51 protein-coding genes and 11 pseudogenes (1 of these 62 only partly in view) are annotated in these 55,653 nt (G+C 68.0%); 27 read left to right on the top strand and 35 right to left on the bottom strand.

Annotation, left to right across the window (positions count from 1 at the left end; genetic code table 11):
- Nucleotides 1-1,241 carry the 5' portion of an NAD(P)/FAD-dependent oxidoreductase gene (locus ACTWP8_RS04075; RefSeq protein ID WP_443320763.1) on the bottom strand. 10 nt of this gene lie to the left of the window's left edge, so only the first 1,241 of its 1,251 coding nucleotides appear in the window; its start codon is at nt 1,239-1,241; the stop codon falls past the left edge of the window.
- 2 nt (nt 1,242-1,243) lie between these two features.
- Entirely contained in the window at nt 1,244-2,368 is a 1,125-nt protein-coding gene (gene tal, locus ACTWP8_RS04070; protein ID WP_443320762.1) for a transaldolase, read from the bottom strand.
- 545 nt (nt 2,369-2,913) lie between these two features.
- On the opposite strand from tal, the gene ACTWP8_RS04065 reads away from it, so the two are divergent.
- The gene (locus ACTWP8_RS04065; protein WP_443320969.1) at nt 2,914-3,189 is read left to right on the top strand and encodes a Ku protein; all 276 of its coding nucleotides are present in this window, start codon (nt 2,914-2,916) and stop codon (nt 3,187-3,189) included.
- Between the two features lie 94 nt (nt 3,190-3,283).
- Here the strand turns inward: ACTWP8_RS04065 and ACTWP8_RS04060 are convergent, their stop codons facing one another.
- The 6 genes from ACTWP8_RS04060 to ACTWP8_RS04035 form a co-directional block, all read right to left on the bottom strand.
- The gene (locus ACTWP8_RS04060; RefSeq protein WP_443320761.1) at nt 3,284-4,087 is read right to left on the bottom strand and encodes a transposase; all 804 of its coding nucleotides are present in this window, start codon (nt 4,085-4,087) and stop codon (nt 3,284-3,286) included.
- Between the two features lie 38 nt (nt 4,088-4,125).
- Nucleotides 4,126-4,713 (bottom strand): pyridoxamine 5'-phosphate oxidase family protein, encoded by a 588-nt coding sequence (locus ACTWP8_RS04055; RefSeq protein WP_443320760.1) that lies wholly within the window; start codon nt 4,711-4,713, stop codon nt 4,126-4,128.
- A gap of 43 nt (nt 4,714-4,756) precedes the next feature.
- Nucleotides 4,757-5,080 carry a hypothetical protein gene (locus ACTWP8_RS04050; protein WP_443320759.1) on the bottom strand — a complete coding sequence of 108 codons (324 nt, stop codon included), beginning with the start codon at nt 5,078-5,080 and terminating at the stop codon, nt 4,757-4,759.
- Between the two features lie 280 nt (nt 5,081-5,360).
- Complete coding sequence (locus ACTWP8_RS04045; RefSeq protein WP_443320758.1) at nt 5,361-7,598, bottom strand: MMPL family transporter; 2,238 nt, start codon at nt 7,596-7,598, stop codon at nt 5,361-5,363.
- Nucleotides 7,599-7,843: 245 nt separating this feature from the next.
- The gene (locus ACTWP8_RS04040; protein ID WP_443320757.1) at nt 7,844-8,521 is read right to left on the bottom strand and encodes a hypothetical protein; all 678 of its coding nucleotides are present in this window, start codon (nt 8,519-8,521) and stop codon (nt 7,844-7,846) included.
- Nucleotides 8,518-8,805: a PadR family transcriptional regulator gene (locus ACTWP8_RS04035; RefSeq protein ID WP_443320756.1), complete on the bottom strand. Its 288-nt coding sequence runs from the start codon at nt 8,803-8,805 to the stop codon at nt 8,518-8,520. The genes ACTWP8_RS04040 and ACTWP8_RS04035 overlap by 4 nt, the downstream gene beginning before the upstream one ends.
- Nucleotides 8,806-9,052: 247 nt before the next feature.
- Between ACTWP8_RS04035 and ACTWP8_RS04030 the strand changes: the two are divergent.
- The 3 genes and pseudogenes from ACTWP8_RS04030 to ACTWP8_RS04020 all read left to right on the top strand — a co-directional run.
- Nucleotides 9,053-9,291: pseudogene (locus ACTWP8_RS04030) on the top strand (transposase family protein); the annotation flags it as partial.
- Between the two features lie 1,238 nt (nt 9,292-10,529).
- Nucleotides 10,530-11,006 (top strand): annotated as a pseudogene (locus tag ACTWP8_RS04025) (erythromycin esterase family protein); the annotation flags it as partial.
- Between the two features lie 61 nt (nt 11,007-11,067).
- On the top strand, nt 11,068-11,409 hold the full coding sequence (locus ACTWP8_RS04020) for a hypothetical protein (RefSeq protein WP_443320986.1): 342 nt from the start codon (nt 11,068-11,070) through the stop codon (nt 11,407-11,409).
- A 254-nt stretch (nt 11,410-11,663) separates the two neighbouring features.
- Here ACTWP8_RS04020 and ACTWP8_RS04015 read toward each other — a convergent pair whose 3' ends face one another.
- The 4 genes and pseudogenes from ACTWP8_RS04015 to ACTWP8_RS04000 all read right to left on the bottom strand — a co-directional run bounded on the left by ACTWP8_RS04015 (nt 11,664) and on the right by ACTWP8_RS04000 (nt 14,995).
- Nucleotides 11,664-12,002: a hypothetical protein gene (locus tag ACTWP8_RS04015; RefSeq protein ID WP_443320755.1), complete on the bottom strand. Its 339-nt coding sequence runs from the start codon at nt 12,000-12,002 to the stop codon at nt 11,664-11,666.
- A pseudogene (locus tag ACTWP8_RS04010) lies at nt 11,999-12,840 on the bottom strand (IS5 family transposase). Before ACTWP8_RS04010 ends, ACTWP8_RS04015 begins: the two are co-directional and overlap by 4 nt.
- A gap of 376 nt (nt 12,841-13,216) precedes the next feature.
- On the bottom strand, nt 13,217-13,477 hold the full coding sequence (locus tag ACTWP8_RS04005; protein ID WP_443320754.1) for an SH3 domain-containing protein: 261 nt from the start codon (nt 13,475-13,477) through the stop codon (nt 13,217-13,219).
- 396 nt (nt 13,478-13,873) lie between these two features.
- Nucleotides 13,874-14,995: a hypothetical protein gene (locus tag ACTWP8_RS04000; protein WP_443320753.1), complete on the bottom strand. Its 1,122-nt coding sequence runs from the start codon at nt 14,993-14,995 to the stop codon at nt 13,874-13,876.
- Nucleotides 14,996-15,155: 160 nt separating this feature from the next.
- Here ACTWP8_RS04000 and ACTWP8_RS03995 point away from each other — a divergent pair.
- Together ACTWP8_RS03995 and ACTWP8_RS03990 are read left to right on the top strand one after the other, a co-directional pair.
- Nucleotides 15,156-15,275, top strand: a pseudogene (locus tag ACTWP8_RS03995) (IS5/IS1182 family transposase); the annotation flags it as partial.
- Between the two features lie 503 nt (nt 15,276-15,778).
- The gene (locus ACTWP8_RS03990; protein WP_443320752.1) at nt 15,779-16,954 is read left to right on the top strand and encodes an alpha/beta fold hydrolase; all 1,176 of its coding nucleotides are present in this window, start codon (nt 15,779-15,781) and stop codon (nt 16,952-16,954) included.
- Nucleotides 16,955-17,237: 283 nt separating this feature from the next.
- Here ACTWP8_RS03990 and ACTWP8_RS03985 read toward each other — a convergent pair whose 3' ends face one another.
- From ACTWP8_RS03985 to ACTWP8_RS03975, 3 genes and pseudogenes are all read right to left on the bottom strand, one after another.
- Nucleotides 17,238-18,176 carry a ferritin-like domain-containing protein gene (locus ACTWP8_RS03985; protein ID WP_443320751.1) on the bottom strand — a complete coding sequence of 313 codons (939 nt, stop codon included), beginning with the start codon at nt 18,174-18,176 and terminating at the stop codon, nt 17,238-17,240.
- A gap of 89 nt (nt 18,177-18,265) precedes the next feature.
- Nucleotides 18,266-19,315, bottom strand: a pseudogene (locus tag ACTWP8_RS03980) (UDP-N-acetylmuramate dehydrogenase); the annotation flags it as partial.
- Nucleotides 19,316-19,377: 62 nt separating this feature from the next.
- A complete protein-coding gene (locus tag ACTWP8_RS03975; RefSeq protein WP_443320750.1) occupies nt 19,378-19,665 on the bottom strand; it encodes a hypothetical protein in 288 nt (95 codons plus the stop codon).
- 764 nt (nt 19,666-20,429) lie between these two features.
- Here ACTWP8_RS03975 and ACTWP8_RS03970 point away from each other — a divergent pair.
- Nucleotides 20,430-20,714: pseudogene (locus tag ACTWP8_RS03970) on the top strand (transposase); the annotation flags it as partial.
- Between the two features lie 105 nt (nt 20,715-20,819).
- Here the strand turns inward: ACTWP8_RS03970 and ACTWP8_RS03965 are convergent.
- Nucleotides 20,820-21,436 (bottom strand): annotated as a pseudogene (locus ACTWP8_RS03965) (transposase); the annotation flags it as partial.
- A gap of 276 nt (nt 21,437-21,712) precedes the next feature.
- On the opposite strand from ACTWP8_RS03965, the gene ACTWP8_RS03960 reads away from it, so the two are divergent.
- From ACTWP8_RS03960 to ACTWP8_RS03950, 3 genes and pseudogenes are all read left to right on the top strand, one after another.
- Nucleotides 21,713-22,243 carry a GNAT family N-acetyltransferase gene (locus tag ACTWP8_RS03960; RefSeq protein WP_443320749.1) on the top strand — a complete coding sequence of 177 codons (531 nt, stop codon included), beginning with the start codon at nt 21,713-21,715 and terminating at the stop codon, nt 22,241-22,243.
- Nucleotides 22,244-22,513: 270 nt separating this feature from the next.
- On the top strand, nt 22,514-23,029 hold the full coding sequence (locus ACTWP8_RS03955) for a GNAT family N-acetyltransferase (RefSeq protein WP_443320748.1): 516 nt from the start codon (nt 22,514-22,516) through the stop codon (nt 23,027-23,029).
- 137 nt (nt 23,030-23,166) lie between these two features.
- Nucleotides 23,167-24,159, top strand: a pseudogene (locus ACTWP8_RS03950) (transposase); the annotation flags it as partial.
- Nucleotides 24,160-24,282: 123 nt separating this feature from the next.
- Here the strand turns inward: ACTWP8_RS03950 and ACTWP8_RS03945 are convergent.
- The gene (locus ACTWP8_RS03945) at nt 24,283-25,245 is read right to left on the bottom strand and encodes a quinone oxidoreductase family protein (RefSeq protein ID WP_443320747.1); all 963 of its coding nucleotides are present in this window, start codon (nt 25,243-25,245) and stop codon (nt 24,283-24,285) included.
- 218 nt (nt 25,246-25,463) lie between these two features.
- Nucleotides 25,464-26,492, bottom strand: a complete 1,029-nt coding sequence (locus tag ACTWP8_RS03940; RefSeq protein WP_443320746.1) for a DMT family transporter — start codon at nt 26,490-26,492, stop codon at nt 25,464-25,466.
- A 148-nt stretch (nt 26,493-26,640) separates the two neighbouring features.
- Between ACTWP8_RS03940 and ACTWP8_RS03935 the strand changes: the two genes are divergently transcribed.
- Complete coding sequence (locus ACTWP8_RS03935; RefSeq protein WP_443320745.1) at nt 26,641-27,093, top strand: Lrp/AsnC family transcriptional regulator; 453 nt, start codon at nt 26,641-26,643, stop codon at nt 27,091-27,093.
- A gap of 28 nt (nt 27,094-27,121) precedes the next feature.
- On the opposite strand, the gene ACTWP8_RS03930 is transcribed toward ACTWP8_RS03935, so the two are convergent.
- The 7 genes from ACTWP8_RS03930 to ACTWP8_RS03900 all read right to left on the bottom strand — a co-directional run bounded on the left by ACTWP8_RS03930 (nt 27,122) and on the right by ACTWP8_RS03900 (nt 33,096).
- Complete coding sequence (locus ACTWP8_RS03930; protein WP_443320744.1) at nt 27,122-27,271, bottom strand: hypothetical protein; 150 nt, start codon at nt 27,269-27,271, stop codon at nt 27,122-27,124.
- Nucleotides 27,272-27,389: 118 nt separating this feature from the next.
- Nucleotides 27,390-28,340 (bottom strand): LysR family transcriptional regulator, encoded by a 951-nt coding sequence (locus ACTWP8_RS03925; RefSeq protein ID WP_443320743.1) that lies wholly within the window; start codon nt 28,338-28,340, stop codon nt 27,390-27,392.
- 56 nt (nt 28,341-28,396) lie between these two features.
- Complete coding sequence (locus tag ACTWP8_RS03920) at nt 28,397-29,059, bottom strand: NADPH-dependent F420 reductase (RefSeq protein WP_443320742.1); 663 nt, start codon at nt 29,057-29,059, stop codon at nt 28,397-28,399.
- Between the two features lie 56 nt (nt 29,060-29,115).
- A complete protein-coding gene (locus ACTWP8_RS03915) occupies nt 29,116-29,985 on the bottom strand; it encodes an aldo/keto reductase (RefSeq protein WP_443320741.1) in 870 nt (289 codons plus the stop codon).
- An 88-nt stretch (nt 29,986-30,073) separates the two neighbouring features.
- Nucleotides 30,074-31,600 carry an MFS transporter gene (locus tag ACTWP8_RS03910; RefSeq protein ID WP_443320740.1) on the bottom strand — a complete coding sequence of 509 codons (1,527 nt, stop codon included), beginning with the start codon at nt 31,598-31,600 and terminating at the stop codon, nt 30,074-30,076.
- A gap of 233 nt (nt 31,601-31,833) precedes the next feature.
- Nucleotides 31,834-32,397, bottom strand: coding sequence for a TetR/AcrR family transcriptional regulator (locus ACTWP8_RS03905; protein WP_443320739.1), 564 nt, complete (start codon nt 32,395-32,397; stop codon nt 31,834-31,836).
- Between the two features lie 3 nt (nt 32,398-32,400).
- Nucleotides 32,401-33,096 carry a type 1 glutamine amidotransferase domain-containing protein gene (locus ACTWP8_RS03900; RefSeq protein ID WP_443320738.1) on the bottom strand — a complete coding sequence of 232 codons (696 nt, stop codon included), beginning with the start codon at nt 33,094-33,096 and terminating at the stop codon, nt 32,401-32,403.
- Between the two features lie 512 nt (nt 33,097-33,608).
- On the opposite strand from ACTWP8_RS03900, the gene ACTWP8_RS03895 reads away from it, so the two are divergent.
- Nucleotides 33,609-33,821 carry a hypothetical protein gene (locus tag ACTWP8_RS03895; protein ID WP_443320737.1) on the top strand — a complete coding sequence of 71 codons (213 nt, stop codon included), beginning with the start codon at nt 33,609-33,611 and terminating at the stop codon, nt 33,819-33,821.
- 157 nt (nt 33,822-33,978) lie between these two features.
- Here the strand turns inward: ACTWP8_RS03895 and ACTWP8_RS03890 are convergent, their stop codons facing one another.
- Nucleotides 33,979-35,016 carry an MBL fold metallo-hydrolase gene (locus ACTWP8_RS03890; RefSeq protein ID WP_443320736.1) on the bottom strand — a complete coding sequence of 346 codons (1,038 nt, stop codon included), beginning with the start codon at nt 35,014-35,016 and terminating at the stop codon, nt 33,979-33,981.
- 239 nt (nt 35,017-35,255) lie between these two features.
- Here ACTWP8_RS03890 and ACTWP8_RS03885 point away from each other — a divergent pair, with 239 nt between their 5' ends.
- The 6 genes from ACTWP8_RS03885 (at nt 35,256) to ACTWP8_RS03860 (ending at nt 39,111) form a co-directional block, all read left to right on the top strand.
- Entirely contained in the window at nt 35,256-35,456 is a 201-nt protein-coding gene (locus ACTWP8_RS03885; protein ID WP_443320735.1) for a hypothetical protein, read from the top strand.
- Nucleotides 35,457-35,553: 97 nt separating this feature from the next.
- Nucleotides 35,554-36,374, top strand: a protein-coding gene (locus tag ACTWP8_RS03880) for an IS5 family transposase (protein WP_443320734.1) whose coding sequence is annotated in 2 segments (ribosomal slippage) — nt 35,554-35,896 and nt 35,896-36,374 — 822 coding nt in all. Because the reading frame shifts where the segments join, the coding sequence is not laid out codon by codon here.
- 92 nt (nt 36,375-36,466) lie between these two features.
- Complete coding sequence (locus ACTWP8_RS03875) at nt 36,467-37,642, top strand: hypothetical protein (protein ID WP_443320733.1); 1,176 nt, start codon at nt 36,467-36,469, stop codon at nt 37,640-37,642.
- Between the two features lie 154 nt (nt 37,643-37,796).
- Nucleotides 37,797-38,435 carry a hypothetical protein gene (locus ACTWP8_RS03870; protein WP_443320732.1) on the top strand — a complete coding sequence of 213 codons (639 nt, stop codon included), beginning with the start codon at nt 37,797-37,799 and terminating at the stop codon, nt 38,433-38,435.
- Entirely contained in the window at nt 38,432-38,590 is a 159-nt protein-coding gene (locus tag ACTWP8_RS03865; RefSeq protein WP_443320731.1) for a hypothetical protein, read from the top strand. Before ACTWP8_RS03870 ends, ACTWP8_RS03865 begins: the two co-directional genes overlap by 4 nt.
- Before the next feature lie 296 nt (nt 38,591-38,886).
- Nucleotides 38,887-39,111, top strand: coding sequence for a PAS domain-containing protein (locus ACTWP8_RS03860; RefSeq protein WP_443320730.1), 225 nt, complete (start codon nt 38,887-38,889; stop codon nt 39,109-39,111).
- A gap of 307 nt (nt 39,112-39,418) precedes the next feature.
- On the opposite strand, the gene ACTWP8_RS03855 is transcribed toward ACTWP8_RS03860, so the two are convergent.
- Both ACTWP8_RS03855 and ACTWP8_RS03850 read right to left on the bottom strand, forming a co-directional pair.
- A complete protein-coding gene (locus ACTWP8_RS03855) occupies nt 39,419-40,531 on the bottom strand; it encodes an ABC transporter substrate-binding protein (RefSeq protein ID WP_443320729.1) in 1,113 nt (370 codons plus the stop codon).
- Nucleotides 40,528-40,806 carry a hypothetical protein gene (locus ACTWP8_RS03850; protein ID WP_443320728.1) on the bottom strand — a complete coding sequence of 93 codons (279 nt, stop codon included), beginning with the start codon at nt 40,804-40,806 and terminating at the stop codon, nt 40,528-40,530. The genes ACTWP8_RS03855 and ACTWP8_RS03850 overlap by 4 nt, the downstream gene beginning before the upstream one ends.
- A 914-nt stretch (nt 40,807-41,720) precedes the next feature.
- Between ACTWP8_RS03850 and ACTWP8_RS03845 the strand changes: the two genes are divergently transcribed.
- Nucleotides 41,721-42,143, top strand: a complete 423-nt coding sequence (locus ACTWP8_RS03845) for a hypothetical protein (protein ID WP_443320727.1) — start codon at nt 41,721-41,723, stop codon at nt 42,141-42,143.
- Nucleotides 42,144-42,649: 506 nt separating this feature from the next.
- On the opposite strand, the gene ACTWP8_RS03840 is transcribed toward ACTWP8_RS03845, so the two are convergent.
- The 5 genes from ACTWP8_RS03840 to ACTWP8_RS03820 all read right to left on the bottom strand — a co-directional run bounded on the left by ACTWP8_RS03840 (nt 42,650) and on the right by ACTWP8_RS03820 (nt 48,036).
- Nucleotides 42,650-43,552: a TIGR01777 family oxidoreductase gene (locus ACTWP8_RS03840; RefSeq protein ID WP_443320726.1), complete on the bottom strand. Its 903-nt coding sequence runs from the start codon at nt 43,550-43,552 to the stop codon at nt 42,650-42,652.
- A gap of 99 nt (nt 43,553-43,651) precedes the next feature.
- The gene (locus ACTWP8_RS03835) at nt 43,652-43,891 is read right to left on the bottom strand and encodes a hypothetical protein (RefSeq protein ID WP_443320725.1); all 240 of its coding nucleotides are present in this window, start codon (nt 43,889-43,891) and stop codon (nt 43,652-43,654) included.
- A gap of 131 nt (nt 43,892-44,022) precedes the next feature.
- Nucleotides 44,023-45,303: a hypothetical protein gene (locus ACTWP8_RS03830; protein WP_443320724.1), complete on the bottom strand. Its 1,281-nt coding sequence runs from the start codon at nt 45,301-45,303 to the stop codon at nt 44,023-44,025.
- Nucleotides 45,304-45,390: 87 nt separating this feature from the next.
- Entirely contained in the window at nt 45,391-46,821 is a 1,431-nt protein-coding gene (locus ACTWP8_RS03825) for a PepSY domain-containing protein (protein ID WP_443320723.1), read from the bottom strand.
- A 195-nt stretch (nt 46,822-47,016) separates the two neighbouring features.
- The gene (locus ACTWP8_RS03820) at nt 47,017-48,036 is read right to left on the bottom strand and encodes an RNA polymerase sigma factor (RefSeq protein ID WP_443320722.1); all 1,020 of its coding nucleotides are present in this window, start codon (nt 48,034-48,036) and stop codon (nt 47,017-47,019) included.
- Nucleotides 48,037-48,298: 262 nt separating this feature from the next.
- On the opposite strand from ACTWP8_RS03820, the pseudogene ACTWP8_RS03815 reads away from it, so the two are divergent.
- From ACTWP8_RS03815 to ACTWP8_RS03805, 3 genes and pseudogenes are all read left to right on the top strand, one after another.
- Nucleotides 48,299-48,743: pseudogene (locus ACTWP8_RS03815) on the top strand (ISKra4 family transposase); the annotation flags it as partial.
- A 59-nt stretch (nt 48,744-48,802) separates the two neighbouring features.
- Nucleotides 48,803-49,252: pseudogene (locus ACTWP8_RS03810) on the top strand (hypothetical protein).
- A 123-nt stretch (nt 49,253-49,375) separates the two neighbouring features.
- Complete coding sequence (locus ACTWP8_RS03805; RefSeq protein WP_443320721.1) at nt 49,376-49,729, top strand: DoxX family protein; 354 nt, start codon at nt 49,376-49,378, stop codon at nt 49,727-49,729.
- Between the two features lie 438 nt (nt 49,730-50,167).
- Here ACTWP8_RS03805 and ACTWP8_RS03800 read toward each other — a convergent pair whose 3' ends face one another.
- Nucleotides 50,168-50,662: a hypothetical protein gene (locus ACTWP8_RS03800; protein ID WP_443320985.1), complete on the bottom strand. Its 495-nt coding sequence runs from the start codon at nt 50,660-50,662 to the stop codon at nt 50,168-50,170.
- A gap of 155 nt (nt 50,663-50,817) precedes the next feature.
- Nucleotides 50,818-51,000 (bottom strand): annotated as a pseudogene (locus ACTWP8_RS03795) (NucA/NucB deoxyribonuclease domain-containing protein); the annotation flags it as partial.
- Between the two features lie 419 nt (nt 51,001-51,419).
- Between ACTWP8_RS03795 and ACTWP8_RS03790 the strand changes: the two are divergent.
- From ACTWP8_RS03790 to ACTWP8_RS03770, 5 genes are all read left to right on the top strand, one after another.
- On the top strand, nt 51,420-51,914 hold the full coding sequence (locus ACTWP8_RS03790) for an ISL3 family transposase (RefSeq protein ID WP_443320720.1): 495 nt from the start codon (nt 51,420-51,422) through the stop codon (nt 51,912-51,914).
- 171 nt (nt 51,915-52,085) lie between these two features.
- Nucleotides 52,086-52,718 (top strand): class I SAM-dependent methyltransferase, encoded by a 633-nt coding sequence (locus ACTWP8_RS03785; protein WP_443320719.1) that lies wholly within the window; start codon nt 52,086-52,088, stop codon nt 52,716-52,718.
- 180 nt (nt 52,719-52,898) lie between these two features.
- The gene (locus ACTWP8_RS03780; protein WP_443320718.1) at nt 52,899-53,057 is read left to right on the top strand and encodes a hypothetical protein; all 159 of its coding nucleotides are present in this window, start codon (nt 52,899-52,901) and stop codon (nt 53,055-53,057) included.
- Between the two features lie 169 nt (nt 53,058-53,226).
- On the top strand, nt 53,227-53,883 hold the full coding sequence (locus ACTWP8_RS03775) for a hypothetical protein (RefSeq protein ID WP_443320717.1): 657 nt from the start codon (nt 53,227-53,229) through the stop codon (nt 53,881-53,883).
- A gap of 83 nt (nt 53,884-53,966) precedes the next feature.
- Nucleotides 53,967-55,505 carry an SseB family protein gene (locus ACTWP8_RS03770; RefSeq protein WP_443320716.1) on the top strand — a complete coding sequence of 513 codons (1,539 nt, stop codon included), beginning with the start codon at nt 53,967-53,969 and terminating at the stop codon, nt 55,503-55,505.
- The last annotated feature ends 148 nt before the right edge of the window (nt 55,506-55,653 follow it).

Genomic DNA, 55,653 nt, shown 5'->3' with positions numbered 1-55,653 from the left:
CGATCGGGGTGGTCGAGAAGGTCAGTCAGGGGCACGTCGGTGTCGGCGAGCTTCTTGGCGTCCACCGCTTGGCCGGAGGTCACCAGGGCGCGGATCGGGTCGGTGACGTCCCAGACGTTCACGTTCATCCCGGCCAGTACCCGGCCGTCGGCGAGCCAGAACACGATGAATTCACCTGTGCTGGTCCTGCCGCGGAAAACCACCTGGTCGTAGGCGCCGGGTTCGACGTAGCCGGTGTACTCCATGCCCAGGTCGTACTGGTCGGTGAAGAAGTACGGCATGCGGTCGTAGGCCACGTCCTGGCCGAGCATGGCCTTGGCCGCGACCTGCGGTTGGTGCAGGGCGTTGGCCCAGTGTTCGACGCGGATGTGTTTGCCGAGCAGAGGGTGGAAGGCGTTGGCGACGTCGCCGGCAGCGTAAATGTCCAGGTGAGAGGAGCGCAGGTGAGCGTCCACGCGGATGCCGTTGTCGACGTCGAGGCCGGCGGCCGTGGCGAGCTGGCTGTTCGGGGTGATCCCGACGCCGGCGATGACCGCGTCGGCGTCGATGAGGCTTCCGTCGGCCAGCAGCACGCCCCTCGCGTGTCCGCCGGTGCCGGTGATCTCGGCGACCTGGACACCGCAGCGCAGGTCGACCCCCTGGTCGGTGTGCAGGTCGGCGAAGATCTGGGCGCCCTCGCGGCCCAGCACCCGTAGCAACGGCAATTCTGACCTCTCCAGCATGGTCACCTCGACACCGGCGGCGCGGGCGGCGGCCGCGGTCTCCAGGCCGATCCAGCCCGCGCCGATGACCGCGATACGGGATGCGGACCCGAAGGTCTCCTTCATGCGGTTGCTGTCTTCGAGTCGGCGCAGGTAGAGCACGCCGTCGAGGTCGGCGCCAGGCACCGGAAGGCGGCGCGGCGAGGAACCGGTGGTCAGCAGCAGCTTTGAGTAGCCCAGGCGGCTGCCGTCCGCGAGGGTCACTTCGTGGGCGGCTGGGTCAAGGGCAGTGACCGTGGCGCCGAGGCGCAGGTCGACATCGTGCTCGGCGTACCACTGGGGCGGGTGGACGTAGATCTCCTCCCGCTCGGCCTTGCCCAGCAGATAGCCCTTCGAGAGCGGCGGCCGCTCGTAGGGGCGCTCGTTCTCCTCGCCGACGAGGACGATCCGGCCCTCGAAGCCCTGCTCGCGCAGGGTCTGCGCGGCCTTCGCCCCCGCCAGGCTCGCTCCGACGATCAGGTGCGTCGTGTCCGAGGCCATAGTCAGCTCCTGTACGGTCCTGCGGGCTGTGCGTGCAGGGTGGCGGACAGTTGCTCGCGGAGCTGGTCCCAGCTCGCGTCGAACGCGGCCACGCCGTCGTCCTCGAGCTTTTGCACCACGTCGTCGTAGTCGATGCCGAGGGCCTGCAGCCGGTTCAGCACCTGTTGTGCTTCGGCGTAGTGGCCGCGCACCGAGTCCGTGGGCACCTGAGCGTGGTCGGCGACTGCACGAAGGGTGGCCTCGGGCATGGTGTTGACCACACCGGGCGCGACCAGGTCGACCACGTAGCGGGTGTCGGGGTAGGCCGGGTCCTTGGTCGAGGTCGATGCCCACAGCGGCCGCTGCGGGCGGGCGCCGGCATCGCGCAACGCCTCCCAGCGCCGCGAGGAAAAGACCTGCTCGTAGTGCTGATAGGCGAGCCGGGCATTGGCGACTGCGGCTCGGCCGCGCAGCTCGGCAGCCTCCGCCGTGCCGATCTTGCCCAGTCGCGCGTCGACCTCGGCGTCGAGGCGGGAGACGAAGAACGACGCCACCGACCCGAGCGAAGAGAGGTCATGCCCGGCCTGCCGGGCGCGTTCCATTCCGTCGAGGAAGGCATCCATGACCGCGTCGTAGCGGGACAGAGAGAAGATCAACGTGACGTTGATGCTGATCCCCTCGGCCAGGCACGCGGAGATCGACGCCAGCCCTTGGCGGGCGGCCGGAATCTTGATGAACAGATTCGGCCGGTCGACCAGCCACCACAGGGCCCGTGCCTCGGCGATGGTCGCCCCGGTGTCGTGGGCGAGGTGCGGGTCGACCTCGATCGAAACCCGCCCGTCCACCCCATCCGCGGCGTCGTAGACCGGCCGCAGCACGTCGCAGGCGGTGCGGACGTCGAACGTGGTCAGCGCCCGCAGCGCCTCCCCGACCTCGACACCCCGGACGGACAAGTCGCGCAGCTGCGCGTCGTAGGCGTCGCCCGCTGTGATGGCCTTGGCGAAGATGGTGGGGTTGGTGGTCACTCCCACCACGTGGTTGTCGGCGACCAGGTCGGCGAGACTGCCCGATACCAGCCGTTCCCGGCTCAGATCGTCGAGCCAGACCGAAACCCCGCAGGCACTGAGCGCAGTCAATGGGTCGCTCACAGCCTCCTCCTTCCCGCTTCGCGGGGCGGAGGAGGCTGTCGGTCACGTTCCTGAGGATCCCGCCTGGGAAGGTGCACGCCGACGTTGAGGATGCCTACCAGCGCCGAGGTGACATGCCGGGCCGCTGTCTCAGAGCCCTCCGCCGGGGCACTGGGTCCCTCCGCCGCACGATAGCGATCAACTTCAGCCTGCTGGCCACGGGTCCATTTGGCAAACGCAGGCAGAGATGCTCTCTACGGGCACGCGCGCCTGCCCACCGACAACGACTCCGGGCCGGCGTTGGGTGCTGCTGGTGCGCTGGACGCTGCGGCGACCTTTGCCGCCCATTGCTGTTCCACCGCGCCCGCCGGCGGGTGATCTCCGCCGTCCATGAAATAAGCGCCTCGGTGGTGGCGCGGAACTGCTGCATCTACGCGAGACCTGAGACCGCGGACCTATGCCACCACCATCAGGTCTGATATTGCCGGTCCCAGGCTCGACTGCTCCGCCTGCCTGCCTCAGCGGAGCACCCATTCCGCACGTTCGGATAACCGGGTTCACCAGTACTGCGGGACGCGCTCAACCGCTCCGGCGAGGTGGCGGTGGGGAAGGTCGCGCTCCGCGGTCGCGAGACCCTGGCCGCGATCCGCATCCACGAGGGCGCGCTCACCGTGCACACCATGCTGTGGCCGGACGAAATCCGTCCCCACGAGGGAATGGCACCCGACCGGGACGTCGACCTCATGGCCGCCTTGGAACAGTCCGTCCGCAAGACACAGGAAGGCCACGGCGGGCAGCCAAAGGCGACGGGCGGGAAGAAGTCCACGGACAAGAAACCGTGAAGAAGACCACGGCAAAGCCGGGAAGCGGGCCTGATCCCGGTGTCCGGCTGGGCCCCCGCCGCAGCGGCAACTACGCGCGGCTCTACTGGTGACCTCAGCCCGCGCTTCGGGTCGCGGACGGGGCCGGGACGCTCACGGGCAGCCGACCGGCGTGTGGCCCATCGATACGACGCGGCTGTTCACCGGGAGAGGAGGCGGTCGGCGAAGTCGCGGGCCGTCGCGGGCGTGGTGGCGGAGTTGAGTGTGCTGGCGAGGTCGCGGGCTCGGCAGGTGATGGCGTCGGCCGGCCGGGGGTTGTCCAGCGCTTGGGTGCCGGCGTCGATGGCGGCGTCGTAGTCGCCGAGGGCGGCGTGTGCGGCCGCGAGGTCAAGGTGAGCGATTGCGGCCCGGGTGGGGGAGAGGTGTGGTGCCTCCCGGTACTGGGCGGCGGCCTGCTCGGCAGCGGCCAGGGCCCGTCCCGGTTGGCCGAGGGCGAGGTGGCTGGTCGGCGGGCGTGGGCGCGCGCGGCTTGGGCGGCGAGCCGGAGCCCTTTTGGAGGAGCTGGGCGGTGCGGGCGGCTCCTTGGACGCCCCGGCGGCGTGCTAGTGGGCCGCACCGAGGTGGAGTCGACGTTGATGTCACAGTCGATACCGCCCTCGGCATCGGCATGTGCCTGGACGTGTTGGAGGAGCATCTCCGAGGTGCCGTCGGCCGACCACAGCAAGTGCCGCTTGTGCACGGTCTTCCAGGGGCCGAAGCGTTCGGGCAGCTCACGCCACGGCGTCCCGGTGCTCAGCCGGTGAATGATCCCGTTGATCACCTGCCGGTGGTCCCGCCGCCGGCCGCACCGGTTGTTGCTCACCGGTAGCAGTGGCTCCAGCACGGCCCACTCAGCGTCGGTGAGGTCCGCTCTGTTCATGTCTGGAACAACGGGCACCCTGGCCGAAGTGAAACGGCCTAGAGACTGCGCGGCGGCAGCGGAAGCGGTAGGCCGGGCAGGCCGTCGAGGCTTGCGGCGATGTGCTCCTTCTTCTCGAAGTAGCGGGTCAAGGATTCGTCGTCCTCACGCTCGAAACGCTTGCGATGCAGGTCGCGATCCCCTTCGTATGCCATGAACGGCACGGCGTAGCCGCAGGTCTCACGGACAAGTCTGGCCGTCACCATGATGATGGCGCGCAGCCCGTGCGGGGTCGGGTCGGCGTCCGGGAAGTGCGTGAGCAGTTCTTCGAAGCGTGGGTCGTCGCGGAAGACCGGCTCGCCGCGGCCGTGTATGCGCACGATGTTCGGTGGGCCCTGGAAGGCGCACCACATCAGGGTGATACGGCCGTTCTCGCGCAGATGTGAGACGGTCTCGGCGTTGCTGCCAGCGAAGTCGAGGTAGGCCACCGTTTGTTCGTCGAGTACCGCGAATGAGCCGACGAGGCCCTTGGGGGAGAGGTTGACCGTGCCGTCGCCGGACAACGGCGCTGTCGCGGTGAAGAAGATGGGCTGTGACTCGATGAAGGCGCGGAGTCTTCCGTCTATTCGTTCGTGTGTCTTTCCCATGCCCCCGATTCTCGTCCACTCGACCAAGCGAAGCGGGGGCACCTCAGCCGGATGGCCTGCCTGGCGTGGCTAGGTGTATTGCCTTTGCGGCGGTGATCAGCGCCGACCGTGACGCCGTACTCGAACCAGCCCGCTTGTGGGTCAGCGTGGTGCGAGCCGACAGCACCAACTTTTCCCCCGTGTCGATGGCTTCGGACTTCGCAGCGGCCTGCTCCTTCGCCCAGTCGCGATAGCCCTCGGCGGAACGGGTTGGGTGCAGCACATCTCCCAACCGCTCCTCGTCCCCGGTGAAGCGCATGAACGCGGTCCAGTCGTCGGGCTCGATACCGCGCAGGCGTATCCGCTTGCCCGTCCAGAACGACGTCATCCCCTATGAGATTGCGCCGCTGGGTGCGACATCCAGGACTTCCGTCAACCCTGGAACGGCCTGTGACCTGGCATTTCGAGGTTGCCAGACATTCACCCGAGGCGGGTCAGATCCCCCTCGGGAGCCCTCTCGATCCGGAGGCATTCAGACAGTGAGCCTTTTCCAACCTCAGGTTGATGCGTGGTGAAGGACGAGGACGGCCTTGACGATGTCGGTGATGCGGTTGGTGCTGCAGCGGATCTTTCGCCAGCCACCGCCCCGGAGGGCAGTGGCTATGCGGTCAGACGCGGCCCTGCTGCAACTCCTCGGGGGTCCGGGCCGCGGGCGGCTGCTCCTCGGGGGAGCGCTCCGGCCCGGAGGCCGCCGCGTCGGAGGCGGGTCGGGACCCCGCGCCGGATGCCTGTCCGGGGATGGCGAGCAGCCGGCCCACGGAGCGAGGGAACCACCAGTTGGACCGGCCCAGGAGGGTGACCAGCGCCGGGGTGAGGAGGCCCCGGACCACGGTGGCGTCGATGATGATGCCGGCCGCCAGTGCGGTGGCGAAGACCTTCACATCGGTGATCGGGATGCTGGCCAGCGCGGTGAAGGCGAGGAAGAGGATGAGGGCCGCGGAGGTGACGAGCCGTCCGGTGCGGCTGATACCGGTCACGACGGACGGCACCACGGTGTTGCGCTCCCCCTTTGCGATCAGGTCGAGGTGGGTCTCCCGGATGCGGTGCAGGATGAACACCTCGTAGTCCATGGACAGTCCGAAGAGGAACGCGAAGACCGCCATGGGAATCCAGATGGTCACCGCTCCGATGGCCGGGGTGCCGAACAGCGCCTCGCTGCCGTAACCCTTCTGCCAGACGAGGACGACCACGCCGTACGCAGCGCAGGTGGACAGCGCGTTGAGCACCAGCGCCTTCAGCGGAAGCACCACCGAACGCAGGCTGCGCGCCAGGACGGTGAAGGTGACCAGGCCGACGAAGAGCACGATGAGGCCGAGCGATCCGTAGACCGCGTCGATGAAGTCGGCGTCCTGCGCAGGACCGCCGCCGGCGAGCACGCCCGGGGTCTCGCGTGCCGTGGCAGTCACGGTGGACACCGCCTCACGACCGCCGCTGCTCGACGGGTCCTCGGTGGTCCACACATCGACGATACGGCTGCCGTCGCGCGTCCAGTCCGCGGGAGCGACGCTGCCCGCGACACCCTCGACGCCATCGAGCTTGTCGTTCACCGCATCGGTGCCGTTCGCGTCGACGAGCACTTCGACGGGGCGCGCGATGCCCTCGCCGAAGCCCGCGTCGACGATCCGCTCGAAGGCCTTGGCGGGTCGGCCGCCCTGGGCGAGCGTCTCGGTCTCCGGCTGCCCGAGCCGCAGGGCGAGCACGGGCGCGGCCAGCGCGAGCAGCAGCGCGCCGCTGAGGATCGCGCACAGCGCGGGACGGCGGGTGGTGAGTGCGGCGACCTTGCTCCACATCCGGCTGTCCGGGCGGCGCTGCCGGCGCGGCCGGTCGAGCTTGTCGCCCCACGCATACAGCAGCACGGGCAGCAGCGTGAGGGCGACGGCGACGCTGACGAGGGGGATGAGCAGACCCGCGTATCCGACACTGCGCAGGAAGGGCACCGGCAGGACGACGAGCGCGGCGAGTGAGATCGCCACCGTGGCGCCGCTCAGCGCGACGGCCCGGCCGGCGCTGGCCACGGACCACACGATCGCTTCCTTGCGCGCCTCGGGTTCGGGGCCGTCGGCACCCGGCTTGTTGCGTTCCTCGCGCCAGCGGGTGACGACCAGTAGTGCGTAGTCGATGGCGATGCCCAGGCCGATGAGTGCCACCAGGAACTGGACGATGAAGGAGACATCGGTGATCCCGGTGACGCCGCGCACGAGCAGGAACGTGGTGGGGATGGCGACCGCGGCCATCAGCACCGGCACGATCGCGAGGCCACTCGCGAAGACCAGGACGAGTACCACCAGGGCGCCGACGGCACCGATGAGGGTCTCGTAGACGGGGCTGCGCTGCGCTCCGCTGTCGCGGCCGGAGAGGACGGGCTGACCGGTCAGCTCGACCGGCGCACCCGCGATCCTGGCCTGCTCGACCGTCTTCTTGATCCTCGGAAGTGACTGCGCATAGGGCGCGTTGGTGGGGTTGGCCGGCGGGTAGACGAGCGCGACGGTGGTGCGCTTGTCCACGGACAGCAGCGAGTCGTCGCCGGTGCCGGCGTACGAAACGCTGCGGCCGCCCCGCGGTGTCACCTCGGCGACCAGGGCGCCCCACTCTTGACGCACGGCCGCGCTGTCGGCGGTTGTCCCCTCGGGCACGGTCACAACGAGCAGCAGTGGGGCGTTCTTGCCACCGGTGTCGGCGAAACGCTGGGCGAGGGTGTCGTTCGCCTCTTGCGCCGGCTTGTCCGGGAGCCGTGACTCGTAGCTGAGTTTATCGATGGTGCTGCCCGCCGTGGCTCCCCCGGCGAGGGTGAGAACCACCCATGCGAGGACCACGGACCACCGGTGAGCAAGCACCCACCGAGTCATGCGCTCCACGGTACCGACCTCCTGTAGGGACGCTATTGTGTAGCCGCGCTACTTATCGCGGCCCAACGTAGCGGTCCCCCACGCCGGATCGCAACAAAGACCCGTTCGGTGGCGGGCAAACAGAGAGCTCCCATCTCGGGTGGCAACAAAGAGAGTTGTCGCCCGAGATGGGAGCTCTGATGAGGGAGGCCAGTGCGGATGGGGCCGCGGAGGCGGATACGGCGGACGGAGCCGCGCGGAAGGTCCTACGAGGGGCCCACTCCTCGCACGACGGACAGGAAGCGTTTCAGGGCGAGGCTGAAGTAGGCACCGGACAGAACGGTCAGCGTCGCCGGGATGGAGACCATGGGCCAGTCCAGGGAATCCGGATGGTTCAGGCCTCGGTTGAGCAGCAGAAAGACCAGAGCGGCCAGCACGCACAGCATGCCGATGAGTGCCGCGAGGGTTCCCGTCGTGACCGTCACGTCCCGCGGTGGGCCCGCCGCCCGGATCCCGCTGCCTTTGTGCAGCCCGGAGATCGCCCCGGAGAGACAGAGCACACAGCCGAACGCCACCGCCGACAGGCCCGTCAGCAACAGGGGCGGGTGGTACCCCCACGGCCCGGCCGGTCCGCTGAGCAGCGCGTACGCCCAGGTGACCGCGAGCAGCGGCAGAACGCACAGAGCCCGCTGCGACAGACGGCTTGCGCTGATGCGCAGCGTCGCGTCGTTGTAGGCCCGGGCGACCTCGCCGACCGGCCCCCACTCCTGGACGGCGCGGTGCGCGGCCACCTCGGCGTCGGCGCAGCCCTCGAGGTTGTTCTCGGCGGCACACTGCAGCCCGTCCATCACCTCGTCGATGATCGCGGAACGTCTCGAGTGCGGTCCCACGAGGTGCTGCGCCAAGTGGTCGGTGTAGCGCTGGAGTACTGCCGCCTCCGTCACGCCTCGCCCCCCAGTACGACCGAAATGACCGAGGAAACCTCCTGCCACGCCGTCCGCTTCTCCGCCAAGGCGCGGCGGCCCGCCGTGGTCAGGAAGTAGTTGCGGCGGCGGCGGCCGTTGTGCCGGGACCACTCACTGCCGACCAGCCCCGCGGCCTCCAGACGGTGCAGGGCCGGATAGACAGTGCCGGTCGGCAGATTGATCGCATCCCCACTGCGCCGCTTGAGCTCCTCGATCACCGCATATCCGTGCAGTTGTCCAGGCTCCAGCACAGACAGGAGCATCCCTTCCAGGTTTCCTCTCAGGGTTTCTGCCTTCATGTGTAACCACACTACACATCGGCGTCGCAGCCAGGTTTGGGCCGGGACGGCACCTCAGCGCGCTCCCATGCGTCGGCGCAGCGCCCCGCCGAGGCCCCGGCAGCGTAAGGTCGGCGCCCTCGGTGCCGCGAACGGCAGCTTCCGGGTAGCTCGCCGGCTGCTTGTCGGTGGGCTGGTCGACGCGGACGACGGACAGTCCGCGCTGTCGCGACTTCCAGATTGCTGTCACGATCTCACCGTCGCCCGGACCCACGGGATCGTTGACGCGCTCACCGGGACCGGACTCAAGTGCTGGGCCAACAAGGCGTACCAGGACGCTGGCGGCCCCATCCGGGTTCCCTTCCGCGGCCGGCGACTCAAGCGATGTCAGCGCCGACACAACAGCACGCACGCCAAGATTCGCTGCCTCGGCGAGCAGACCATGGCCACCCTGAAGGCTGGCGTCTCCTGTAAAAGATCCGCTGCAGCACCCACCGCATCACCGACATCGTCAAGCCGTCCTCGTCCTTCACCACGCATCAACGTGAGGTTGGAAATGGCTCAGTTCCAATACACGACTCCACCATGAGAAGAGGAGCCCGAGGAGGCTATGCGTCGGGTTCACCAGCATCTCCGGGAGCGTAAAGCAGACCGATCGACCCGTCCCTGTTCCGACCCCGGCCCACGGTTACGACGCCGCGGACCTGGCCGTGCGCTTCGGAGAAGAACTGCGATGACCACCACGACCAGCACCACCGCCCAGCCCTCGCCGGTAACGCCTTCCCGACCTTCATCGGTGCCCAGCAGACCGGGCCGACCTGCCGCCGCGTGGGATCGACGCTCTGTCCGGTCGGGAGGGGCTGGAGATGCTGCCCAGGCTGCGGAGCTGGTCCAGCCTGACCTGAGCCGAAGCAGGCGTGAGACTGCGCGCCGCTGAGCGCACGCTGGACTGGCTGGCGGAGAGGCCTGGCAGCGGGTGGCAGGAGCGATGGTAATCCTGCCAAGACGACCCGGGCCCGCTGAGCTTGGTCGAGAGCGTCGCTGCGGCAGAAGGACGCTTGCCGCGGAACTTCCGCGGCGAGGTCGTCAGCTGACTGGCCGCCCTCGTGCTTTGTCGTCTGGTGCTGCCCAGCTACGACTTCCTGGTCGGCTACGGCGCGGTCCGCCTGCTCCTGCTGGTGACGGGTCCCTGACGGAGCTTTGTGCGGTGGTGGCGGGAGGCTGTTCAGGGCCCGGGCGGGCTCAATTTGATCCCGCTAGGCGTAGCGCTGCTCAGCGCTGTATTCGTAGGAGCGTTGAGCGCAGCAGGGCAGATTGTCCTTGCCCTGTTCCTGTTGGGTTTCCGCACCTGGACCAGACGCGCACGATGTCTCTAGCAAGTCTCCTCGACGTCGTCAAGCTGTCGTTTGCGGTGATCGCTGGGGTAGGCGGGGCGGTTGCTCTGGTGGTTGCCTATCGCCGACAGCTTGTGGCTGAGGCGGCTTCGAAGCTGGAGCATGCGAAATAGGAACGTGAACGAGACCGGGTCCTCAACGAGCGGTTCGGAGCGGCACCTGCTCAGATCGGCAGTGACCAGCCCATGGTTCGGCTGGCCGGGGTTTACGGTTCATCTCATTTGATAATGGTCACCCTCGCCCGCTTCCGCCTCTGGCCGACCGACTCTGTGGACACGGCCTGGGGTATGAGCGCCGATTGCTAGGGTCGCGATCATGAGCCCCAGGCATCCACTCACCCTCCTCGAATGGACCAGGCTCAACGCCGTCCGCCTCTCCGCCCCCGGTCTCGACGCCCCGCTCGACGACCTGGCGCCACTACGCCGCCTCGTCGGCGACGCACGGGTGGTCGCACTGGGCGAAAATTCCCACCAGATATGCGAGTTCGGGATGCTGCGCGACCGAATGCTGCGCTTCTTGGTCCAAGAATGCGGATTCACCGTCTACGCCGTGGAGTTCGGGGCCGCCTCCGGCCGGGCCGTCGACGCCTGGGTGCGGGGCGGCGACGGCGACGTCGACGCACTGCTTATGCCGCGCGCCGACGGCTATCCGGGCCAGTCCGCCGAGAGCCGCGACACCTTGCGGTGGCTACGCGCCCACAACGCCACGGCGCCGCACCCGGTCCATTTCGCCGGCCTCGACGTCCCTGCGGCCGGCGGCTCGCTAGCGCCCGCCCTGGAGCCGGTCGCCAGGTATTTGGCCGATGTCGACCCCGGCGCAGTGCGCTATGCCCGCACCACCCTGAAGGACTCGCGTGGACATAGGCACGCTCACCGCATACTTCGGCGGCTGGTCCTACACCTTCACACCGATCCAGCCACAAGATGCCCTGCAGACCATCGACGCTGGCAGCATCCGGCAGGTCGACGATCCTCTCACCGCGCTGCGCGAAGCCGATGACGAAGGTGTTGAAGACGACGCCATCCTGCTCGTCGCCAGCCGAGCGGCAACCAACTGGACGCTGGTCGTCGAAACGTTCGGCCTGACCGGGTTCATCTGCTGCGATCGGCGCATTCTCGAGCAGCTCCGCAGCCCAGGCCAGCGGGCAGTGATCTTCGTCGAAACCGGAGTCTGGTTCTCGGGCATTGCCCGTTGACCGGCCGACGACGGTCGGCGGCCGGCCCTGCTGCTAAGCAAAAGTCGGACGGCCGAGGCGGCCGCCCGACACAAAAAAGTTGAAATCGCCCTAAAGCTGATCGCGGAAGCTGAGAGGGCGGTTCGTGAGTTGATGTCCGTTTCCTGGTGAGGTTGGGGCAGGACTGCTGGTCGCGGGGCTTCGGTGCAGCTATTGCTTCCTGGCGAAGCCGCCAGCGTTGACCTCGGTGAGGACGTCGAGCTTGACAAGGCGTTTCAGCTTGGCGCGAGTGCCTTCGATGTTCTTCGGCAGCAGTTCGTGGTCGAGGGCTTCGCAGACATCACGAGCCCGGAGAGGACCGGTGGCCTCGTTGAAGACGCGAGGATGCGGGGGTAGTCCGGGTGCTCGGGCGGATCGGGCGAGGCAGTCTGGGTGGGGAGCCGTTCGGCGAGGGCGGTGACGGTCTTCCGGGTGATTGCCAGGTGGTCGAGATGGGTCTTGGCCTCCCGCAGCCGGGCCTGCAGTTCCGTGATCTGTGTGCGGAGTTCGTCGGCCAGGGTGCGGGCGGCGTCCTCCTGGATGTCGAGCGCGTCGAGCAGGGGTTGGATGTTCATGCGGTCACCGCTTGCGGGTCGCGCCAGGTGGGGGTGGTCATGCCGGTGAGCCGGCGGACCATGACGTGGGTCATCGCCCAGTGGACGCGGGAGGCGGAGGAGGCCGGGCGGTGCTCGTAGTCGCGGACCAGGCGCCGGTGCAGTATCAGGATCCCGTAGGTCTGCTCAACCCTCCACCGCTTCGGCTGCGGGACGAACCCCCGGTCCTGCGGGTTGCTTTCGACGATCTCCACGTCGACCCCGAGCGATGCGCCGTGGGCGACCATGGCGTTCTTGAAGCCCTGGTCGACCGGCTTGCGCACCGTGGTCGCGTGCCCGGCAACCTGGTCGAGTAGCGCGGTGCCCGCGGCGTTCTCGTGCGCACTCGCGGCGAGCACGACCACCGCGATGACCAGGCCCAGCACGTCGACGGCCAGCCCCCGCTTGCGGCCCGGCACCCGTTTCGCGGGATCCCGGCCTGTCGTGGAGGGGGGAGCCCGGCAGCCACGTGGACACTCTGCGTGTCCAGCACCACCAGGGTCGGGTCCTCTAATCGGCAGGGCTTCGCACGGACCTGGCAGCGCAGGAGTTCATGGATGACCTGATCCGTTCCGTCGTCCCGCCACGCGGCGAAGTAGTAGTATGTCGCGCTCTTCGGCGGCAGGTCGTGCGGGAGGTAGGCCCACTGGCAGCCGGTCCGGCCCTGGTAGAGGATCGCGTTCACGATCTCCCGCATCGCGTAGGCGCCCTGATGGCCGCTCACCGAACGGTGCCGGTCCTTCCAGGCCGTGATCACCGGCTCGGTCAGCGACCATTGCTCGTCCGATAAGTCGCTCGGGTACGGCTTGCGTTCGCTCACCCCGCCACACCAGCAGACCGCCGGCTTCGGACCGGCGGATTCCGACCGTACCCACACCATCAGGCGATAGCAGAACCACTCAGACCAACGAACCATCCTCTGATGCTCACCTTTGGCCTGCTGGATCTACGCAACTCGATCTGCGGGAGCCGGCAAGCCGGTCCAGACGTACCGTCACGGCGCCGAACATCCCGGAGAAGGCGGAGAGCGGCGAGGGCGCCTTCCCGACTGGCCGGCGTGTCGGGCGTGGTGGAGTCCTGGTGCCACCGGGGCGGGGGAGGATCAGGACGGTGGCTGCAGAGGGGGAAGTCACCCGCATGTTGGCAAATCCTCCTTCGTATCTTTCAGCCCACGGGCGTATCTTTCAGCCCACGGGCTACGCGGGCTCCACATCCTTGGAAAGGGGAACCTGTCCGGTGTTGTCGACGTGCCGGGCTGCGACCCAGGCGGGCTTGTCCCGCAGCAGGTACCAGATGCTGTTGCCGTCGATGACCTGGGCATGGACCTTGCTCTTCAGGCCGATCTCAGCGCGGTGGCTGAGTGTTCCGGTGATGGCCGCATCGGTGCTGGGGTACTTGCGCAGGTTGACGCCAATGCTGCTGACGACAGTGCCGAAAGGCTGCTGCGGGCTGGGCATCGCTTCCTCCAGGTCATGGCCGGTGCTGCTGTGATCGCCTCGCCCGGCACTCGGGCGTGCTGACCGCAGACTAGGTCGCCGGAACGTGAAAGGGCTGGAAGCTGGCGGGGTGCGTTGCCGCTCAGGCGCGGATATGCAGATCTCTCACTAAGACGGCTGCCTTATTCGCAGCCACCTGGAGGCTTGGCACCCCAGTAGGCTGAAGCTTTAGAACAGATTGATGCGGTCTGCCAGGTCGATGAAGATGAGAACGTAAGCGACAACCGTGGCGACCATTTTCAATACCCAGAGCCACCCTGTCGGGACATTGAGCGTTTTCCATCCTCAGTCTGAGCCGGCCAGCTGGGCATGGTGCTGCGCTCGGGGCGCGTTAGGGACGGTCAGCACGTGGTGACGCTACTGGCGGTCGCTCCTCTCCGCCTCTGGCGCGATGGCCGTCGCTGGGAAGGTGCGGCGGACCTCCGCGAAGAGGTGGGGGCAGTCGGTGTCATGGGTGACCGCCGCGGCGAGGAGGGCATCCAGCGCCGCCTTGAGGGGGTCGGGGGCGGCAGCATCGAAGAGAGCGGCGAAGGCGGCGACCTGGGGCAAGCCAGGGGTTCCGTCGTGGGACTGTGGAACGCGTGCGTCGGAGAACGCGGCGTCCCGCAGCCGCCGTGGGTCGTCCAGCGGCGGCGAGTAGGGCTCGCCCCGGTCGAGCTCCGCCAGGCCGCGCGCTACCCAGTCGATTTCGCTGAGCCCTGCTGTCGCACAGGCGCGGTGCGCTGCCCAGCGGGCGAGCACGCGCTGTTCCTCGGGACCTGCGGCGTCGATCGCGTGCACGAGTGCGGCATCAAGGCCCACGAGGCCCTTCGGATAGCCCTGGAAACCCCGGAGCTTGTCCCGGACATCCCGCAGCCGGTCGCTGGGCAGGCGCCCGCCCCACACGTCCATCTCCTGTTGCAACTCGGTGTGCTCCTCCGCCTCGCGGGCCTGGCGCTCGGCCTCGGCTCGCTCCTCGGGGGTGGGCCCCGGGGGCCGCTCGCGCGCGAACTGGTGCCAATAGGCGGCGGCTTGGCTGGTCTCCTTGACCACGCGGTCCGGGGCCGGCGGGCTCGGCCAGAGTCGCAGCAGATACTCATCCAGCACGGGTTCGCCCGCGTCGCGTACGGCGTTGTGCGCCTCGTCCATGCCCCGGCAGTGGTACCGGACCCGGTACGAGGTCTCGGAGAGGGGGAGCGGATACCATCCGCTGTCCCACTCCACGAGCGCGATCTCGTCCGATACGGGCCGGAACGACACCTCGACGATGTCCTCCCAGACGTCGGCGTCCAGGGGCGGCTCCGTCTCGTGCAGCTCGACGGTGATCGGGACGGAGCCGGTGTGCATTCCGGTCAGCAGAAAGAGATGGCCTGGCACCGCCCCGCCGCACAGCCCGGCGCGCTGCCCGGCGAAAGAATCTTCGAGGGAGTGGCCGTCGTCGCTGCAGACATAGATCTGCCCGTAGGCCACGTGCACTTCGCCGCTGAAGAGTGTTCGCATAGATCAAGCGTGCCGCGCGGGTCTGACAATGAGCGGTTTCCAACCTGGTGTGTAGGCTGGGTAGTTGGCCTGACAGACAGGTGAATCCCCTGGTAGATGGTTTTCGACCAAGAGAACCTTCTCCGCCAGAGGCTTCGCGTGCTTCCCGTCGGGCGTCGACGTGTCCAGCTCCGCCCTTCGCTTCCTGTCCGCCCGCCTGCGGGAACATCGCCGCGCTCTCGGCACCCGATGGCGCCGCCTGACCGCCGGCCGCCAGGCCCTGCTCGCCCTCGCCCACCTCGCAAAGCTCCGTTGCTCCACATCCCCGGATCACCAACCTCGTCAAAGCCGTCCTCGCCCTTCTCCATCTGGCCAGCTCAGACTGAGGATGGAAAACACTCATTTTCTCAGTCGACGTGTCATGCAGATAGCATTTATGACGTCTCCATGAGACAGCGCAGGCCAGAGGTATGGCGGTTCCCTCCGATCGGCGAGAACCGCCGTGGAACCGACCCGAAGGCGAGACGGCGGCTGAGGACATGGCATGAGACGCCATGAGAATGCCTGGCCAGGGCCTCGGCGATGACATCGGAGCCAGAACCTACATCCCTGTGGGCCCTCACGGCTCGCCGCGACAGTGAGCTCAGACCGGGGAACAGGCCGTTCGGAGCGATGCATTTACTCGATGGGGTCGGATCGCGGAGGGCTGCGGCCTTGTGCAGGGCATTCGGCACTCGCCTCAGGTGATTCTGGCCCGGTCGGGGCGTCATGTCTCCGGCCGAGTCGACGGATTGGATCACATCGATGGCCACCATCACCCCAAAGGACCACCTGGTTGCGCACAAATCGACCGTTCCGGCGAACAGGGATGAGTCCGTCAACCTTTTCGTACGGGAGTACGACGGCACCAGGCCGAGCCGCACGCGCAAGGCCGTCCTCATGCTGCACGGCAGAAGCGTTCCGGCGCTCGCGGGCCTCGACCTCCGACACGGGAAGTACAGCTGGGCTCAGTCGCTGGCGGAGGACGGCGGCGATGTGTTCATCATGGATCTTCAGGGATCGGGCCGGTCACCGCGCCCGAAGATGGGTGACCCGTGTAATGCCAACCCGGCCCAGCAGCAGGACATCCTGGTCCCCAACCCGCTGTCGGCCCCATGCCCGCCGAACTATCCGTATCAGCTGGGCAATTCGCAGAGCGACTGGGACGAGCTCGACACCGTCGTCGAGTTCATCAGGGACCGGCACGATGTGCAGAAGGTCGCGCTCGTCGGGTGGTCGGCGGCCGCGTTCCAGATCGGACCGTATGCCCTGCAGCACCCCGAGAAGGTGGAGAGCCTGCTCTTCCTCGCGCCGGTCTTCCCGCCCAAGGGCAGGGCGAGCAAGCCCGGAACCCGCTTCGATGCACCGGTTCCGCTGCCGGTGTCCACCCCCGCCGCTGCGTTCGGCTTCCCGATGAATCTCACCACCAAGGTCGGCTTCGCAAGCTCGTGGGACAGGGAGCAGCACTGTCCCGGCCAGCGGGAGGCCGGCATGGTCGATGTCGTGTGGAAAGCCGTCATGGAAAACGACGAGGACGGCCAGCGCTGGGGGCCCAAGCAGGGCCGAGTGCCGGAGGGCGTGATGAGGTTCCGGAATTCCTTCTGGTGGGGCTGGAACTCCACCACCGTGCCGCTGGACGGCACGCTCGGCGCGGCGGTGCCCGTGCTCATCGTGTACGGAGCACTGGACACGCAGGCGAACACCTCGCCGGATCTGGGCCCGCTCCTCTACTTCTCGGTCCCTGCGCTCTACAAGGCCATCCCCGGCCCGAAGAAGCTGATGTTCCGGGTCGCCTGCGCCGGGCACTCCATGGTCTGGGAGCGACAGTCCAAGGTCCTGCACCGGATGTCCAAGCAGTGGCTCAAGCACACCACCGTCGAAGGCCTCACCAACGGAAGCTACGACGTGGACGAAGACGGCGTCCTCACGCCCATGGAGTAGTTACGGGAAAGTTCCCCAGCCGGACCGGGAGCTTTCGGACGCCAGGGAGCGGTGGTTGGAGTCGTCTGGTAGTCGTCGCCAGCGGCTTGAGTAGGACTTGGGATCTATTCCCTGAAGCTGGGCGGCGTCTCATTGCCCTTGATTTGGACCGCCGCGCACGCCGCCGTGCCCGACTCACTGCAGTTTCGAGCTCAACGGTCCGACCGCTGCAGAGCCGAAGGGCGGCCGTCGGTTGAGGGAAGAGCAGGGCGCGGCCCGGATCGCTGCTGTGCGCATTCTTCGCTCAGGTCCGGGCCTCGACGTACCGGAACTCCGGACCGTACGTCTTCCCGCTGCCGTCCGGCAGCGGGATCCGCATCAGCTGCTGCGTCGGCTCCTGCAGTTCGCGCATCTCTCCAATCGCCTTGTTCAACCGCTGTCCTGCCGTACTGGGCTGTTCCGCCTGCCACGCCTGCTCGAGGAACCGGAGCAGCGAGCTGTAGTGGTCGTTGAAGGTGCCAAGGAGGTTCCTCACCTTGATGGAGACCGGTAGCCCGCCCTCCGCCCAGCCGCCTCTCGGTACCGTTCCCATGGGGAAAGTCCTGGGCATGGGAATCTCAGAGCCCTGAAAGTCGAACGTCGGAGGGTCTTCCGACACAACCATCAACTTTCGGCCGTGAAAGATCTCCCGGAATGAAGAGAAGTGAGCAAGCTCCCCGAGATGCCCGGGGAACGGGTTCTCCGGCGACGCGGCAGTGCCCTCGCCTTGCTCCTTGATGATCTTAATTGCTGCCTTGACGTCGTCGAACGATCTGAGCGGGACGACGTCGTTCCCCCTGCCGTGGGACGACATTCTCCTGGTGACCTGCCGGGTGCCCGAGATCAGGTTCTGATGATTCCCGAACGCTTCCAGGATTGCCGTGTAGAAGGCCCCGATGGAGGTCTGGATTTCTCTGTCATCGACGACGGGGTCGTCAGGCCTCTCGATCTGGGAGTACATGTCGAGCGATTGCTTGGTCAGCCCAGTAAGGGAAACAGACAGCTCGGGACGTACGCCGCCGGGCAGTGGGCCGGGATACTTCGGCACCAGTCTCTCGTCGGCGACCCGGGGAACGCCGCCGATGGTGGTGAGCATGTTGCACACCACGCCCATGTGGGACATCTCGTCGAAGACAATTTCTTCGATCGTTGTGAAAACGTCGGAGTCACGGCTTGAATCATCGATTGACCAGAGGCCACCCAAATAGGGCGGAAGCGTCGCGAGTCGACGGCGTCATCGCCCGTCCGCCCGCTGCTGCGCGCCGGACGGAACAGCCAGTCTCCGATGAAGTCGATTTCGGGGGTCAGCAGGACGTCGGTGTGGCGCAGGACCTGCTGGAGCACGATGTCGATGGCTTCGGCGAAGCTTTCGGCGCTCGCGCCGTTATCGGCGACGAGGGTGTAGTGCAGCGAAGAGATGCGGGTGCCCGCCGTGATGGGGCTGCACAGCTCGAATCCGGCTTGCCGGATGAGCCAGCTCGCACTCACTCTGGTCGAGCCGTCGGCGAAGTGGTTCACCGGCGCGTTCTGCGCCCGCAGGCGATCGGCCTGTTCCGGGGACAGCTCGGGGCTGAGGAAGATGCTGCCGACCGTGCGGCGGTCGGTGTCGGTGCTTCCCATCACCATGCCCTTGCCGCGGCGGACCGTGAGGACCGCCCGTGCCGCCTCGGCGATCGGCACCCTGCCGCCGACGGGGATTCCGAGCTGCGCGGCCACGGTCCGGTAGGTGACCGGTGCGCTCAGCTCGGAGCGGCGCAGGGCGAATCGCAGACTCAGCAGGGTCCAGCGCCGGGTGTGCTTGAAGATGCTCGTGCGGTGGCCGAGCCGGCATGCCGTGGCGTCCATGGTGACGCTGCGGCCCAATTCCCAGTCCCAGGCCACGACGTCGATGAGCGTGTCGGAGATCTCCTGGCCGTACGCGCCGACGTTCTGCACCGGCGTGGCACCGACCGTGCCGGGGATGCCGACGAGCATCTCCATCCCGGTCAGGCCCTCGGCGATGGTGGTGTCCACGAGGTCGGTGAACGGATGGCCGGCCTGGACCTCGATCAGGACCCGGTGGTCGTCGTATCCGGTGATGCGCAGTCCCCTGGTGGCCATCAGCAGGACGGCGGAGGTGGAGCCGGAGTCGTCGACCAGCACGTTGCTGCCGTGCCCGAGGGTGACCGGCCGGCGGGGACAGCCGCCGGCCAGCTTGACGAACTCCGGGAAGTCCGCCGGGTCGTGCAGCTCGGCGAGGACCGCCGCCGGCCCGCCGATGCCCAGGGTCGTCAGGGGGGCGAGCGGCGCGCCGTGAGTGACTCGCATATGTTCCGTTTTCTCCTCGAGGCCTTCGGACGTCACCCCTAGGACGTCGTCCTTCAGGTGTTGTCGGGCGCTGTCCCAGGGGCTTCGGCCTTGGCCCCCTAGCTTGCTGCCCGCAGCCGGGGCGCGTCCAGCAACCGATCAGTGCGCTGCACGAGTTGGCGCACCGCGGCGCTGTCATGGTCCAGGAACTGTTGGCGCAGGCCGGAGAGCCTGACCTGCGCGCGTAACGAGGTGATGTGTTCGGCGAGGTCCAGCGCGTCCGTGGCGGCCGCGACCGCACCATCGAGGTCGTTGAGCAAGGGAACGGTGTCGGACGAGTCGAACTGGGACGAGGAGGAGGATCGTTCTGACGGGGAAGCGGTGTAGTAGCCGTGGGCTGTGTCCACCGCCCGTACGCCTCCTCCAATGTCAGTTCCGCACCGTGTTCCCGGGCAGCTCCATGATGCCGGCGTTCTGATCCTCGCGGCGTACAGCAGCGCTGTCAGCCGCAGTGCTGCTGTCCGTCACGCGTTGATCCTTCCGGGCGGAACAGACGCTGCTGCCCGCCGGAGCACTGGCACACACCGAGACCCGGGCCGTCCCCGCGGTCACCAGCGCCGGACTGCACCGCCCGGGAGAGGGACCGCTGTGGGACGTCAGCGGCTGGCCGAGCCCGGTACCCCAGCCCGACCTCGTCGAGGTGACGCAGGGCCCTCACGATCGCGCGGTCCGGGAGCAGGTCGATGGCCTCGCTGATCGTGAGATCGTCGATGTCGGCGATGGACAGCCCGTCAACCGTGTATTCCAGGACCTCGGGTGTGAACCGGCGTCCCTGGCAGGTCTCGCAGACCGTTTCCTGGTCCTCCATGAAGGCGAGGTCGGTGTAGACGACCCCGAGGCCCTTGCAGTCCGGGCAGGCACCCTCGGAGTTGGAGCTGAACGGGCTGGCCGCGGCGCGGTTGTTGCGGGCGAAGAGCTTGCGGATGGGGGCGGCGATCCCGGTGTACGTGATGGGGGTCGAGCGGCGGTTGGTGCTGACCGGCCTCTGTTCGATCACGACGGCGTCGTGCTGGGCGACGAGTTCGCTCGCGAGGCTGGTCTTCCCGGAGCCGGCCGCGCCGGTGAGCACGGTCATCACGCCCGTGGGAATGTCCGCGGTCACGTTCTTGAGGTTGTTGCGCGTGGCGTCGGCCAGGGTGATGTGCCCCTCGACGAGGAGATCGGCGAGACCGACGCCGTGATCCAGGGCCGGATTCGCGACCACCCACATGCCGAAGTCATCCTGAGCATGCCCGGCGTCGGCCCCCGTCCTGGGCGCCGAGTTCATCGCCCATATGGGCGGCGACATGAACGTCTTCGGCAGCTCCGACCCGCCCCGCCGGTGTAGCCGACCTTGGCCCCTGTGCCCATGGATTCCGGTCGCATCAGCGGGAACATGCGCCGTCCACGGCGTTACTGCGGTCACCCCCGACGTTCTGCGCCGGGGCGGGGCTCTGCCCGAATTGCACACGGTGTACGGCGGGCTAGCCTCGGGCCGCCTGCTACTGGTGGGCCCACCAGCGGCGGGCAAGCCGGCATCGGTGACGATGACGATGTCCGGATCCCCGGCCTGCCACTGGCGTGCGGTAACGAGCCGTCGACGACGCCCCGCAGTTGGGGGGCGGTGACCGCGGTCGCGTCATCCGTGGGTCCGAGCCGGACCGCGTCCAGGATCGCCGTCCAGGACGTGCGGCCTGCCTCCAGCACCGCCACGAAGGAGTAGGGCCAGCCCGGGATGAACTGTGAGGCGCTCTTCGCCCGGCCGTAGACGTGGCAGAACGGTCGCTCCGCCGAGCACGGCGCGTCCGAACGCAGCCACGGCGAGACATCGATGGCCAGCACGAGTCGTTCGTCAGGGAAACGCGGCAGCGGCAGGCCAGCCAGCAGCGTCCGTAGCCGCTCAAGGTCGATCCGGCCGCGGTTGAGCCCGCCGTACAACGCACCGTGTCCCCGGCGGTGTTCGGGCAGCAGCGTCGGATCCACCGGTGTCTTCACCGGTCCGTCCGCACACAGCAGCGCGTCCGCCAGCTCGAACAACTCATCGCACCGGGCGGTTAAACGCTCGTAGAACTCGCCCCGGAAGCGTGAGGCTTCCGCGAACGCTTCCCGCCGGACGCCATCAGGCAGCAGACTCGCCATCACGGCCTTCGTATCGCTCACGTGTACTCCTTGGCCGGAGCACATGATCAGACGAAGGCCGCTCCCACGTCCGGCGAATGCCCAGGTGAGCGTCCCGGTTCGAGAACCGTTCGAGACCGGACAACATCTGAGGACATGCTGAGGTGCAGGACAGCTCGTGGTGGAAGCCGGCCAGCGGCGTCGTAATCCGTTCTCCGGCACGTACGGCCGCGCCCGCCCGGCCGTGAGACGAAAAATCGCTCACCCCGCCAGCCGCATAGAAGTACGATGAACCGCATGAATATCCGTCGCGTCTCCTTCGGTCACCCCGACGCCGTGCGGCTCAACGACCGCGTCCAGCTCGAGTACGCCAAGCGATACGGCGACGAGGGCGACGTCACCCCTCTCGACCCCGGCATGTTCGAGCCGCCGCACGGTCTGTACCTCATCGTCTACAACGCCGCGGGCGTCCCCGTCGCGACCGGCGGATGGCGCACCCAGGACGAGAACGAGCACGGGTACGCGGTCGACGACGCGGAGATTAAGCGCATGTACGTCGTCCCGGAGGCGCGGGGCCGCGGACTGTCCCGGCTGATCCTGGCCGCTCTCGAGGACAACGCTCGCGCCGCGGGCCGCACCCGTATGGTCCTAGAGACCGGCACCAAGCAGCCGGAGGCGATCTCCCTCTACGTCTCGAGCGGCTACGAGCCGTGTGCGAAGTTCGGCCCCTACCGCTTCGACGCCCTCAGCCGCTGCTACGCCAAGCCGCTGAACCCGGCCGCCGCCGACCCCGGCACCGAGGCTGCCACCGCACGGGTGGTCGGCTGACCCGGCACCGCGCGTGGCCGCCGGACCCGAGGAGCCCGTGTTCCCAAACTCAAACGGCACCGGCCCAGGACGCCCACCCGGAGCCAAGAACAGGCACCCGGCACCCCGCTACGACGTCGGCAAGACTGTCAAACGCGAACGCACCATCGCCGCACTTCGAGCGGCCAGAAGATAAAGAACAAGCTCAGCTTGTCGTTTGACGAGATAGGCCTGGGTTGCTGTGTAGTCCGGCGGTACGTCCAGAGTCCTGGTGGTGTGGGAGTGGCTGGAGTGGCCACCGCGCTGGTGGCTCTGCGTCAGGATGAAGCCGTGAATGACATCGCTGTCCGCTCCGCCCAGCCCAACGAGTTAGCCGCTGTCGCCGAGCTGCGCTGGCGTTGGGTGCAAGAGATCTTCGGAACGCCCAAGACTGCGCTGGAGGAGTTCGCGCCCCGGTTCGTGGCATGGGCCCGGGAGAACGAGTCCTCGCATCGGTGCATGGTGATGGTCCGCGGTGATGTGGTCATCGGTATGGCGTGGTTGGCGATCACGCAGCGCGTGCCGCATCCGCGTGCGTTCGATCGGGTGTCGGGTGACGTGCAGTGTGTGTACGTGGTGCCGGGCGAGCGTGACCGCGGCCTGGGTGGCGAGCTGATCAAGGCAGTCTTGTCGTGGGCGCGTGATCTGGGCCTTGAGCGGGTGACAGTGCACTCCAGCGACCGGGCGGTTCCAGCGTACTCCCGTCACGGGTTCGAAGCGTCACCGCGCCTGCTCCAGTTCGAGGTTGGGCGGGACTACGCGGAGTGAGTCCTCTGCAAGCCGATGTCCGGAACGAGTCACTGGCCGCGTTGTCGCAGTTGCGGGAGGACTTCTACGCGTGCCTCACGGCCGCCCGGACGCGCTTTTCGAGCTGACGAACGCGCTCCCGTGCACGGAGGGCTCGGTCAAGACGCTGGTGGACCTCGCGCTCGCGCCGGAACACCGCCGGGGCATGGAGCCCTGTAGATGGCGGTCTCAACCAGGGGTGGATCGACGTCTCCGGCGACCCCGAGATCCTGGTCGTGCTGGACGCCGGATACGACGCACCCCGCATCGCCCACCTGCTGAACGACCTGCCCCTCGAGATCCTCGGCCGGCTCCGCTCCGACCGCGTCATGCTCCGGCCAACACCGCCGCGGGTCTACGAGCCCAAGGGCGGCCGACCGCCCAAGCACGGCGAGGAGTTCATCTTCGGCGACCCCGTCACCTGGGGCGCCGAGCAGGCCGCGACCGTCACCGACACCCGCCTGTATGGGAAGGCGACCCCGCAGGCGTGGGACCGGCTGCACCCCCGGCTGACCCGGCGGGCGGACTGGATCGACTACGACGGACCGCTGCCCATCATCGAGAGCACCGTCATCCCGCCTGGCCGTGGAGAAGCTCCCCAGCGGCGGGGTGAACCAGCCAGCCTGGCTGTGGTGGTCGGGCACCGCCGCCACAGCGGAGGATGTGGACCGCTGCTGGCAGCCCTTCCTCCGCCGATTCGACCTGGAGCACACGTTCCGCCTGTTCAAGCAGACGATCGGGTGGACCAAGCCCGGGTTCGTAGCTCGGCGGCGGCTGACCGGTGGACATGGCTGGTGATCGCCGCCTATGCCCAGCTTCGCCTCGCCCGCCCGCTGGCCATCGATCTCCGGGCGCCCCTGGGAGAAGCCAGCTCCGCCGGACAGACTCACAACCGCCCGCGTCCGCAGGGGATTGAGAAACCAGTACACGAAGACCGGCTCCCCAGCCGGTGCACCGAAACCGTCCCGGCCCGGCCCCGCCGCCCGCCGGGCTCGCAGAACCGCCGCCCAGCCACCCGCCATGACGTGGGCAGAGTCGTCCTCGCTACCGGCGAGGCATTCAGCCGGCCTGCCCACCACAAGGTGGGCACGAAACCGCGTCGAACTGGATAAACGACAAGCTCAGGCGTACCTGGACCATGGCCGGCATCGAAGGCGCCGAATGCGAGGACTTGGCGGGCAGTCACCGGACCGCCGTTCGCTTCCCTTCGGGCGAAGGGCGACGGGCCTGCAGCTTCAAGGGAGGAGGACCAGCTTCCCCTTGGTACGGCGGCTGAGCAGTTCGGCGTGTGCGTCGCGAGCGCGCCCGAGATCGTACTCGGCGCCGACCAGGGGCCGCAGGCGTCGCCGCGCCGTGAGGTCGAGCAGTTCCTCGAGCGCCGGACCACCGGCCCCGTTCTGGGCGATGAGCGGGATGAGCCAGAAGCCGGCGACGGTGATGCTGTCCACCGCGAGCCGGCTGGGAACAATGGCAGAGGCGGCCTGCCGGGAGGAAGCACCGTACGTGACAAGCCGCCCGAGGTATCCGAGTGCGTCCAGGGCGGAGTCGAAGACGGGGCCACCGATGGCGTCCAGGATGATGTCGACCGAGCGTCCGTGATTGGAGTCGAGGACGCGCTCCTTGTAGCCCTCCGCGTCGCCGTCGATCGCCGCGTCCGCGCCGAGTTCGAGGGCAAAGGCGCGCTTCTCGTCGGACGACGCCGTGGCGATGACGCGTCCGGCCCCGAACTCCCGGGCCAGTTGGACGGCGAGGCTGCCCGTTCCGCCCGCGGCGGCATGGACCACCACGCTCTCGCCGGGCCGTATCCGGGCGACCGAGCGCAGCAGATGCCATGCTGTCAGCCCCTGTACGAGCAAAGCCAGCGCCTGGCCCGCGCTCACCCCCTCCGGTAACGCGACCAGGTCGCGGTCGGCGACGACCGTCTTCGGGGCGTAGCCTCCCTGCAGAACATAGCCGAGGACCCGCCGGCCGCCGGCGGTCCGGCCGACGACCTCCAGCCCGGGGATGCGCGGCAGCGGTCCCTTCGGTGCGTATGGACCGTCGGTGTGCTCGCCGGCGATCTGCTTGATGTCACCGAAGTTGACGCCCGCGGCCTCCACCTCGACGAGGGTCTCGCCCGGACCCGCCACCGGGTCCGGCACATCGACCTCCGTCAGAACTTCCGGACCACCGAACCGCTCGAACCGCATCGCACGCATGAACACCCCTCCCGAGACTGATCATTACTCCCCGCCAAACTACGCAGGCCTCGGCGATCACCGCGGGCAATTCACTGCGTGGAACGGCGACGACAGGTTCGCTGACGAGTCCGCCATCACCGCGCGAGGCGCCAGTCTCCTCGCCCCCTGCATTCGGATCGCTGGCATCTTCGCAGCGGCCGCCTCAGTGATCCGTATGAAACGACACCCCCTAGCGGCTACCGAGCCCCGTCGATCACTCCATGCGCGGTCGGTACAGCCGCTTCGGGCTCGTCCGGCTCGGGCCCCGCCTCCGCCGGGGTCCGAGCGGTCGCAGTCCCGGAAGGCTCGCTTCCCCCCGCGTCCGGCTTCGCCGTGGCTCCCTGTCCCCGTTCGATCATGCCCAGCGCCACCCCGACGATGATGATCACGCCTCCCGTCACCTGGGCGAGCCGGATCGACTCCCCGTTGATCACGACGGCGCCGATGACGCCGAAGACCGGGACCAGGTTGAGGATGTTGACCGCGACGCTCGACGCCATCCTGCGCAGGCCGTAGTTGTAGAGCAGGAAGCCGCCGACAGAGCACGCCACGGCCAGGTAGACCAGCAGCGATGAGGCGGTCGCGCCCGGCATCCGCCAGTCGTCGGCCTCCAGCAGGGACGCGAGCAGGAAGCCGGCCGCGCCCGCCAGGGTCTGGTAGTAGGTGACGCTCGCGGCGTCCTGGCCGGCGCTCGCGCGCTTGCCGAGCACGTTGTAGCCGGCCCAGGCCAGCCCGCCGAGCAGCAGCAGGATGTCCCCCAGCCAGCGCGAACTGCCGCCGACCTCGGCCCCGTTGCGTACGACGAGGAAGGCGCCGACGGTGGCCAGCAGCACGCCCGTCACCCTCAGCGGCGGCATCCGGGTGCGGAAGACGACCAGTTCCACCAGCATCGTCATCAGCGGGTACGTGGCCACGATCAGCGACGCGTCGGATGCCGTGGACAGGTCGACGCCGACGTTCTCCAGGATGAAGTACACGGTGATGCCGAGGACCCCGCTCAGGTAGAGCTGCCGCCGCTGCCGCGGGTCCGGCGGGGCCGGGCGGTGCCGGCTCAGCCGTACCATCACGCCCAGGAGTAACGCCGCGAGGGTGAATCTGATGGCGCCGATACTGAGCGGGCCGACATCCTCCAGCACCTGCTTGGTCACCGCGTACGAACTGCTCCAGAACAGCGCGGCCGCCATGACCGCACACGCCGCCCACACCGTGGGTCCACGTTCACGCATATCAAGTCGCCCCTCTCCACTACCCACTGCCGCCGACCACACCGAGACCGAACGAACGTCAGTCAACTAGGCTGGAGGCTAACAAGATCATCGAGGGTGAGGCGAAGAGTCCGAATTACCTTCGGAATCCAGGGGGGTTGAGGCAAGCATGGACGAACTAGATTCGGCGTTGGTGCGGATGCTCCAGGAGGACGGTCGGCGCACCAACCGGGACATGGCCCAGGAACTCGGTATCGCCCCGTCCACGTGTCTGGAGCGAATCCGTTCGCTGCGCAGAAGCGGCATCCTGACGGGATTTCATGCGGAGGCAGACCTCGCGGCGATCGGCCGCGGGCTGCAGGCGGTGATCGCCGTACGGGTCCGCCCGCCGACACGTGCGGTGATCGAGGCCTTCCAGACCTTCCTGGAGGGGATGCCCGAGGTCATCTCGATCTTCGTCCTCACCGGGAACGACGACTTCCTCGTGCACGTCGCCGTCCGGGACACCGACCATCTGCACGCAGTGGTCCTGGACAAGCTGACGAAGCGCCCGGAACTCGCCGACGTACGGACGTCGGTGGTCTACGGGCACATGCGCAGGAAGGTCATCGGTCCGGCGTGACACCGGCGCGGACCCCGCTCGCGGCGGGTCACCGGGCCGGTGGTGCGGTCTCCTTGGCCGCCGCGATCAGCAGGTCGTTCGCCTCGGGGCTGCCCACGGTCACCCGCATTCCCGGCGGACGGCCGTTCGCGGCGGCCGCGGTAGGGCACGTGTTCCTGGTGGCCCCATCGCCTGTCACCGGCACGGTGATCCGGCACGGTGATCCGGGTCGGCGAACCGTGCAGGGTTCCCTTCCGGTCTGCCGGGCGGCCCGGGCCGTCACGGCGTGCCGCTGGGTGGTGAGGGAACCGGGGGAGTCACCAGGTGCGGCCTGCTTCGAGGAGGAGGTCGCGGACCCGCGTGACGTCGGGGTTGTCGGGCCTGCCGGGGCGCTGGACGAGGTAGCCGGTGTTGATGGGCGGGTCGTCTGGTTCGTGCAGGGGCACGAGGGCGCCGGAGGCGAGTTCGCCCTGGCACAGGAAGCGGGGCAGGACGGTGAAGCCGGCTCCCGCGGCGACCGCGGCGAGTACGCCACGCAGGTCGGGGACGGTGACGGCAGCGGGGCAGGACAGCCGCGTGCCGAAGACGTGACGCCAGTAGCGGCGAGCGATGGGCAGGTCCTCGGCGTAGGTGACCAGGGGGACGGCGTGCAGCGCGGCCGGGCCTTCGGCGGCCAGCCGTTCCTTCAGGCGGCCGGCCCAGGCGGGCGCGGCGACCAGAACGAACTCCTCGTCCATCAGCGGCACGGCGGCCAGCGCCCTCCCGCGCGGCCGGACGGTGGCGATCACCAGGTCATAGCGTCCGGCGCGCAACTCCTCCAGGAGCGGGTCGGTCAGGCCCGTGGTCACGCGCAGCCGTACTCCGCCGGCGGCCAGCGGGGCGAGGGTCGGCAGGACGCGGGTGCACAGCAGCTCGGCAGGCCCTGCCAGATGGACGGGGGCGGCCGGCTTGTCTGGTGCGGTGTCGTGCCCGGCGACGGCGGCGAGCGTGTCGAGGGGCGTGGCCACGCGGGCCGCGAGGTCGTGGGCGACGGGTGTCGGGGCGACGCCGCGCGGCAGGCGCTGGAACAGCTCGCGGCCCGTCTGCCGCTCCAGGGCGCGGATCTGGGTGGTCACCGTGGGCTGGGACAGGCCCAGCAGTCCGGCGGCGGCGGTGAAGGAACCGGAGCGGTACACGGCCAGGAAGGTGCGCAGCAGGTTCAGGTCCGGTTGGGGTGCCGCAGCGGACTGCCGCACCCCAATCGGACCATCGGGATCCTTATGTCTCACGAAGAAACCCTATCTGCTCCCTATGGCAAGGCGGGCTGTGGCGGCATCAGCCGGCCTCATGCCCGGAAAGCGGCCGGGCGCTTGGGGGACGCCTCGGCCAGGGCCTTCGTCACCGCGCCGACGCCGCCGCGCAGGCCGTAGACGGGGGTGCCGGGCTGCTGGCGCCAGGAGTCGTTGATGCCGCCGGTGTCCACGGTGTCGAAGCCGAGCTCGTCGATGAGGTCGCGGACGATCTTCTTGGCGGCCTCGCCGTCGCCCGCGACCGGCAGTGCCATCCGCTCGGGGTCGCCCTTCGGGCGTGGCTTGTCGAGGATGTCCTGGGCGTAGGTGCCGTTGAGCGCCTTGATTACCGGGTGACCGAGGTGCTGCTGGGTCCAGCGGCTCTCGGTGAGCCCCTCGTCCTCGATGGCGGCGATCCTCCCGTCGCGCTCCTTGGGGTAGTAGTTGCCGGTGTCGATCACGGCGAAGCCGTCGGCGGCCCCGTCGAACAGGCAGGGCGGAAGGTCGGGGATGTTCTTGAGCGGGATGGTGACCACAACGACCTCGGCGCCGCGGGCCGCTTCGGTCACGGCTACCGGGGTGGCGCCGGTCTCCTCGGCCAGCGCGGTCAGGGTGTGCGGGCCACGGGAGTTGGCGACGGACACGTCGTGCCCGAGGGCGGTCAGCCGCCGGGTGAGGTTGCCGCCGATGTTGCCGGCGCCGATGATGCCGATCTTCATGGGAGTCTCCTTGGGTCGGGGTGGTTGCGCAGGGCGGGGTGCTGTGCCGGGCCGTGTCACACGGCGTCGGTGAGGGCCTCGAACTCGCCGTCGGTCAGGGTGAGGGTCGCGGCCTGGAGGTTCTCCTCCAGGTGGGCGGCGCGGGAGGTGCCGGGGATGGGCAGCATCACCGGGGAGCGGCGCAGCAGCCAGGCAAGGGCGAGCTGGGAGGGGCTGGCGCCGTGCTGCTGGGCGGCGGCGTCGAGCGGGCCGCCGGGGCGGGCGAGTTCGCCGGTGGCCATGGGGAACCACGGGATGAAGGCGATGTTCTCGGCCTCGGCGTACTCGAGGACGTCCTCGGCGCTGCGGTTGGCGAGGTTGTACAGGTTCTGCACGGAGACGATCTCGGCGATGCCGCGGGCTTGTTTGAGCTGGTCGACGGTCACCTCGGAGACGCCGATGTGGCGGATCTTGCCCTCCTGCTGGAGGGTGACGAGCTCGCCGAGCTGGTCGGCGAGGGGCACCTGCGGGTCGATGCGGTGCAGCTGGTAGAGGTCGATCCGCTGAAGGCCGAGGTGGCGCAGGCTCAGTTCCAGCTGCTGGCGCAGGTACTCGGGGCGTCCCACCGGACGCCAGTCGTCGGGGCCGGGCCGGGTCAGGCCGCCCTTGGTGGCGATGACGATGTCGTCGTTGTAGGGGTGGAGGGCCTTGCGGATGAGGCGTTCGCTGACGAACGGGCCGTAGGAGTCGGCGGTGTCGATGAAGGTGACGCCGAGTTCGACGGCGCGGCGCAGGACGCGTACGGCCTCGTCGGGGTCCTTGGGCTCGCCCCAGACGCCGGGGCCGGTCAGCTGCATGGCACCGTAGCCGAGGCGGTTCACGGGCAGGTCGCCACCGAGGGCGAAGGTGCCGGAGGCCTCGGCGGGGCGCGGGGAGCTGGTGCTCATGGGAGCGTTCCTTATCTGTGAGCTGGTAGGGCTGAACCCCTGTGGGGGATGGGGCTGTTCAGCGAGAGGGATGTGCTGATCGTCAGGGTCAGTTGCCGGTGGTGGTCAGCCGAGCAGGTTGTGGCGGTGTCGAAGGAGCCGGGAGGCTGTTGGCCGGTTGCGGCCGCAGCACGATGCGGCTGGGTGTCGTGCGCTTGAAGTTGAGGCCGGTGAGGGCGACCAGGGCCACGAGGGCGAAGGCCAGGGCGCCGAGGGTGAAGACGATGCTGTACTGCGTCTCGGCCGGCAGCGCAGGGGTTCCGGGCGGGAGATGAGGCAGGGTGTTGGCGGCCAGCAGGGTGGCGATGACGGCCGAGCCTGCGGAGCTGCCGACCGAACGGGCGATGGAGTTGATGCTGTTGGCGATGCCGCTCTGGTGGGCGGGCACGCCCTGGGCAATGAAGGCGGGCAGGGCGGCGAAGCCGAAGCTGACGGCGATGCCGGTAAGGATGCCCGCGCTGGCGACGGATGCGGTGCTGCCGTGGGCGAGGGCGAGCCAGGCGAAGCCGGCAACGCCCGAGGCGGCGCCGGCGGCAAGGGTGACGCGGGCGCCGATGCGGCGCACCAGGGTGCCGCCCAGCTGTGCGGCGATCAGTGTGGCGAGGGTGCCGGGCAGCAGGTAAGTGGTCGCGGCGCCCAGCACGGAGGCGGAGAAGCCGTAGCCTGCCAGATCCCTGGGGGTCTGGGCCAGGAAGGTGATGCCGATGAACTGGGTGAACATGCCGAAGCCGAGCAGCACACCGGCGATGTTGGTGAACAGCACCGGCCGCAGCACGAACATGGTCATGTCCACCATGGGCTCGCTGACGTGTCGCTCGACGGCCACCCAGACCGTGGCCAGGACGGCCGCGGCGGCGAACAGGGTCAGGGTGCGCGGGGAGGTCCAGCCCCAGGTGCTGCCCTGGGAGACGGGCAGCAGGAACAGGACGAGGGTGGCCGCCAGGGTGGCCGCGCCGGCCCAGTCGATGCGTCCGCCCGTGGTCTCGCGGGAGGGCGGGACGGAGGCGGTGACGCCCACGAGAGCGATCAGGGACAGGGCGGTGGCCATCCAGAAGACGCGGTGGTAGTCGGGATCGGTGCCCTGGGTGAGCAGGCCCGCGCCGACCAGGGCGAGCCCGGCGCCGACCGCGAGGGTGCCGCTGACCAGGCCCATGGCGCCGGACAGTCGGCGGGGCTCCAGTTCATCGCGCAGCACGGACAGGGCCAGCGGAAAGATCGCGGTGGAGGCGCCCTGCATCGCCCGGGCGGTCAGCAGCAGGGGCAGGGAGTCGGTGGTGGCTCCGAGGACGGAGCCGGCCACGGTGACCAGCAGGATGCCGATGAGGACGGGGCGCTTGCCGCGCATGTCCCCGAGCCGCCCCAGCAGCGGGGTGAAGACGGCTGCGGACAGCAGGGTGGCGGTGGTCAGCCAGCCGGCGGTGGAGGCGGTCAGGGACAACTCGTCGCGGATGATGGCCAGGATGGGCACGACCAGGGTCTGCATCATGGCCACGACAGTGGCCGCGAGACCGAGGATGAAAACGAGCCCGTATCCAGCGCCGGCAGGCGCGGTCAGGGCACGGTGCTGGGACGGCATGAGGGCGTCTTTCGAGAAGAGGTATCCGGGGGACGGGGGTGATGGACCGGCAGGGCGGCACTGCCGCCCTGGCCGCTCCCGCCAGGGCGGCAGTGACTGGCTGGGGGCGGTCCAGGGCAGGGGCACGTCCCGGCGGGCCTTGCGGTGGCTGAACCGGCTGGAAAAGGGCAGGGCTCAGCCCCACGGAGTGGAGAGACAGGGAAACGGGAGAACGAACGCCCCGGGGCGCGCGGTCAGCGGGTCGCGGCCGGGGCGCCCAGCAGGCCGGACAGGAGTGCGTCGCTCGCGGGCTCCAGCAGCAGGCTGCCGCCGCCCACCGACTCCAGCCCGATGACCAGGGCGATCGCGATATCAGCCGCCTCGCCGGGCTCGATACCGCCCACGGTGCCGGCCTCGGTGAACAGGCCGATCAGCAGGCGGCGCAGGTCTGCGGTGAAGGCGGTGCAGATCCCGCCGAACAGCCGGGCCTTTTCGTCCAGGAGTTCGGCGGCGTGCGGTGAGTCCCCGGCGAGCTGGAGGACCAGGTCGAGCTTGGCGGCCAGGACGCCCCGGACGCGCTCGGCGTACGGGGCGTCCTCGGCGGCCGCCGCCTGCCGGGCGCGCTCCAGTGCCTGGGTGTGCAGGCGGTGGGCGAGCTGCCGGAAGGCGTCGTCCTTGCTGCGGACGTACTGGTAGACCGCTGACCGGGACACGCCCATGGTGGTGGCGATGTCGTCCATGGTGGTGCGCCGCACGCCGTACCGGGTCAGACAGTCGTAGGTGGCGTCCAGGACCTCACCCAGCCGGTCAGTGCCCATGGTTCAGGCCAGCTTCTTGAGCAGTTCCGCGGCGACCGGGGCGGAGGAGACCGGGTTCTGGCCGGTGACCAGGTTGCGGTCGACGACCACGTTCGGCGCCCACGGCTTGCCCGCCTGCACCTGCACGCCCGCCTCCGTCAGGCGGGTCTCCAGCAGCCACTTCGCCTTGTCGGCGAAGCCGGCCTGCGCTTCCTCGGCATTGGTGAACGCAGCCACCTGGTAACCCGCGAAGGCGTTGGACCCGTCGGTCTTCACGGCCGCGAGCAGGGCGGCCGGGGCGTGGCAGACCACACCCAGCGGCTTACCCGCCTGAAGGGTGTCGACCAGCAGCTTGCCGGAGGTGGCATCGACGGCGAGGTCCTCCATGGGGCCGTGACCGCCGGGGTAGAAGACCGCGGCGTAGTCGTCGAGGTTCACGTCCTCAAGCTTGATCGGGTTCTGCAGCTCGGCCATCGCGGCGAGCGCGTTCGCGATCTTGTCGGCGTTCTCCTGGCCGCCGTTGACCTCGGCGGCGAGGCTGCCCTTGTCCACCGTGGGGACGACGCCGCCCGGGGTGGCTACGACGATCTCGTGGCCGGCTGCCCTGAACGCCTCGTACGGGGCGACGGCCTCCTCGGCCCAGAAACCGGTCGGGTGCTTGGTGCCATCAGCCAGCGTCCAGTAGTCGACGCCGGTCATCACGAAGAGGATCTTCGACATTGGTGTTTCTCCAAGGGTACGGGCCCGGCTGACCGGGGCCCGGCGGGGTGGGTGGTGCGTATCGCGCGCTCTGACGTGCTGCGTCCGCTGACACTCTGCGATCGCTGACGCTTTGAGTGCAGATCGTCAGAGCGGCGATGTCCCCGACATTAGGCCGTAGTCCGATAGGTATCCAATGAGGAATCCAATGCCTGGCATTGGAATTCCAATGGCTCTTCGGGAATAGGGGTCAGCCGGTGGACCCGACCCTTCCGTACGCTCCGCAGCGACCTGTCCACGCGTCCCCGGCCACCGTCCTCGACCAGCGCACGATCTTGGCAGGGCGGATCGAGGAACTGGAACCGAGTCCCTTCCTGCCGGCCAGGGCACCTCTGACTGAGACGCAGGGAGTTGCTGAGGGCACCGATGGGCGCCCGCCGTGCCCGCCATGGTCGCTGAGATTCACGTGCCGCTGCAGCTGCCGCAGACGCCGAATCTGCCGGACGGCGCATACCCGTTTCCGTCGATCGAAGATGAAAGAGGACTTCCTGGTCGGCCTCGGAGAGCAGGGCGAGGCAGAGGTTTTCGACGACGGCGAGGAGGACGCAGAGGTCTGCGAGCTCAACACACGATCATGGTTGGCGCTTCTTGAGGCGTCTCCAGCAGATGTGCTGCAAGCCAGGGAGACGAAGGCGTCGTGGAGTTCGGTCCGGCGCTCCCACCGGGTGGCGAGTCGTTTGAAGTGATGGAGCAGGGCGAAGGTCTGCTCGACGACATGGCGGAGTTTGCCCAGGCCCTGGATGTTCGTTCGTCTCACCAGTCACGGTCAGTCGCCGACGTCAGGACGCTCTCCGCGCCGACGGCCGCGACGAACTCGGCGATATCACCGGGACCCGGACATGCTCAGCAACACGGCTGCATCGCCGCGCCGTCCGAACGCGATTCGCCCCGGGCTTCGGCCGCTTCGGCCGCTTCGGCGTCAGCGATCCTCCCGCGCAGCATGAGGTCCATCACCGCCATGAACCGCTGCGTCCGCGGCTGGCCGAGTACGAAGGGGTTGACTCCGTCGGGCCGGTTCCGAAGCTGCTCGGCGCGTTGGAGACCGTAGTCGTTGGGGTGGTTGGACAGTTCCACGTCCACGCTCGCCTGCCGCATCCGGTCCCGGAAGGAGTGGATGGACGCACGGTAGGTGCTCAGCTCCGTCAGTGCGTTGGGCGGGTTCATGCCACCCCATAGCATGGCAGTGTGGCGCTCACAGCCCGCCCGCACCGGGATGATCGGCGAGACGGTGCCCGGGGTGTGGCCCGGAGTGTAGTGCAGTTGGATCGTCGTGCCGCCGAGCGTGAGCTGTTGCCCGTCCGCGATCTCCAGGTCCCGGGTGGGGGCATTATCCGGACGGGTTCGGGCGATGAGGTCCCAGTCGGCCGGCGTCATCAGAACGCGTGCTCCGTAGCGGTCGGCGAGGTACTGCGCGCCGCCGAAATGGTCATCGTGGCCGTGGGTGACGACGACGTACTTGATCGTCTCCGGATCGGCTCCCAGCTCACGCAACCCCGGGACGAGAATGCCCTCGGCCTCCACGGGGGAGGTGAGCGCGTCGATCAGCACGATCCCGTCGTCGGTCAGCACCGCCATGGCGGAGACCCAGCCCGCGCTCAGAAAGGCCAGATTGTCGAAGATCTTCAGCGGCTCAGGCGCGGGCGGGCGAGGAAAGTCGAAGTCAGGGGTCAGTGCCGTCACGAGGCCGAGCAGGACCGGGTCGCTTCCGGCCAGCGTGCGGGCACGGTCGTAGTAAACCTGCCCGGCCACTCCGGCGGCGACGGCCGACGAGGTGAGACCGAGCGAGCCGGCACCAGCAGCGAGTCCGAGGGCGGCGAGCTGGGCGAAGCGGCGCCTGGAGATGTGGCCGGCTAAGTCGTCGTGGTGCGGTGAAGATGTCATGGTGATCCTCCCTGGTGACCGTTTCTGGCGCGTGATCCGATCGGGATCACGATAGGCGAGCCCGCACGGCTGGGAGTATGTCGCCCGGATACTCACGAACGGCCATCGGTGTCGGAGGCGGCACCCGAGCCCGTGCACGAAGCATGGCGGTGATGACCTTGCGAACATGGTCGACGCGCTGTGCCCCGAGCTCGTCCAACTCATCGCCGGTGATGACTGGAGCCCGGCCGTGAGTGGTGATGAGCAGCGGCACGAACATCGAGCTCGTCGGGACGCAGTGCCTGTGTTGGAGTAACGCCTGCGCAGACGTTGCCGCCCTCGTATCGTCCGTTCCGGACATCCCGTGGAGCTGGCTCTACGGGATGGTGCCGACGCTGCTGGCCGCGCAGCCGAGCACCGGCCGCTCCTCCGCTGCCGACCGCGACCGAGAACGGACCTAACATCGTCCACATCACGGATGACCAGCCACGCTCAACAAGATCGTGTTACGAGCTCTTAGACCGTGTCCTATGTGGTGAGGCGGACGTTGAGCTGGTCATGGGGCGGGGTATGTGGAGTTGGATTGTTCCGGACGGGCTGTGGGAGATCGCTGAGCCGCTGATCCCACCGTCGAAGGTGCGGCCGCAGGGCGGCGGTACGCAGGACACACCTGATGAGACGGTGTTCGCGGCAATCATCTACGTGCTGGTCAGCGGCTGTGCCTGGCGCGCGCTGCCGCCGTGCTTCGGGATATCGAAGTCAACGGCTCACCGCAGGTTCCTGAGCTGGTCGAGGGCTGGGGTGTGGGGTCGGCTGCACGAGGCCGTTCTGCACTGCCTCGACGACGTCGGCCTGATCGACGTGACCCGCGTGGTCCTGGACTCCGCCCACGTCAGGGCGAAAAAGGGGGCGAACTCACAGGTCCGTCGCCCGTGGACCGGGGCAAGCCGGGTTCCAAAATGCACGTCCTGTCGGACGCGAACGGACTGCCCCTCCTCGTCGGGCTCTCGGCCGCAAACACCCACGACAGCGAAGCCCTGAAGCCCATGGTGGCTGGTCACCAAACGAGACACGACCCCGACCGAGGCCGGGACTTCAAGCCCCAGCGTTTGCACGCAGACAAGGCCTACGACATCCCTCACCTGCGGAAATGGTTACGTGGGAGACGCATCGGCGTGCGCATCGCCCGCAAAGGCATCGAGTCCAGCGAACGACTCGGACGTCGCAGGTGGGTTATTGAGCGGACCATTTCCTGGCTAACGGGCTACCGCCGACTCAACCACCGCTACGAACACCATCCGCGCAACTACCTGGCATTCCTCGGACTCGCCGCAGCCAGGCTGTGGTCCTACGGCGACCGAACGATCGCGTCCGCTTGAGGTCAGGTGTTGTCCCGTCACGGAGGCGACCGTTGAGGCACACTTGCGCCAAAGCTCGTTGCAGTTCGCGGGTGACACGGGGGAGTGCTGCAGTGAACCGCCGCCTGTCCATGGTGCTGGCCGGGGGATCCACCTTGGTTCACGCGACCTACCTGTTCGCGCTCTACCCGCTGAGTCTGCGCGTCGTAGGCGCCGATGCCTCCCGCCTGCTGGAACACCCGGGGGTGCAGGCCCTCAAGGTCTACGGCTTCATAGTGACGGACCTTGACCACATCGGCGGGTGGCTACCGCAGCTGGTCTTCCTGGTCCTCTCAACAGTGCTGAAGTACGCGGTACTTCGGGCCGCTCCGGGTGTCCGACCACGGATCCGTACGGTCCTGGAGTTGATGGGGGCGATGTTGCTGGCGGCCGGGCTCGCCGAGCTGCTGGGGCGGGCCATGGACTCGGCCTGGGATCGGGTGGACCAGCCCTACGTCGGGTGGTTCATCGGGGGGCAGCTGCAGCAGGCGCAGGTCGCTTCGGCGCAGTTGGCACTGGTGGCCGCCTTGCTGCCGGTTGTCATGTGGACGATGGTCTGGCGCCGACAGCGATGGGCGCCCTTCCAGGCGGGTAGGGGAACGACGGATACGGCCGACGGCTGCGGGGAGGCAGAGAAACTGGCACCCGCGCTTCCCACGGCACGTGAGCGTCGCGACGCGGTGGCCGCCGGGCTGACGGTGGTGGTGCTACTGGCGATCGCCGGCGCACCGGTGCTGCGGCACAGCAACACACATGACCTGGAGCAGTCCTCCTCCTCCTTCACCTTTCACCCGGACCTCGTACATCCGTACGAGCCTCCAGCCTTGATCGAGGAGTGGAGCGAAGTCTTCTATCCGGCGCTGCGCATGCGTCCTCTCAGGACCGAAAGCACCAGCGGGTGGCTCGCGACCCTTGCGGCCTGCCTCGTCTTGCTGGCGGTGCTGGGGGTGGCGCTCTACGCCGTGGCCGTACGCGCGGCGGCCAAGCGCCCGCTGCGCGTGGTCATGGAGTGCTGGTCAGCGACCCTGCTCGCTGCCACAGCGGCCGCGCTGGTGGAGAGCACCCTGCTGCAGGGGGTCGCCCCGCGCGACGTGTACGTGGGCTTCGCTTTCGATGCGGCGAGCGCTGACGCCGTCCGGTTCGGCACGGTGTGGGGTTGGGCCACAGGCGCCGCGGTGCTGGTTTTGACGCGTCGGGGGCGCCGTACGGAGAGCCCCATGGACGAAGGGCGGCCGGACCATGCCGAGTAACCGACCGGGTGTCCGCAGGACCGGGGCGCTCACGCGCAGGAGCATCCGCCGTGCCGACCGGTCCCGTCCTGCCCAAGAGGCACCCCGGGACCGGCTGCGGTACCTGAGAAGCCCCGCCACCTGGCTGGCCGGGATCCTGCTGACGGTGGCTACCGTGACATTCCAGGACGTTCTGACCGGCACTGTGAAGACGATCCTTCCGCTCGACAGCCTCCCCGACCGGCTGTCGCCGCGGAACGCCATCGAGGTGGTCGAGGTCAGCGACGTCAAAGGGCACGGTGCTTACCTGGTCCGTGGGGACGAGGAAGGACGCCTCGCCGCGCTGATGAAAGCCGGTGATTCTTCATGGCAGGAGGTGGACACCGTCGACGTCGGAGATTCCAAGTGGATGGTCACCCTTCGGGGCCGCGCTGCACAGCAGGTCCGGATCACCGACATCGTCCCCGAGCTGGAGGGCGGCAGGTGCTCATCGCCGCTCACCGGCAGCCTCGTCCTCTACCCATCTCAGGGCGTGGACGACGTCATCCCACTCCTCGTCACCATCGACGATCCGGCTCCCACGATGGAGGCGTACCCGAGTAAGACCAACAGGGACCCGGCAGACGCAGAGCCGTACTTCACTGGCCCTAAGGCCCGGCACATCACGCTGACCAGAACGAGAGCGAAGCGTTCATCATCGAGGCTGAGTCCAAGCGAGGCCACTGCCGCTGGCGCTATCGCATCCACTACCAAGTGGGCGGCAGCACAGCCGAGATGGTGCTCAGCCGCCCTGACGGCACGCCCTTCGAAATGACCGGCCATCTGCCGGACGCCAGCCGCTACACCTCCGTCTACGAACGCAACTTCGGCTGTGCCTCAGCCGGAGAGTGGATCACCGCAACCGGCGAGGAGTACGCCCGCGCGCTGCGCAAGGACTACGGGACAATCTGTCCCCGCCGCCATGATTGACCACGGCTGACCCGATGAGCCGACCTGTCAGCTGCCTCTGACGAGCAGGAAGGAGGCAGCGGGCCGAGGGCGGAGACTTCGGGTTCAACCGTTGTAAGACGCCTGCTTGGCCACCCGCCACTCCGGCGGCAGGCACCGGCCAGACCTCCATGTCGTGCCGCTTCCCCCCGGGTATAGGTAGCTCTCCCGCAGCAGCAGCACGTGTTGGATCGGCCGAATGGAACCTCTTGACCGGCGAGGCCGCCTGGTCCGATGAGCTCTACCGGATCCTAGAGCGCTCTCGGGAGAGTGGTCCAGTGCGCCTGGACGAACTTGGATCCCTCCTAGTTGCCGAGGACCAGGAGCTGTTCGCGGCGTTGGTCACGGAGTCCGCGGACAACGGCCGTCCGATCGACAGCGAGTTCCGGGTGGTCGTAGCCGACGGGCAGGTGCGTACGATCCACATGATGGGTGAGCCGGTGCCCGGTACAAACGGCTCCACCAACCACGTCCGTGTGGGCGGTGTTGCGGGACGTGAGTGAGCTCCGCCGTCGCAGCCGCATGTGGGGCTGCTGCTTCTGGCGGTCGAGCGCTTGGACGAGGCCGCAGGAGAGCTGGCGCAGTTCGGCGTCGGGGATCAATGGAACCGTGGTTGGCGCTGAGATTGATCTTGATGCCGGTCCGACTGCTGGCCTTCTCTGGGCTGCCCCGGGCTAGCGTCGGCTGACGCGCGACAGTCCGAGAATGCGGTCGGGGCCCCGCCGCGAAGCTGAGAGCCCGTATTAACACGTAGACAGGTAGGCAGCCTCAAGTTCGGACAGATCTGGGCAGTCGGACCTCCGTGCTCTCTCAGCTGGCGTGAAGGATCCGAAAGCGATCGGGTTCCGCCGGATCCCGATCAACGACTTGGATTGGCGTCCAAGCCCATTGCCAAACGCTGATGCCTGGCGTGCGGGAGAACTGTATCTGCCCGCGGGTGCCTTCGACTGCAACTCGCGGCCAGGATTCGGCAGTGCGCGCCCGGTCCGCGCCGTGAGAACGCAGCACATCGGCGAGGACGGCGACCGTGTCGTAGCCCTCGAAGGCGACGAAGGAGGGCGCTTCGGCCAGCCGCTCGCGGAGGGCCGTCTCGACTCGTGCACCGAGTGGGCTGAGGCGCTCGGGCAGGTAGCGCAAGAACGGGATCGCGGCGCTGTCGTCGCCCAGCAACGTCGCCCATTCGGCGAACTCCGGTTGCCCGGCCGGAGCACCAATCATGATCTCGGCGAGGCGCTGGTCGCGGCGGACAGACTTGACGATCGACACTGCCGGCTCCGGGTGGCCGACCAGAAGAAGGAGGGCTGTCGCGCGATTGCCGACGAGTTCGTCGCACACGGCCGTGGGGGCGAGCGCGCGCATGTCGAGTTCGATGACGGTGCCGCCGCGTGGAGCGAGGTAGTCCCGCAGAATGCGGGCCCCAGATGCCCAGTAGACACTCGACTCGGCTGCTACGGCGATTCGACTGTAGCCCGCGCCGAGGAGGAAGTCTGCGTAGATCTGCCAGCCGTGGGACTGCGCCGGGGCGAGGCGCGCGACCCATTCCGTTGGCTGTTCGGTGAGCGCGTCGAGAACCGCTGACGAGCAGAGGAACGGCAGGCCGAGGGCGTCGGCCCTGGCAGCAGCGGCGCGAGCGACGACGCTGTGATACTCCCCCGCCAAGGCAGCCACGCCCAGGCGAGCCAATTCATCTACGGCCGCCGCGGCCCTCTGTGGATCAGCCGCGGTGTCGCGGACCACCAGCTCGAGTGGTCTTCCGACGATCCCGCCGGCGTCATTGACTTCGGATGCGGCCAGCTCGAGTCCAGCGAGCAAGTGTTGGCCTGCCTCGACCCAGCCAGGCCGAGTCAGCGGAAGGAGCGCGCCGATCTGGACGGATGATCCGTCAGTCCGCTCCGCTCCAGGTGGCGATGGTGGCCTATTCATGCGTTGGCGTCTCCCGTGTGACGATTCGGTTGCAGTTTGCCCGGATCGCAGAGTGGCAAGGCCCGGTAGTACGCGTTCATCTCATCTCGCCGTGGCGGGCGCACCTGGGTGACCATGCCGGACATTGCATCCACCACCATCGCCAACAGGCAACCGATTATTTGTTCGCTGAGCTGCCAGGCTTCAAGAAACCTTCGTTTGTTGAAGATCGCCGGGCGGGCGGCCGGAAGGCCGCCGGAGCCTTCAAAAACTCCATCAAAGCCCTGGCCGTTCAACAACTTCGGATCACCCGTTTTCTGACAGGATTTCGGGCCTGAGCACGCCGCTTCGGGTATCGCCGAGGTAACCCAAAAGGCGCCATGGGATGATCTTGAAGCCCTGAGCCTTCTACTCGATGTCGTCGGCCACGCAGTCCTCGGCGAGGATGCGGTAGATGGTGGCGACCGAGGGCCGCTGGCCCTTGTTCTTCCCTGCTGTTCCTGCAACCGGTGCTACGGGCGGCCGCAAGGTCGTAGGCGCAGCGGCATTGCGAGCTTCTCGTTATCGAGGTGAGCGTGTGACGGTGAGCAGGAGCGGCGAATGGACGCCGAGCTGGGCGGCGGAGTCGGCGACGACCTCGGCCAGCCATCCGACCGCGTCACACGACCACTGGGCAAGCTTGCCGCGCAGCACCACGCCGTGTCGGGGCGGGCCGTTCCAGAGACTGTCGTCGAACGGCGGAGGGGGACGTCGTCCCGGCCAGCGATGTCGTGGGACTCGCAAACGAAAACGTCCTGGCCGAGGTGGCCGAGGTGCTCGGTGAGCTGTCTTGCGACGGCGGGGATCGCTGGGTCCCGGCCACTGTTGATGCTGACCTCTACCGGAGTCCTCGATCGCGGGTCGCGCTCAGCGAACCACGGGGCCGTCAGGATCGAGGGCACGGGCGCGTACGGCGGCCGCGACGCGGCGTCGAGCCCCTGAACCGGCAGGAGGACCTGTACCGCGGACAGGTCCAGCGCGCCGGCCCGCGCTGACGCGTCCTCGGCGCACCGCAGGAAGGGCTGTACCGGTAGCGGCCGGTCGTCGGCCACCGCGCTGGCCTCCACCTGGAACCACGAGATCAGTCCCGCCGAAGCGGCGGAGGGGGGGTTCCACCCGGCGTCGTTCATGCGCTCCGCCGGCCAGTGAGTGGTGGGCGTACAACGGCCGCATGAGCCGGCCGAAGGCGGCCGCCTACCGGGGCGCCTGCGCGTGTGGCTGGCGCGGCTCGAGCTACCCCATCCAGTGGGACCAAGTGGAAGACGACCGCCTGGACGACCTCGACACCTCCGGCCCGTACAACGACTGGAGCGATCACATCCGCACCGTCGACCGCCAGACGGTGCCCCTGCCGGCCCAACTCGCCGAAACAATGGACCGGCTGGAGGAGCAGCTGACCACGCTGGCCGAGCAGGCGCCGGTGGCCGCACTGAAGGCCGTGGCTGCGCTGGAGCGCCTCACCGGCCACACCGGCCGGGAAGCCGCTCATGCTGCGCTGGCCGATGAACTGTCGTGGGAGACGATCGGGAAGGCGCTCGGACTCAGCCCGGGCAAAGCCCGTTCACGCCTGACCAGCTACCTCCTGCGCAGTTGATCCGGACCTCATCACGCCCGGCCGAAGACGCTATGAGGAGCCCGAGAGCCACGACCTGAGGCGCTCACGGTTGTCTGCTATGCCCAGCGCATGCCGAGCCCGGACCGCTCCTCCAGATGTGGTGTTTGTGATCAGTGCTCGGTGGCTGACCTGGGCCGGTCAGTTTGTGTGCGGCTGCGGTTATGGGGCATGGGCGGGTCAGTGACGGGCAGCGGGTGTGAGTGTCGGGCCCCGGGTGTGGTGTTGATCTGCGGCTTTGTCAGGTAGTGGGCATGGGTGGTCAACTCTCGTCATCCGTTGTGATCGGAGATCAGGTTCAGTGATCGTTGGTAGGTACTGGGGGGAGCGTCGGCTGCGTCTCGCCGGGTGGCCGGTAGCCGTGTCCAACAGGGATGCGGCCAATTTCTGCCGCTCGGTCAGGTCTGATCCACTCGTCGGGCAGTCGGCACTGGGGATGCCAGGCGGCCCCGTCTGGGGCGGGTTTGCGGTGCCGATCCGGTGGCGGCTCACGGAGACAGCAGATCCCGGAGGGCCGGGGTGAGATGGGGGTGACCGAAGACGAAGCCGGCGTCGAGCAGATGTGATGGCACACAGCGACGACCGGTCAGGGCGAGCGCCGGGTCAGTTCGCAGGAGGGCCGCGCCAAAACGGACAAGCGGGGCGGGCGTCGGCGGGGCGGGAGGCCGACGCAGAACCTGTCGCAAAGCCGCCATGAGTTCGGCGTTGCGAACCGGGTTTGGGCTCGTGGCATGGAAGATGCCACTCAGGTTGGGGTCGGCCAGGGCCAGGCGGATGACAGCGAGGAGGTCTGCGATGTGGAGCCAACTGACCCACTGTTGGCCGGTGCCCACCCGGCCGCCCAGGCCCCAGCGGACGAGCCCGGCCAGGCGGTCGAGCGCGGGGGTGTTTCGGTCCAGGACGATCCCGGTGCGCAGTACGACCTGGCGGCCGGTGGGTACACCGGTGGCTGCGGTCTCCCAAGCGCGGGCGACTCCCGCCATCTGGGGCGGGCCGTCAGCCGGTGGCGCGCTTTCGTCGAGGATGTGGTCCCCGCCGTCGCCGTAGATGGCCAGGGTGCTCATTTGGATCCACACCGTGGGTGGCTGGTCCAACGTTGCCGCAGCTTTGGCCAGAGCCCTGGTCGGTTCCACTCGTGAGCGGCTCAGCAGTTCGACGTTGGCTGCGGTCGGACTGCGGTCCACCAGCTCGCCGGCGAGGTTGATCAAGGCCGCTCCCTCCAGCTCCCGCGCCCACGGACCTACCTTGGTCCCGTCCCAAGCCACCTGTCGGTACCGGCTGCCAGGGCGAGGGGAGCGGGTCAGGATCACGACCTCATCGCCGCGGGCGGACAGGTCGGCGGCGATACGTCGACCCAGCGCGCCCGTTCCACCAGCAAGTACAACCTGCATAACACCTTCTTTCCCGGGCATCCCCCGGTACCGGCGCGGGAGGCCGGATACCGGAGAGGAGGGCTGAGCGTGAGCGGGCCGACCGTATGGGGCTGCTGTTCAGGGCCCGTTGCCGATCACGCCGGCGAGCAGGAGCGCCATCCACACCGGAATGGGAACCCCGAGCAGCAGCCAGAGGGAGCGCACACGCAAGTCCAGAATCGCGCGTGCTGCGGCCACGGCACCGACACCGGCTGCCAGGGACATCGCCAGGGGGGCCAGGCTTTCCCTGAGGCGCTGCAGCCCGACTGGAGTGAAGGTCCACCCGGCGAGCTGAGCAAAGTTGAATGACATCAGCATGAGCGCCGTGAACGCCAGCCCTGCGCACAGCTGCCGGCCTTTCGGGACAGCACGTATGTTCATGTCCTCGTGAAACCAATCTCCCAAGGTGCGGTGGGGCGGCCCGAGGCGCCGCCCCACCGCACAATGACCTAACGGACGTACTCGTACATTTGCTGGCCGCAGGGCCACGCCCAGCTGAGGCACTTCGGGTCCTTCAGTGGGTGGTTGAAGATCCGATCGAGGGAGGACGTGCCGTCCGAGTAGGTGTCATACCGGTGAAGCTGGTGGTTGGGCATCTGGTCGTGCTTGCCCAGGATGTAGTGGCCGCCGTTCTGGTACATCTCCTGACGGTTGTCGTAGTCGATGGCGTTCGCCCCGGAGCAGTAGGGATTGGTCACCGAATGGTTGATCAGCGTCTGTGCGGATCGTCCATCGTTGTTTACGGGGTGAACGCGGAATGTCTCCCCCGTGGCGGTGCGCTGGGAATCGTAGTACATGGTGCCGTTGATCTTTTTGTATCGCTTGGTGGGGGCGATGTCTTTCGTTGTGAAGGTGTAAGCGGACGACCAGTAGTACGTCGCCGCAGCCAGGGTCCGGTATTTACCAGTGTTGTAACCGACGCCGCGATTATCTCCGCCGTACCAGTAATCGGAGCCGTCACCGCTCTCGCAGTCGAAAGGCGTTCCCATGTCGGGGGCATCGATGTAGGCATCCGGTATGTAGGGCTCGTAGGCCGTGCGCGAGGTGGTCATCGTAGGGATCCCCGCGGGCAGGGTGTCGCCCGGCTGAGCATCATTGGGCGTCTTGTTGACCTCGGTGGTGGTCGGCGTCACATCCACCCCGTACGAGTAACCTGTGACCGTGTCCTCGCCGATCTCGGCCTGGGGCAGCTCTCGCTCCGCGGAGATCTCGTACTCGACGTTCTGCCCCAGCACCGCATCAATCTGCAGCCGGAGCCCGGTGGTTGCGGTGAGCTTTTCGCCGTCGGCGGTCACCTCATAGAGGGCCACATCCGGCAGCGCGCCCCAGCCCAGCGTGGTGCCCGTATCTGTGGTGACGGCGGTGAGCGGGGTCAGCCCGGAGCCCGCACCGGGGACGGTAGCCAGCGTCTTGGACACCGTCCGCGGGCCCTCCTCGGTCAGTGCGACGACCAGCACGGACACCGAAGTCGGGGCCTGAACGGGCAGCCGGGCAGCCGTCTGCTCGCCGCGCCATATCACCTCATGCGCCCGGTCGTCGATGACCAGAAAGGCCGTGGCCCCGGGAACCGCGCCCCAGGTCAGCTCGACACTGTCGTCGCTGACCTTGACCGAGGCCGGAGGGGCGGCGGTCGAGGCCTGGGCCGGCACCGCGCCGCCAAGCAGCAGGCCGACGGCGGCCACCGGCACAACCAGGCTCCGGCGCGCTCGCCGAGCATGACGGAATTTCACGAACGTCCTCCTAGGGAAACATGCGGGGCTTTGAATGATCAGCGACGCGCACGGACCGTGAGCGGCATCCCGGCGCATCCGACGTACTCAGGTGGTGGTGCGGGCCAGGACGTCGCCTGTGCGGGCGTCGACCTCGAGGCGCTCGACGTCGGGTAGCTGCGCGTCGGTGCGTCCGGTCAGGCCGCGGTCGATGGTCACGGTCCATCGGCTGGTGTCCCAGGTGTCAGCCACGGCCGTTGCCGGGGATTGCTCGTCTCCAATCGCCGCGCGGGCCGTGGCGATCGCTTCCTGGGCGCTGATGGGAAAGGCCCCTGCGTTGGCCGCTCCCCGCGCGGCGGACAGATAGACCACGGCACCGGTCCGCCGGTCAATCTCGACGGTCACCTCGCGGGTACCGGACTTGCCCGCCTCGACAGTCCGCCACTGCAGCAACTGCAGCGCGTCGCCGTCGAGGTGGCTGGCGGCCTCATCGGTGACGAGCGTCCAGTCCGCGGAGAACCCGGGGACGCCTGCCTGGACGAACCGCTGCGCGGCCTCGCGTGCCTGGTCGGCGGAGAGGGTGACCTCACCGCTGGTGGTGGGCGTGCCCACGGCGTCGAGGATGGTGCCGTCGGGGCGCGCCCGGTAGAGCACTCCCTCTGCGGTCGTCACATCCGTCAGCTGGGCCCCGTCCGCATCCTGGCTGGTCGTCGTGGCGATGGGGGTGAGCTGCGCGAAGGAAGAGAATGCCTCTGTGGCGAGCGGATCGCTGTCCCAGGGCTCTCCGGCGCCGGCTGGCTTGAGTTTCACGCCACCGGGGTTGCTCACCGCCCCGCGGATGACGTACGTGTCCCAGCCGTGGGCGTTGCCCTCCTTGGCTACCAAGTCGGTGCGGGCGCGTGCCAGGGCGGTACTGAGGCTCACGCCGGTTGTTGCGTGGTAGGAGAAGCGGTCCCAGAAGTAGTTGCCGGAGTAGTTGGTGGTGCTGACCGCCGTAGTCGAGGTGGTCGCCGGGTAGTAGACCAGGTCGCTGAAGCTGATGACCGAGTCGACGCCGCGGGAGATGGCGGCCTTGTTGAAGTCGCCCCAGGCGCTGGACAGCGCGGTGTCGCAGCCTGCCAGGATCAGCAGCCGCATATCGTCGATCTCGGCGTACGGCAGGTACTCGGTGAGGAACCGGACGTTGCTGTAGGGGCTGACCACGTCAGTCGTCGTGCCGGCGGCCAGAATCGAGTCCTGGGCGTCGGTGGCGCCCTCATCGGTCTGGAAGATGCCGCCGTTGGAGTGGCCGAACAGGCCGAGCACCGCGGAGCCGACGCCGTCGTTGAACACATCGTTGACATGGCGGCCGTTGGTGTCACCGGTCGCGGTGTACCCCATCGACTGCGCGGCGCTGGTCAAACTGGTCACGCTGTAGCGGCTGTCCAGGCCGTCGTTGTACCGCTGTCCGATGTTGACATTGTTGGCGGCGTGTGCCGGGGCCGCGAGCGTCGCCGAGACCACGCCCGCCAGAGACATGGCGAGCAGTGGTCTGACCACGCGCGATAGTGAACGGTGCCCGTGCGGGGTGCTCGTTCCGCTCCTGCAGTGAGTCACTCGGTGACTCCTCCTCCCACAGTGCGCCGTTGCCGGGACGCAGCGGCATAGGTCTGTCACCTGCTTTACGGGGACGAGCACTGCGTGGGTCGCGCGGAAGGAAGGTTTTTTCGCAGGGGTGTGCGCGGACGGCTGAGCTCAGCGCTTCGGCAGCAGCGGAGCACCGGCTGGGAAGGGTCCACCAGCCGACTCGGCAAGCGCGCTGTTCGTCTCGACTGTGCCGATCAGTTCTACCAGCCCACGCAGCCGAACTGCTGTGACCGGCTCGACCAACGCCGCCACGTCAGGCACCGTCGGCGCGGCCGGCCGGGGTGCCTCTGGCAGCCCGGGCAGGGCAGGGAGGTCGGCACCCCGCGGGGTCGGCAGGGTCGAGGACGGTGGGGGATACGCCAGCCCGTCCGCCGTCAGCCGGCGCGTCCCTGTGTCCGTCGGCAGCCCGAGACCGTATCCAGGCCTAGCCGACATGCCGGAAACATCCGGTTGGTGTGGGGTTGGAGTCTCGCGTCCCCGTGAGGCATGACGCGGATCGGCCGCGAGAGGGGATGGGTACGGACGTACCCGCGCTTCTTCCGCCTCGGATGGTGCAATCAAGGCCAGACTCGCAATCGTCACAGTCGCAGCCGCGGAGGCCAGGGCCATCGTCTGACCGCCCCCGCCTGCCGCCCGAGGCCGACCACGCCACAGCCACACGGCGACAGCGAGTGTCCCTGTCAGCGTGGCCTGGAGCGTCCTGCGGGCCCTGGCCAGCAGAGACCGGACCGCCTCGTAACTGAGCCCCGTGCGCTGCGCGATCCGGGCGAGGTCAAGACCCTGCGCCCTCAGTTCCAGCACCTTCCTCTGACGTGCCGGGAGGCCAGTGCTCCGGTCGGCGAGCCATTTGGCCTCTGCCCGGTCGCATACCGCTTCCTCGATGGTGACGTCACCGGGGGTGGCCAGAGCCGAACGGGTATGCACCTCGGCTTCCCGGGTGACCTGCCGGAATCGGTCGATGCACAGTCGCATCGTCACCGTTGTCAGCCATGGGCCCAACCGGTCGACATCCACATTGGTGCGCTCCGCCGCCCGGATCATCGCCTCGTGCACCGCGTCCTCGGCATCGTCGATGCTCGCGGACCGCCGCCGGGCTACCCGCAAAAGGTGCTCGCGATGGCTCCACACACGATCCCACCATTCGGCGGGACGTCCGTCAGTTGAACCCGGCGGTGCAGGGTTGTCGTGTGCGTCCACCGCAGTCCCCTCGCGCTAGCAAGATCAAGATCCGGCCATCGCACAGAAGACCAGCCGTGCGCGATGCAGCGGGAATGTAACCGATGCTCCGCTGCCTCCGCCGAGCGGGCCCCGGCCCTTGCCCCACAGCTCAGCGGCGCTCCCTGCCCCGCCACGCTGGTGAAGCGCGCAAGGGCTCGGGGCCTCGGATGTGCGACCCGAGCGGACCTGGTCGGCCCCTCCACATGCAGCCGGGCGACACCCCGCGGCGATCCTGGCCGGCCACGCCGCCCGCACCGTCACCGAGATCCTCGACTAGGCCGAACATGAACGACTCCCGGCCGCCCGGCGCGAGAGTGTCGAGGCCTGCCACCGCTACCTGACCGGCCACCTTGATCAACTTGACTACGCCACCGTTCTGAAGGCGGGCCGGCCGGTCGCCACCGGAGCGGTGGAAGGAGTCTGCCGCCCCCCTGATCGCCGACCGCCTCGACATCATCGGCGACCGCTGGGGACTTCACGGCGCCGAAGTCGTCCTCCAACTTCGTGTCGTTACCGCGAACGGCGACCTCGATGCCTCCTGGCGCCACCACACTGTCCGCGAGCACGGACGCCTCTACCCCATCCCCGACCAGCACGACTACGATCTCATGGCTTGATCAAGAACTCCCGTGAAACGAATCGCACCCAACCGGGACCGGACCTCACGGAGGCTTTGATGCAGATCGCTTCGTTGCCGTACATCGATGAGCACGCGACGGTCATTGCTGCGGGGGGCGACGACGTCTGGCGCAGTCTGGGCGAGACACTGCACCGGTCCTTCTCGCGTCCTGGCGTGGCCGGCTACGCGAGACTGGTGGGATCCGCCGATTGCACAGCGTCTGGGCCACGGCCCCTTGCCGAAGGCTAGACGTTTCCCGGTTTTCGGGTGGTTGCTGCGGTCCCGGGACGGGAGCTGGTCCTCGAGGGGCGCCATCGTTTCTCGTCCTACGCCCTGATCTTCCGCCTCGAATACGCCAGTCCGGGTCGATCACGGTTACGCGCCGAAAGTCGAGCCGTCTTTCCCGGCCTGGCCGGCGGCATCTACCGACGGCTCGTCATCGGGACGGGCGGGCATGTGGTTGGCATGCGGCGCCTCCTCTCAGCAATCCGCCGCCGATCCGAGTAGCGCACACAGGATCACCGGCCAGTCTCTATAGATGAGCTACCCCCATGTCACTTCTTGGGGTGCTGCCTCGTCCAAGAGGGCGAACACTCAGCCGTCGTTCTCACGAAGCAGAAGGAGACTTTCGTGTTCGCCTCCTACCTCGCGGTCACCCTCCTCACCTCGGCCGTCAACGGCTTGGCCGCCATCGCCAACTTCATCGGCCACGAGTACCCCAAGAGCCAGGCGGACAAGTTGCGCGTGCCCCGGTCCTGGATGCGCCCGCTGGGCGCATTGTTGGCGGCGGGCGCGCTGGGGCTGCTGGCCGGGTTTGCCGTGCCGGTGCTGGGCACGCTCGCCGCCGCCGGTCTCGTGCTGTACTTCCTCGGTGCGTTCTGTGCCCACCTGTTGGCCCGTGACCGCCAGTTGGGCCCGTGGGCCGTGTTCTTCTGCCTGGCGGTGGCCGCCCTGGCCGTGAACCTGGCCTACCACGGCCCCTAGTGACGCGGTGGCGTTTTAGCCCGTCCCTCAAGAGGAGCTACACCCATCCGCTTTCCGAACCTGATCGTGTGGTTCGGGCCGGGTGGGCATGAACTCCGCGCGTCTACGGGAGAGATGGGGCCGTTCATCCGATCGCGTCGCTCGAACTGCGGATCGGCCGCCCCGACCTGCCTCGGCGATTCCATGACGGCGGTCTGGTGGATGTCAACCATGTTTCCGTCACTGTCTTGTCCGGGCCGACCTGCCCGGCTTCACCCCGCAGTTGGCCGAGCATCTCGTCCAGATCCGCGACGAACGCCACGGGTTCGTGGTTCTCTTCCGGGACCGGGAGCCGTCGGGCGTCGCGGCGCCCTCCCAAGGCGCCCTGACGGTAGTGCCGCAGGTGGCGGCACGGTGGGCCGCGCGGTCGGCCGAAGACCGGCGAGGCCGAGACAGAGTTCAGCTATGAGGAGGGACTGCGCGGCGTAGCAGGGCGTGGATGGCGGCTTCCTCGGCGGGATCACCGTGCGGTTCCGGGAGGGGCCAGAGGTGGAACAGCCACTCTTCCTGGGTCTCTGTGTCCGGGTACTGGGATGGTCGTCGGTGAGCGCGCAGTCGCCAGGTGCCGTACTGGCCAAGGGAGACGATGGCGGCACTCGTACTGGTGAGGCTCTGCAGGTGGAGCTGGAGCCTCTCGTTCAGAACAAGATCACACTCCATGGCGTCGACCGCCCACTCGAGTGCCGTTGCCGGTTCGGTGTCGTAGACCTCGATGCTCACGGACGCGTAGGAGATGTTGGTGACGGCGCTGCGGGCCGCCACGCCGGAGGGCGTGCACAGCAGCATGCGGTGGATGTTCTCGCCCAGCCGGAGAGTGAGGTCATTGTCTTGGGCGAAGGCCGGGGGGGCGTAGAGGAGGAAGCAGCCGTGGTCGACGAAAGTTTTGGCCCACACGATCTGGCGGGGCGGACAGCACGGTCATGATCAGGGTCTCCCAGCACCTGGCGCTTGGACGCGCTGGCTGGCGCGCCCCGAGCATTGTCTAGGCGCCAGTCGGTGATCCGTACGAAGAAGGGGTCGGGGGCGACACCGTCCAGCATGCGGCTGAAGCGGTAGAACCCTTGGAGTTGGCCCCAGCCGGATTCATTGTCGCTGCGCGAGATGGGCCGGGCAGAGTAGTTCGTGCCGGCGTTGTAGGCACCTTGATGGGTTGCGGCGAAGGGGTATTCATCGCACTGGAGCGTGCCGCCGGCACTGTAGTCCGGGCCGTATTCCTGGTAGTAGTGCGCCACCGCGGTGTCCCGGGTTCTTCTTGTTCAGGACCTCATCGGCGGATCGGGTCAGCGGGAGCTGGGACTCGATCGACCCGGGGATCTGCTTGTTGGGTCCGTGGGCGTGGTGGTTTCGGGGTAGTACTGGGCCTGGTAGATGTGCAGGGCTTCCTGGGTGGCACCAGAGTTCACGCTGAGCGAGAACACCGAGGTGACATCGGGGAACACGCAGCCGGAGCCGGCGTTGGTGCAGGGCGTCGATGCTCGCCTGCGAGGGGCCCTTCTTCCCCTCGGTGTAGACGCTCTGCCCTTGAGGGAGGGTCGCCACCGGCGCGCTCTTGGCGACGGTCAGTGCCTCGGGGCCGGTCCGGGTGGGCTCGGTGAGCGTGGTGGCGCTGATGGGCTGTCCGCCGTCCTCGGACGGCCCGTCGTAGCGGGTGATGGTGGCCGTTTCCTTGGTGGTGGCCGCAGCCTCCCCTCAAGAAGCCGCACAGCCCCAAGCCGAGGAACCCGCCAACACCACCGCCCGACCTGGGCTGGCCCCGAAACCACGACGCGTTGTCCGCTGGATCATGACCAACCCCCAGCATCTCCCCGAGGCCGACGCGGCCGAACTCAAGGAGATCCGCGCCGCCTGCCCCCACCTCGACGCCGCCGCACGGCACGTCCGCGACTTCGCCGTCATGATGCGCAACCTCCGCGGCGACCAGCTGCCCGCCTGGATGGACCGCGTCCTCGCCGACGACCTCCCGGCCCTGCACTCCCTGGTCAACGGCATGCGCCGCGACCTCGACGCCGTCACCGCCGCGCTGTCCACGCCATGGAGCTCAGGCCAGGTCGAAGGACAAGTAACGCGAATCAAGCTCCTCAAGCGGATGGGATTCGGCCGGACCAACCTCGATCTCCTCCGCAGACGCATCCTCCACAGCCCATGACCCGGTCCCCGTCACAAGATCCCCGACAGAGCCTGTAATTCCCCACCCTGCGCACTACTCCCCATGGGGACGGTGAGTAGTGGTAGGGGATCCCTCGCTGATCTCGTCGCGTCAGTCCGTCGAGTTGGTGGAGGTGAAGCACGGCCCCGGCCTGGTCCTTACGATGATTCGATGCGCCAGCCCGACTTGAAGCCGTACTGGAACACCAACGTCGCCCGGCACCCGGGCATCCTGCGCGCCCTCCCCGAGGGGTGCGGCGACGCGCTGGACGTCGGCTGCGGGGACGGGCTGCTGGCGCGGAAGCTCGCCGGTCGGGCGAAGCGCGTCACCGGCATCGACAAGTCGTCGGAGATGATCGCCCGCGCCCGTGAGCTCGCTGTCGACTACCCGGATCTCACCTTCGTCGAGGGCGACTTCCTCGCCGCCGATCTCCCCGCCGCCGGCTACGACTTCATCTGCTCGGTGACCACGATCCATCACATGGACTTCGAGGCGGCTCTCGTCCGCATGCGTGAGCTGCTGCGGCCCGGCGGCACGCTGGTGGTGATCGGCCTGGCCCGCGAGGCGAGCCCGGCGGAGTGGGCAGCGATGATCGCGGCTGCCCCGGTCGTGCGGATCACGAAACTGCTGCGCCGAGTACGCGGTCCGGAGGACATGCCGGTCGCCGACCCGCAGATGAGCTATGGGCAGGTGCGGGCTGCGGCACGGCGGCTGCTGCCCGGTATGCGCTATCGCCGGCATGTACTTCGCCGGTACTCGCTGACCTGGGAGAAACCGCCAGCTGATCTGGCGTCGACGACTTAGTTTTACCCATCTTGGACGGTTTGGATGTCATGTAAGTTCTCATGGTGAATCCTCCTGATTGTCCATGGGTAGCGCGGAGTCCGGGATCGAGGGACCTGGTCGTCGTGGAGCTGCTCATGTTCCTCGTCCCGTGGCTCGGAAGGCCGATGGGCAGCCCGGATGGCGAGGAGAACATCCGTCGTGGTCGACATCACCGAGATCTACGTCCACTGGTACGCAGGCCGCTCGAAGAGCGCGCTGGACGCGTCGCTGGGAGTGGACCGCAAGCCGGTCAGGAAGTCGGCGGAGCGCGGTACGGATTCGAAACAGTGCAGCGCAGGCCGGTGGGGAGGCGCTTGAGAAATACGGCCTGCCTTCGGGCGGACTACGACTTCGCGCTGCCGAGCGACAGAAACTATCCCGAGGAGAGCCTCATCCGAGCTGCGTCGCGCAGCTGCCAGGGGTTGTCGAACCGCGGCGGCGTTGAAGAGGATGACTGTTGCGAGTCAATGAGGGGAAGGGGGCAACGTTGAGGGCTCCGCGCATCCGCAGGCTGATGTGGCCAGCGGCGGCAGTCCTTGTCGTCGGCGGAGTACTGCTCCTCTTCCGGATCAACGTGGTCACCGGGGTTCTCGCGCCCCTCATTGTCGCGTTCCTGACCTTCTGGTTCGTGCACCGGTTTCCGCAGCTGAGACGGCCTGTCGCAGTCACCGCCAAACTGGATGACGTCGACTACCTCGTGGTCGGGCAGAAGCAGGTGCCGGCGAGTGGCCACACCGTGCGGCTCACGGTGGAGGCGATCGGTCCGCTGCCCGTTCTGCTCGATCGCTTGCGCCCCGTCGTGGTAAGCCGGGCGCGCCCCGAGGGGCATCTAATTCCCCACCTGGGAATCGTAGAGCCGCGGCGTTTCGAGGTCATGCTGGATGCTGATCCGCCCATCCTTCGACCGCTTTCGGAGAGTGACGGCCGCAAGGGGCCTGACTTTCCGTTCAAGGTATCGGCGGACGATCCGGAGGTCTTCGACCTCACCGTGCACACGGAAACTGCCGACATCCGGTGGTATCTCGAGCTCGACACCGTTTGCCTCGGGCGGCGACGGACGACGCGGATCGACCTCGCCGGGCTCCCATTCAGGACGATGGCTCGGCCGCCGATCACCCGCGCAGCAGGCCAGTCGTCCGGATAGGTCCAGTCGAGGTGATGCGCATGGCCCGATGGTTCCGTCCCAAGGAGAGACCTGCCCCGACGACACGGCGGAGAACGACGCCCTTGTTCGTTCGGGTCAAAGAGAGGGCCAATATCGCCATGTTCCGGAACCCTGGCTCGGAGGTTGGACCCGATCCGGAGATCACATCGGTGTCAGGCTGTTCGGTTTCGGTTGAGTTGACGTCTCGTGATCGCCCGGTGGTCCTCACGGGTGTTCGTGCAGAGGTCACTGCATGCAGGGACGTCGAGTTCGACGGTACTCAGGTAACGAGGAGTAGTCAGCCCGACCTGATCCTTTCGGATGACCTTCTGGCTGCGGCTCGCCAGGATCCTGGCGAATACCGCCCACTCGATCCGCCCCATTTCGAGGCACTCCTAGACGAGCAGTCGCCCGTCGTGCGTCCCGCATTGGGCTCGCCGCAGCCGACCCCTGAGTTCCCGCTGACCTTGCACCCGAGGTGCTTCGGTGCGTTTTACGTCGCGCCGGTAACCGAGGACCGCCGTCGCGTCGAATGGAATCTCGTCATCGACTTCACCCTCGACGGCATCCACGACACCCTCTCGGTGCCCCTGTCAGTCACCGGGGCCACCGGCCTCGTTGCGGCCAGGCCTGACGGTTCGGATTGCCCGACGCCCGTCCAGGACTTCGCGCCGGACCATTGGTACCCGGAGCGACCGCGCCACGCTGTGGCGCAGTCGCGCATGTGGATCGAAGGCCATGGCAGCTCCACGGCGGTTCGGGCCGAGCTCCAGCCCGGGGACCTGGCCCGGTACGAGGAGCTGCGGCGTGCCAGAGACCTCTACGACATCGTCGCGGAGCTGCTCGGATTGACGGTGTACCTGCCGCTGATGCCGGCGGAGGATGTCGCAGTCGCCACGGAGCGCAAAGACAGGATGTTCCTCCTGGCCTTCACGTCCTTGGCCCGCCTGCGAGATTTCGCGGACGAAGTGGGCGCCGAGCGAATGATCGCGGAGCGGTTCGACCGGTTGATCGAGGACTGGGCATACGGCGAGACCGGGCTGATTCTCGACCCGTTTACGGAGCTGGAACTCACGTTGCCGCCCAAACGGTTCCCGCCGATGATCGAGCATCGCACAAGCCTCATCAGCAAGCAGGGCGAAGCGCGCGTGAAAACTCTGCAGCAGCCACTGCGGCAACCGAGCCCGCCCGCGCAACCGCCCACAGAGATCGGGGGTATCCGGTTCGCCAGGGTGGTCGACAGTGCACCGCAATCTGGCTACGAGCGGCAGTCCGATGCTGCGGTGCGGGACCGGCTGCTGAGCTATCTCCGGCAAGGAGTTGTCCTGCAGATGGCGCTCCCGCTCACCGAGGATCTTCTCGACCCCGCCCAGGGGGCCGTTGTGCCGATGAACATTCGCACCGACGGGAGGTGGATCTGGCACGACGACGTGGCGTACTACCTCGAAAAGTACGAACTCGCACTGCAGCCAGTCTTGCAGCGGCATATCATAGATCAGCAGTGCATGTTTCCCGAGGTCTCCGATCCGGCAGTGCAGCTTGCAGCCCACGCGCTGTACCTCTGGCAGCGGGCGACACCGCGGCGGGAGGAGCTGTACTCGGATGGCTGGCTTGCCGTGTAGCGGACTAAGGCCGTTCTTGCTGGGTTACTGAGGTTGAACTCGTGGTGTCGTAGGGGGCTGACGGCTCCTGGTCCGTGCGGTATCACCTGGGCGATGCGGTATCCACAGGGTGGCGGGCTGTCTGTCGAACGGCAGCAGTTCCGCGAGC

Source organism: Streptomyces sp. 7N604 (assembly GCF_052245475.1).
GTDB lineage: Bacteria > Actinomycetota > Actinomycetes > Streptomycetales > Streptomycetaceae > Streptomyces.
This window is presented reverse-complemented; position numbering and strand designations above follow the sequence as displayed.

Bases quoted from the DNA above. Each gene is read 5' to 3' on its own strand.
- ACTWP8_RS03790 (WP_443320720.1), top strand. From the start codon at position 51,420: ATGGTGGCCGTTTCCTTGGTGGTGGCCGCAGCCTCCCCTCAAGAAGCC.
- ACTWP8_RS03935 (WP_443320745.1), top strand. From the start codon at position 26,641: ATGGACGAACTAGATTCGGCGTTGGTGCGGATGCTCCAGGAGGACGGT.
- ACTWP8_RS04005 (WP_443320754.1), bottom strand. From the start codon at position 13,477: ATGCCCAGCCCGCAGCAGCCTTTCGGCACTGTCGTCAGCAGCATTGGC.
- ACTWP8_RS04060 (WP_443320761.1), bottom strand. From the start codon at position 4,087: ATGAACAGAGCGGACCTCACCGACGCTGAGTGGGCCGTGCTGGAGCCA.
- ACTWP8_RS04000 (WP_443320753.1), bottom strand. From the start codon at position 14,995: ATGCGAACACTCTTCAGCGGCGAAGTGCACGTGGCCTACGGGCAGATC.
- ACTWP8_RS03885 (WP_443320735.1), top strand. From the start codon at position 35,256: ATGAGCAGCGGCACGAACATCGAGCTCGTCGGGACGCAGTGCCTGTGT.
- ACTWP8_RS03845 (WP_443320727.1), top strand. From the start codon at position 41,721: ATGAGCCGGCCGAAGGCGGCCGCCTACCGGGGCGCCTGCGCGTGTGGC.
- ACTWP8_RS03910 (WP_443320740.1), bottom strand. From the start codon at position 31,600: ATGCCGTCCCAGCACCGTGCCCTGACCGCGCCTGCCGGCGCTGGATAC.
- ACTWP8_RS03960 (WP_443320749.1), top strand. From the start codon at position 21,713: ATGAATATCCGTCGCGTCTCCTTCGGTCACCCCGACGCCGTGCGGCTC.
- ACTWP8_RS03900 (WP_443320738.1), bottom strand. From the start codon at position 33,096: ATGTCGAAGATCCTCTTCGTGATGACCGGCGTCGACTACTGGACGCTG.
- ACTWP8_RS04055 (WP_443320760.1), bottom strand. From the start codon at position 4,713: ATGGGAAAGACACACGAACGAATAGACGGAAGACTCCGCGCCTTCATC.
- ACTWP8_RS03835 (WP_443320725.1), bottom strand. From the start codon at position 43,891: ATGCTGATGTCATTCAACTTTGCTCAGCTCGCCGGGTGGACCTTCACT.
- ACTWP8_RS03855 (WP_443320729.1), bottom strand. From the start codon at position 40,531: ATGAATAGGCCACCATCGCCACCTGGAGCGGAGCGGACTGACGGATCA.
- ACTWP8_RS03785 (WP_443320719.1), top strand. From the start codon at position 52,086: ATGCGCCAGCCCGACTTGAAGCCGTACTGGAACACCAACGTCGCCCGG.
- ACTWP8_RS03915 (WP_443320741.1), bottom strand. From the start codon at position 29,985: ATGAGCACCAGCTCCCCGCGCCCCGCCGAGGCCTCCGGCACCTTCGCC.
- ACTWP8_RS03840 (WP_443320726.1), bottom strand. From the start codon at position 43,552: ATGCAGGTTGTACTTGCTGGTGGAACGGGCGCGCTGGGTCGACGTATC.
- ACTWP8_RS03905 (WP_443320739.1), bottom strand. From the start codon at position 32,397: ATGGGCACTGACCGGCTGGGTGAGGTCCTGGACGCCACCTACGACTGT.
- ACTWP8_RS04050 (WP_443320759.1), bottom strand. From the start codon at position 5,080: ATGACGTCGTTCTGGACGGGCAAGCGGATACGCCTGCGCGGTATCGAG.
- ACTWP8_RS03990 (WP_443320752.1), top strand. From the start codon at position 15,779: ATGGCCACCATCACCCCAAAGGACCACCTGGTTGCGCACAAATCGACC.
- ACTWP8_RS03920 (WP_443320742.1), bottom strand. From the start codon at position 29,059: ATGAAGATCGGCATCATCGGCGCCGGCAACATCGGCGGCAACCTCACC.
- ACTWP8_RS04015 (WP_443320755.1), bottom strand. From the start codon at position 12,002: ATGAACATCCAACCCCTGCTCGACGCGCTCGACATCCAGGAGGACGCC.
- ACTWP8_RS03895 (WP_443320737.1), top strand. From the start codon at position 33,609: ATGAAAGAGGACTTCCTGGTCGGCCTCGGAGAGCAGGGCGAGGCAGAG.
- ACTWP8_RS03940 (WP_443320746.1), bottom strand. From the start codon at position 26,492: ATGCGTGAACGTGGACCCACGGTGTGGGCGGCGTGTGCGGTCATGGCG.
- ACTWP8_RS03890 (WP_443320736.1), bottom strand. From the start codon at position 35,016: ATGACATCTTCACCGCACCACGACGACTTAGCCGGCCACATCTCCAGG.
- ACTWP8_RS04045 (WP_443320758.1), bottom strand. From the start codon at position 7,598: ATGACTCGGTGGGTGCTTGCTCACCGGTGGTCCGTGGTCCTCGCATGG.
- ACTWP8_RS03865 (WP_443320731.1), top strand. From the start codon at position 38,432: ATGACCGGCCATCTGCCGGACGCCAGCCGCTACACCTCCGTCTACGAA.
- ACTWP8_RS03945 (WP_443320747.1), bottom strand. From the start codon at position 25,245: ATGCGTGCGATGCGGTTCGAGCGGTTCGGTGGTCCGGAAGTTCTGACG.
- ACTWP8_RS04035 (WP_443320756.1), bottom strand. From the start codon at position 8,805: ATGCTCCTGTCTGTGCTGGAGCCTGGACAACTGCACGGATATGCGGTG.